Annotated in this window: 54 protein-coding genes (2 of these 54 running past the window's edge); 28 read left to right on the top strand and 26 right to left on the bottom strand. The window is 68.4% G+C overall.

The annotated features are described in order from the left end of the window. Together FB468_RS16725 and pdhA are read right to left on the bottom strand one after the other, a co-directional pair. On the bottom strand, positions 1-74 hold the beginning of the coding sequence (locus tag FB468_RS16725; protein WP_246056026.1) for an alpha-ketoacid dehydrogenase subunit beta. 928 nt of this gene lie to the left of the window's left edge; only the first 74 of its 1002 coding nucleotides appear in the window; the start codon lies at positions 72-74; its stop codon lies off the left edge, out of view. Beyond that, on the bottom strand, positions 71-1165 hold the full coding sequence (gene pdhA / locus FB468_RS16720; RefSeq protein ID WP_246056024.1) for a pyruvate dehydrogenase (acetyl-transferring) E1 component subunit alpha: 1095 nt from the start codon (positions 1163-1165) through the stop codon (positions 71-73). The genes FB468_RS16725 and pdhA overlap by 4 nt, the downstream gene beginning before the upstream one ends. Positions 1166-1363: 198 nt before the next feature. Between pdhA and FB468_RS16715 the strand changes: the two genes are divergently transcribed. Then, complete coding sequence (locus FB468_RS16715) at positions 1364-1954, top strand: TetR/AcrR family transcriptional regulator (protein ID WP_141888925.1); 591 nt, start codon at positions 1364-1366, stop codon at positions 1952-1954. A gap of 55 nt (positions 1955-2009) precedes the next feature. On the opposite strand, the gene FB468_RS16710 is transcribed toward FB468_RS16715, so the two are convergent. Continuing rightward, entirely contained in the window at positions 2010-2558 is a 549-nt protein-coding gene (locus FB468_RS16710) for a GNAT family N-acetyltransferase (protein WP_141888924.1), read from the bottom strand. Here FB468_RS16710 and FB468_RS16705 point away from each other — a divergent pair. The 7 genes from FB468_RS16705 to FB468_RS16675 all read left to right on the top strand — a co-directional run bounded on the left by FB468_RS16705 (position 2557) and on the right by FB468_RS16675 (position 9431). Next, positions 2557-3939: an aminotransferase-like domain-containing protein gene (locus FB468_RS16705; RefSeq protein WP_141888923.1), complete on the top strand. Its 1383-nt coding sequence runs from the start codon at positions 2557-2559 to the stop codon at positions 3937-3939. The two genes, FB468_RS16710 and FB468_RS16705, sit on opposite strands and share 2 nt — an antisense overlap. A gap of 230 nt (positions 3940-4169) precedes the next feature. Further along, positions 4170-5333, top strand: coding sequence for a thiamine pyrophosphate-dependent enzyme (locus FB468_RS16700; RefSeq protein WP_141888922.1), 1164 nt, complete (start codon positions 4170-4172; stop codon positions 5331-5333). Then, positions 5330-6322, top strand: a complete 993-nt coding sequence (locus tag FB468_RS16695; RefSeq protein WP_141888921.1) for an alpha-ketoacid dehydrogenase subunit beta — start codon at positions 5330-5332, stop codon at positions 6320-6322. The genes FB468_RS16700 and FB468_RS16695 overlap by 4 nt, the downstream gene beginning before the upstream one ends. A 28-nt stretch (positions 6323-6350) precedes the next feature. Next, complete coding sequence (locus FB468_RS16690) at positions 6351-7733, top strand: dihydrolipoamide acetyltransferase family protein (RefSeq protein ID WP_141888920.1); 1383 nt, start codon at positions 6351-6353, stop codon at positions 7731-7733. Between the two features lie 73 nt (positions 7734-7806). Continuing rightward, positions 7807-8562, top strand: a complete 756-nt coding sequence (locus FB468_RS16685) for an enoyl-CoA hydratase/isomerase family protein (protein WP_141888919.1) — start codon at positions 7807-7809, stop codon at positions 8560-8562. A gap of 11 nt (positions 8563-8573) precedes the next feature. Further along, positions 8574-8999 carry a helix-turn-helix transcriptional regulator gene (locus FB468_RS16680; RefSeq protein ID WP_141888918.1) on the top strand — a complete coding sequence of 142 codons (426 nt, stop codon included), beginning with the start codon at positions 8574-8576 and terminating at the stop codon, positions 8997-8999. A gap of 24 nt (positions 9000-9023) precedes the next feature. Further along, complete coding sequence (locus tag FB468_RS16675; RefSeq protein ID WP_141888917.1) at positions 9024-9431, top strand: VOC family protein; 408 nt, start codon at positions 9024-9026, stop codon at positions 9429-9431. Between the two features lie 53 nt (positions 9432-9484). Here the strand turns inward: FB468_RS16675 and FB468_RS16670 are convergent, their stop codons facing one another. From FB468_RS16670 to FB468_RS16660, 3 genes are all read right to left on the bottom strand, one after another. Then, on the bottom strand, positions 9485-10024 hold the full coding sequence (locus FB468_RS16670) for a YaeQ family protein (protein ID WP_121075485.1): 540 nt from the start codon (positions 10022-10024) through the stop codon (positions 9485-9487). Positions 10025-10211: 187 nt separating this feature from the next. After that, positions 10212-11099 carry a dihydrodipicolinate synthase family protein gene (locus tag FB468_RS16665; RefSeq protein ID WP_246056022.1) on the bottom strand — a complete coding sequence of 296 codons (888 nt, stop codon included), beginning with the start codon at positions 11097-11099 and terminating at the stop codon, positions 10212-10214. 71 nt (positions 11100-11170) lie between these two features. After that, the gene (locus FB468_RS16660; RefSeq protein WP_141888916.1) at positions 11171-12205 is read right to left on the bottom strand and encodes a DMT family transporter; all 1035 of its coding nucleotides are present in this window, start codon (positions 12203-12205) and stop codon (positions 11171-11173) included. Here FB468_RS16660 and FB468_RS16655 point away from each other — a divergent pair. Continuing rightward, on the top strand, positions 12204-13613 hold the full coding sequence (locus FB468_RS16655; protein WP_141888915.1) for an aminotransferase-like domain-containing protein: 1410 nt from the start codon (positions 12204-12206) through the stop codon (positions 13611-13613). The genes FB468_RS16660 and FB468_RS16655 overlap by 2 nt on opposite strands. Here the strand turns inward: FB468_RS16655 and FB468_RS16650 are convergent. The 3 genes from FB468_RS16650 to FB468_RS16640 all read right to left on the bottom strand — a co-directional run bounded on the left by FB468_RS16650 (position 13610) and on the right by FB468_RS16640 (position 19074). Then, positions 13610-16951, bottom strand: coding sequence for a serine hydrolase (locus FB468_RS16650; protein WP_141888914.1), 3342 nt, complete (start codon positions 16949-16951; stop codon positions 13610-13612). The genes FB468_RS16655 and FB468_RS16650 overlap by 4 nt on opposite strands. A gap of 64 nt (positions 16952-17015) precedes the next feature. After that, on the bottom strand, positions 17016-18407 hold the full coding sequence (locus FB468_RS16645) for a serine hydrolase domain-containing protein (protein WP_246056019.1): 1392 nt from the start codon (positions 18405-18407) through the stop codon (positions 17016-17018). Between the two features lie 115 nt (positions 18408-18522). Beyond that, entirely contained in the window at positions 18523-19074 is a 552-nt protein-coding gene (locus FB468_RS16640) for a GNAT family N-acetyltransferase (protein ID WP_141888913.1), read from the bottom strand. Between the two features lie 36 nt (positions 19075-19110). Between FB468_RS16640 and FB468_RS16635 the strand changes: the two genes are divergently transcribed. After that, the gene (locus FB468_RS16635; RefSeq protein WP_141888912.1) at positions 19111-19722 is read left to right on the top strand and encodes a TetR/AcrR family transcriptional regulator; all 612 of its coding nucleotides are present in this window, start codon (positions 19111-19113) and stop codon (positions 19720-19722) included. Between the two features lie 46 nt (positions 19723-19768). Here FB468_RS16635 and FB468_RS16630 read toward each other — a convergent pair whose 3' ends face one another. Further along, on the bottom strand, positions 19769-21979 hold the full coding sequence (locus FB468_RS16630) for an MMPL family transporter (protein ID WP_141888911.1): 2211 nt from the start codon (positions 21977-21979) through the stop codon (positions 19769-19771). Positions 21980-22081: 102 nt separating this feature from the next. On the opposite strand from FB468_RS16630, the gene FB468_RS16625 reads away from it, so the two are divergent. Beyond that, positions 22082-22669: a MarR family winged helix-turn-helix transcriptional regulator gene (locus FB468_RS16625; protein ID WP_141888910.1), complete on the top strand. Its 588-nt coding sequence runs from the start codon at positions 22082-22084 to the stop codon at positions 22667-22669. A gap of 1 nt (position 22670) precedes the next feature. Here FB468_RS16625 and FB468_RS16620 read toward each other — a convergent pair whose 3' ends face one another. Next, positions 22671-24161: a long-chain-fatty-acid--CoA ligase gene (locus FB468_RS16620; protein WP_141888909.1), complete on the bottom strand. Its 1491-nt coding sequence runs from the start codon at positions 24159-24161 to the stop codon at positions 22671-22673. Positions 24162-24289: 128 nt separating this feature from the next. On the opposite strand from FB468_RS16620, the gene FB468_RS16615 reads away from it, so the two are divergent. The 5 genes from FB468_RS16615 to FB468_RS16595 all read left to right on the top strand — a co-directional run bounded on the left by FB468_RS16615 (position 24290) and on the right by FB468_RS16595 (position 28035). Then, positions 24290-25177, top strand: coding sequence for a carbonic anhydrase (locus FB468_RS16615; RefSeq protein ID WP_211359204.1), 888 nt, complete (start codon positions 24290-24292; stop codon positions 25175-25177). 91 nt (positions 25178-25268) lie between these two features. Then, entirely contained in the window at positions 25269-25457 is a 189-nt protein-coding gene (locus FB468_RS16610) for a DUF4177 domain-containing protein (protein WP_141888908.1), read from the top strand. Next, positions 25454-25969, top strand: coding sequence for a DUF2165 family protein (locus FB468_RS16605; RefSeq protein WP_141888907.1), 516 nt, complete (start codon positions 25454-25456; stop codon positions 25967-25969). Before FB468_RS16610 ends, FB468_RS16605 begins: the two co-directional genes overlap by 4 nt. Before the next feature lie 7 nt (positions 25970-25976). Further along, positions 25977-27350, top strand: a complete 1374-nt coding sequence (locus FB468_RS16600; protein WP_141888906.1) for an LssY C-terminal domain-containing protein — start codon at positions 25977-25979, stop codon at positions 27348-27350. Next, entirely contained in the window at positions 27334-28035 is a 702-nt protein-coding gene (locus FB468_RS16595) for a GNAT family N-acetyltransferase (protein WP_141888905.1), read from the top strand. The genes FB468_RS16600 and FB468_RS16595 overlap by 17 nt, the downstream gene beginning before the upstream one ends. A gap of 237 nt (positions 28036-28272) precedes the next feature. Here the strand turns inward: FB468_RS16595 and FB468_RS16590 are convergent, their stop codons facing one another. The 4 genes from FB468_RS16590 to FB468_RS16575 form a co-directional block, all read right to left on the bottom strand. Further along, positions 28273-29346, bottom strand: a complete 1074-nt coding sequence (locus tag FB468_RS16590; protein WP_141888904.1) for an NAD(P)-binding domain-containing protein — start codon at positions 29344-29346, stop codon at positions 28273-28275. 4 nt (positions 29347-29350) lie between these two features. Then, a complete protein-coding gene (locus FB468_RS16585) occupies positions 29351-29806 on the bottom strand; it encodes a carboxymuconolactone decarboxylase family protein (RefSeq protein WP_141888903.1) in 456 nt (151 codons plus the stop codon). Between the two features lie 100 nt (positions 29807-29906). Continuing rightward, positions 29907-30734 (bottom strand): ABC transporter ATP-binding protein, encoded by an 828-nt coding sequence (locus FB468_RS16580; RefSeq protein ID WP_141888902.1) that lies wholly within the window; start codon positions 30732-30734, stop codon positions 29907-29909. After that, positions 30731-31483, bottom strand: a complete 753-nt coding sequence (locus tag FB468_RS16575; RefSeq protein WP_141888901.1) for a FadR/GntR family transcriptional regulator — start codon at positions 31481-31483, stop codon at positions 30731-30733. Before FB468_RS16575 ends, FB468_RS16580 begins: the two co-directional genes overlap by 4 nt. Positions 31484-31675: 192 nt before the next feature. Between FB468_RS16575 and FB468_RS16570 the strand changes: the two genes are divergently transcribed. The 3 genes from FB468_RS16570 (at position 31676) to FB468_RS16560 (ending at position 35125) form a co-directional block, all read left to right on the top strand. Further along, entirely contained in the window at positions 31676-33538 is a 1863-nt protein-coding gene (locus tag FB468_RS16570) for a 2-isopropylmalate synthase (protein ID WP_141888900.1), read from the top strand. Positions 33539-33575: 37 nt separating this feature from the next. Further along, positions 33576-34481 (top strand): aldo/keto reductase, encoded by a 906-nt coding sequence (locus FB468_RS16565; RefSeq protein WP_141888899.1) that lies wholly within the window; start codon positions 33576-33578, stop codon positions 34479-34481. A 140-nt stretch (positions 34482-34621) separates the two neighbouring features. Further along, positions 34622-35125, top strand: a complete 504-nt coding sequence (locus FB468_RS16560; RefSeq protein ID WP_141888898.1) for a phosphoribosyltransferase — start codon at positions 34622-34624, stop codon at positions 35123-35125. Positions 35126-35382: 257 nt separating this feature from the next. Here the strand turns inward: FB468_RS16560 and FB468_RS16555 are convergent, their stop codons facing one another. Next, positions 35383-36930, bottom strand: a complete 1548-nt coding sequence (locus FB468_RS16555; RefSeq protein WP_141888897.1) for a PucR family transcriptional regulator — start codon at positions 36928-36930, stop codon at positions 35383-35385. Positions 36931-37013: 83 nt separating this feature from the next. On the opposite strand from FB468_RS16555, the gene FB468_RS16550 reads away from it, so the two are divergent. Together FB468_RS16550 and FB468_RS16545 are read left to right on the top strand one after the other, a co-directional pair. Next, the gene (locus tag FB468_RS16550; RefSeq protein WP_141888896.1) at positions 37014-38186 is read left to right on the top strand and encodes a CaiB/BaiF CoA transferase family protein; all 1173 of its coding nucleotides are present in this window, start codon (positions 37014-37016) and stop codon (positions 38184-38186) included. Positions 38187-38219: 33 nt separating this feature from the next. Continuing rightward, entirely contained in the window at positions 38220-39383 is a 1164-nt protein-coding gene (locus FB468_RS16545) for an acyl-CoA dehydrogenase family protein (protein ID WP_141888895.1), read from the top strand. A gap of 204 nt (positions 39384-39587) precedes the next feature. Here FB468_RS16545 and FB468_RS16540 read toward each other — a convergent pair whose 3' ends face one another. Next, a complete protein-coding gene (locus tag FB468_RS16540) occupies positions 39588-40721 on the bottom strand; it encodes a PQQ-dependent sugar dehydrogenase (protein ID WP_141888894.1) in 1134 nt (377 codons plus the stop codon). A 93-nt stretch (positions 40722-40814) separates the two neighbouring features. Here FB468_RS16540 and FB468_RS16535 point away from each other — a divergent pair, with 93 nt between their 5' ends. The 4 genes from FB468_RS16535 to FB468_RS16520 are packed head-to-tail and all read left to right on the top strand — an operon-like array spanning position 40815 to position 44327. Beyond that, positions 40815-41225: a GntR family transcriptional regulator gene (locus FB468_RS16535; RefSeq protein WP_141888893.1), complete on the top strand. Its 411-nt coding sequence runs from the start codon at positions 40815-40817 to the stop codon at positions 41223-41225. Beyond that, on the top strand, positions 41222-42316 hold the full coding sequence (locus FB468_RS16530; RefSeq protein WP_141888892.1) for a DUF1648 domain-containing protein: 1095 nt from the start codon (positions 41222-41224) through the stop codon (positions 42314-42316). Before FB468_RS16535 ends, FB468_RS16530 begins: the two co-directional genes overlap by 4 nt. Next, on the top strand, positions 42313-43365 hold the full coding sequence (locus FB468_RS16525; protein ID WP_141888891.1) for a DUF1648 domain-containing protein: 1053 nt from the start codon (positions 42313-42315) through the stop codon (positions 43363-43365). The genes FB468_RS16530 and FB468_RS16525 overlap by 4 nt, the downstream gene beginning before the upstream one ends. Next, the gene (locus FB468_RS16520) at positions 43362-44327 is read left to right on the top strand and encodes a CPBP family intramembrane glutamic endopeptidase (protein WP_141888890.1); all 966 of its coding nucleotides are present in this window, start codon (positions 43362-43364) and stop codon (positions 44325-44327) included. Before FB468_RS16525 ends, FB468_RS16520 begins: the two co-directional genes overlap by 4 nt. A gap of 39 nt (positions 44328-44366) precedes the next feature. Here the strand turns inward: FB468_RS16520 and FB468_RS16515 are convergent, their stop codons facing one another. Continuing rightward, the gene (locus FB468_RS16515; RefSeq protein ID WP_141888889.1) at positions 44367-44936 is read right to left on the bottom strand and encodes a TetR/AcrR family transcriptional regulator; all 570 of its coding nucleotides are present in this window, start codon (positions 44934-44936) and stop codon (positions 44367-44369) included. A 322-nt stretch (positions 44937-45258) separates the two neighbouring features. On the opposite strand from FB468_RS16515, the gene phoH2 reads away from it, so the two are divergent. Further along, a complete protein-coding gene (gene phoH2, locus FB468_RS16510; protein ID WP_246056037.1) occupies positions 45259-46596 on the top strand; it encodes an RNA 5'-3' helicase PhoH2 in 1338 nt (445 codons plus the stop codon). A 26-nt stretch (positions 46597-46622) separates the two neighbouring features. Here phoH2 and FB468_RS16505 read toward each other — a convergent pair whose 3' ends face one another. Continuing rightward, positions 46623-47333 carry a FadR/GntR family transcriptional regulator gene (locus tag FB468_RS16505; RefSeq protein WP_141888887.1) on the bottom strand — a complete coding sequence of 237 codons (711 nt, stop codon included), beginning with the start codon at positions 47331-47333 and terminating at the stop codon, positions 46623-46625. Positions 47334-47379: 46 nt separating this feature from the next. Here FB468_RS16505 and FB468_RS16500 point away from each other — a divergent pair, with 46 nt between their 5' ends. Beyond that, positions 47380-48615, top strand: coding sequence for an MFS transporter (locus tag FB468_RS16500; protein WP_170219802.1), 1236 nt, complete (start codon positions 47380-47382; stop codon positions 48613-48615). A gap of 94 nt (positions 48616-48709) precedes the next feature. On the opposite strand, the gene FB468_RS16495 is transcribed toward FB468_RS16500, so the two are convergent. From FB468_RS16495 to FB468_RS16470, 7 genes are all read right to left on the bottom strand, one after another. Next, positions 48710-51400, bottom strand: coding sequence for a purple acid phosphatase family protein (locus FB468_RS16495; RefSeq protein WP_141888885.1), 2691 nt, complete (start codon positions 51398-51400; stop codon positions 48710-48712). Positions 51401-51562: 162 nt separating this feature from the next. Further along, positions 51563-52345 (bottom strand): trimeric intracellular cation channel family protein, encoded by a 783-nt coding sequence (locus FB468_RS16490; RefSeq protein WP_246056017.1) that lies wholly within the window; start codon positions 52343-52345, stop codon positions 51563-51565. Between the two features lie 4 nt (positions 52346-52349). Then, positions 52350-52862: a tetratricopeptide repeat protein gene (locus tag FB468_RS17490; RefSeq protein ID WP_246056016.1), complete on the bottom strand. Its 513-nt coding sequence runs from the start codon at positions 52860-52862 to the stop codon at positions 52350-52352. 258 nt (positions 52863-53120) lie between these two features. Then, a complete protein-coding gene (locus FB468_RS16485; RefSeq protein WP_121075378.1) occupies positions 53121-54527 on the bottom strand; it encodes a class II fumarate hydratase in 1407 nt (468 codons plus the stop codon). 34 nt (positions 54528-54561) lie between these two features. Then, positions 54562-55239, bottom strand: a complete 678-nt coding sequence (locus FB468_RS16480; protein WP_141888883.1) for a carbonic anhydrase — start codon at positions 55237-55239, stop codon at positions 54562-54564. Continuing rightward, on the bottom strand, positions 55236-55919 hold the full coding sequence (locus FB468_RS16475; protein WP_141888882.1) for a DUF4245 family protein: 684 nt from the start codon (positions 55917-55919) through the stop codon (positions 55236-55238). The genes FB468_RS16480 and FB468_RS16475 overlap by 4 nt, the downstream gene beginning before the upstream one ends. A 2-nt stretch (positions 55920-55921) precedes the next feature. Beyond that, on the bottom strand, positions 55922-56188 hold the full coding sequence (locus tag FB468_RS16470) for an exodeoxyribonuclease VII small subunit (RefSeq protein ID WP_141888881.1): 267 nt from the start codon (positions 56186-56188) through the stop codon (positions 55922-55924). A gap of 85 nt (positions 56189-56273) precedes the next feature. Between FB468_RS16470 and FB468_RS16465 the strand changes: the two genes are divergently transcribed. Further along, a protein-coding gene (locus tag FB468_RS16465; protein WP_141888880.1) for a hypothetical protein crosses the window boundary here: on the top strand, positions 56274-56296 show its start. It continues 1141 nt past the right edge of the window; the window shows 23 of its 1164 coding nt (coding positions 1-23); its start codon is at positions 56274-56276; its stop codon lies beyond the right edge, outside the window.

The following is a 56296-nucleotide window of genomic DNA, read 5'->3' as shown; positions in this document are numbered from 1 at the left end:
TCCGGGTCGCGGAGCATCTCAGAGCGCAGGGTGTCGTGTAGCGCCTGGCGGTAGGTCATTGTGCGCGTGCTCATGCTGCGGCTCCGTTCGTCGGGGCGTTAGGGAGGGGCGGTGCCGGGGAGAAAAGCGGCTCGCCGGGCAACCTGTGGGAGTTGTTCGCGACGGGCGTCGCGTACGTGTAGTCGAAGAGCGTGTCGACGCTCGGGTGCGGGCTCGCCTCGGCGAACGCGACCGCCGCCTGTACGGCCGAGGCCGCTGTCGCGTCGACCTCCGCGGCCGTGTCGTCGTCGAGCAGCCCAAGGTCGGTGAGGCGCGCGGCGAACAGCGCGATCGGGTCGCTCGCGGCGAGCGACTGGGTCTTCTCTGGGGCGCGGTACTTCGCGGGGTCGACGACCGAGTGCCCCTTCAGCCGTTCGCTCACGGCTTCGAGGAGGAACGGCGTGCCGGCCCGCGCGCTCGCGAGCGCGCGGAGCATGGCCTCGCGGACGGCGAGGGGGTCGGTGCCATCGACCCGCTCCGACGGCATGCGGTACGAGGCCGCGCGCTTGTAGAGCTCGGGCTCGCCCGACGACTCTTCGACAGTCGTGCCCATGCCCAGCCCGTTGTTCACGATGACGAACACGACAGGCAGCCGCCAGATCGCCGCGAGGTTTAGTGACTCGTGGAACGCACCGATGTTCGTGGTGCCGTCGCCCATGATGCAGACCACGGCTTCGGGCCCGCCGCGGTAGTCGATGGCGAGTGCGGCGCCCGTCGCGAGCGGAAGCTGGCCGCCCACGATGCCGTACCCGCCGAGCAGCCGAGCCTCGACGTCGAAGAGGTGCATGGAGCCGCCCCAGCCCTTCGAGACCCCGTCAGAGCGGCCGTAGAGCTCGGCCATTACCCTGCCCGGCTCGATGCCCCTGCTGAGCGCGTAGCCGTGCTCGCGGTAGTTCGTGAAGAGGTAGTCGGTCGGCGCCATCGCTCTGAGGATGCCGACGACGGTCGCCTCCTCCCCGAGGTTCAGGTGGCAGTAGCCCCCGATCTCGGCCTGCGTGTAGGCGCGCGCCGCGCGCTCCTCGAAGCGGCGGATGAGCACCATCTCGCGGTACAGGCCGAGCATGGCGACACCGTCGATGCCGTCGGGGCGGAGCGCTTCGGGTGACGTCGCTGCACGCGCCTTCACCGCCGCCTTTCGTCGTGGCTTCGTTTCTGCTTGTGGCTTCGCTTGTTGCTGTGTGCCCACGGGTGAACTCCTCACGCGCTGTCGTTCGCCGCGAAAGAGGGCGGCGACCCCAATCATTAATGAAACGAAATCGTATCATTGTAGAATGGTGGTGAAGGACGGGTCCGGCGTGCGGGGCCGGGGCGTGTGAGGAGTGGCATGGGCGAGACTGTCGGTGAGCGCAAGCGCGGGCGCCCCACGGAGGCTGAGCGGGAGGCGCGGCGGGGGCACATCCTCGACGAGGCGCTTCGGCTGTTCGTCTCGCGCGGGTACGGCGCGGTGACGATCGACGAGCTTGCGCAGGGAGCCCGGGTCACGAAGCGGACGATCTACACGTATTTCGGTGACAAAGCCGGCGTCTTCACGGCGGTTATCGAGCGGTTCAGGGCGCAGGCCGGAGAAGTCTCGGGCGCCGGGCTGCAGGAGACGGCCACCCGCATCGTCGAGGTGCTGTTCTCTGACAGCGCGGTCGGGATGCACCGCCTCATGATCGCGGAAGCACTGCAGTTTCCCGAGCTCGCGGCAGGGTTTTACGAGAGCGGGCCCCGAGGATACGTTGACCTCCTTGCTGCCGGGTTGCCCGGGGAGCTTGGCGAGCCAGAGCGCGCGGCCCTTGCGGAGGCCCTGTTCGGTCTCTTGCTTGGCGAGCCGCACCGGCGGCGGCTGCTCGGGCTCAGCGAGGCGCCGAATGAGGCAGCAGCGCGGGCGCACGTGACGTCGGCGCTCGCGCTGCTGCGGCTGGGGGAGTGAGGGGCGCCGGGGCTCCGCGCTTCGGGAGCCCCTGGCGCCCCGGGGCCTCTGCGGTCTACGCGCGGGGCGTTGGGGACGCGTCGTACGTGATCCAACTCGCTCGGGTCGCGAGCGAGTTATACAGCGCCTGTGCCTGGTGGTTGTCGTCCGCCGTTACCCACTGCACGCCAGCGCGCCCCTCGGCCGCAGTCATATCGGTGAGGCGGCCGATAAGCGCCCGCCCGACGCCCCGACCGCGGGCGGCGGGGGTGGTGAAGAGGTCATCGAGGAAGATGCTCGTGGTGCCCGTGTACGGCGACGAGAACCGGCGGTGGTGGGCAAACCCGAGAATCTCGCTGTGGGCCTCGGCGACGAGCGCCTTGCACTCGTGCTGGGGGTCCATGAACCAGCCCCACGCGCGTGACACGACCTCTTCGGATTCGGCGAGCTTGTAGAACTCCCGGTACGCCCGGAAGTGCGACCGCCACTGCTGCTCATCGGCGGGTGCGAGTGGGCGCACGACGGGCGCGATGTGGTCTGGCGCGGTCGCGCCAAAGGCTGCGGCCGCCGCGTTCGAGAGTAACGGTGTTGCGGAATAATCAGTAACGTTATTAACTAGATTCATGTCCAAGGATAACAGAAGCGCGACCGTCGCCGCTCAGATCCGGGCCGAGATCGCCGAGCTTTCCCCCGGCGACAAGCTTCCCGGCGTGCGCGAACTCTCCGGCCGTTTCCACGCGAGCGCGGCCACGATCTCGGCGGCACTCGCCGAGCTCAGCGCGCTGGGGCTCGTGCGCGCCGAGCCCGGCCGAGGCACCTTTGTCGCCCGGCGCGAGCACCTGCTCGAGGCCGACTACTCCTGGCAGACGCAGGCGCTCGGGCCGGCCCGGGTCGACGCAGATCGGGCTTCGCGCCTCGGCGGGTATGGGACGCCGCAGCACCTACCCCTGTCGTGGGGCTACCTCGCGCCCGAGCTCGTGCCGAACGAAGAGTTGGGGCGGGCGACCGCGCGCGTCGCGAAGCACGCCCGCGCCTGGCAGATGACCCCGGTCGCTGGCTCGCCAGACCTGCGCCGAGTGATTGCCGCCGACTACCGGGCAGACCCCGGCGACGTGCTCATCGTGCCGGGCGGCCAGCAGGGGCTCGCCTACGCGCTGCGCACGCTCGCAGAGCCCGGCGGCCACGTCATCACAGAGAGCCCGAGCTACCCGGGCGCCATCCTCGCCGCCCAGAGCGCCGGGCTCACGGTGAGCTCGGTGCCGTCGGACGCGCACGGGATCCGGATCGAGGCGCTCGCAGACGAGCTTGAACGCTCGCGGGCCCGCGTGGTCTATGTGCAGCCGACGTACGCGAACCCGACTGGCGCGGTGCTCGCAACCGAGCGCCGCGCCGAGCTCATCGAGCTCGCCGCCAAGCACGGCGCCTTCGTCGTGGAAGACGACTGGGCGCGGCACCTGAACCTCGACGAGCAGGCGCCGCGGCCGCTGTTCGCCTCCGACCCCAACGGCCACGTCGTCACGGTCATGACGCTCTCGAAGCCGGTGTCGCCGGGGCTGCGCCTCGGTGCCGTCATCGCGCGCGGGCCCGCGGGGGAGCGGCTGCGCGCCGCGCGAGCCGCGGAGGATCTGTGCGTCGCGCCGCTCACGCAGGAGATCAGTCACGCCCTGCTCACCTCGCCCGCCTGGAAACGGCACCGGAACCAGCTGCGCGTCGAGCTCACCGCTCGGCGGGACGCGCTCGTGCGCGCGATCCACACCTACCTCCCCGAGGTCGCGCTGCAGTCGATCCCGCGCGGCGGGCTGCACCTGTGGGGGCGGCTTCCGCAGCCTCTCGGCTCGCGCGAGGTCGCGGAGCGAGCCTACGCGGCGGGTGTGCTCGTCGGTGACGGCAGACACTTTTTCGTCAACGAGCCGCCCGCGCAGTTTCTGCGATTCTCGTTCGGTGCGCCGACCGAGGCGCAGGCCGCGGAGGGCGCGAGATTGTTGGCTCAGGTACTCGCCGAGTAGCCCCTTTGTGCCCGCCGCAAGCGGGTTGTTCTCGCCGCCAAATCCGGGCTCAAAAGTTGGCCGTTCATGCCATGGTCTTTCACCGCTACGCGCGATAGTGTGAGGCTCACAAGTGACCCTTGTGAGTGCTTCGACGGCGAAGACGACGCATCTTTGTTGCCGAGGCGCTGAGCACCACCGCGTGCTCCGAGTACCACCAGAGCAATCCCAAACAAGGAGCGTGAACGTCAATGGGGATCAATATCCATGATCCAGAACCCATTCGCTTTCTCGACGCAGACGGAACGTTTGCGCCGAATGAGAGCGCGGCGGAGTATCTGAGCGAGATCGAGGATCTCGCGGTAGAGGAAGTCCAAGAGTGGTACAGGTCGATGGCTCGCAGCCGCGCCTTCGACACTGAGTGCACCAACCTGCAGCGCCAGGGCCAGCTCGCCCTGTGGGCGCCGAACCTCGGGCAGGAGGGCTGCCAGGTCGGCCTCGCCTACGCGACCATCCCGGAAGACCATCTCTTCCCGACCTACCGCGAGCACGCTGTTGCCGACGTGCGCGGGGTGCCGCTGCTCGATCTCGCGGCGCAGTTCCGCGGCCTCACCCACGGCGGGTGGGACGTGAACGACCCGAAGAACGGCAACTTCCACCTGTACACCGTCGTGCTCGGCGCGCAGGCGCAGCACGCGCAGGGATTCGCGCTCGGCATGCTGCTCGACGCGAAGCGCAAGGCGGGCAACACGGCGCTCGACCCGAACGAACCCGGCACCCGCACCGACCGCGGCGTCATGTGCTTCTACGGTGATGGCACCACGAGCCAGGGTGAGGCGAACGAGGCCCTCGTCTTCGCGCAGAGCTACCAGTCACCAGTCGTCTTCGTCGTGCAGAACAACCAGTACGCGATCTCCGTGCCCGTCGCCCGTCAGAGCCGCACCCCGCTCTACCGGCGCGCGCTCGGCTTCGGTATCCAGTCGGTGCAGATCGACGGCAACGACGTGCTCGCTTCGTACGCCGTCGGCCGCCGCTTCATGCGTGACGCCCGCGAGGGCCGCGGCCCCGGGTACATCGAGGCGCTGACCTACCGAGTGGGGGCGCACACGACGAGCGACGACCCGACCCGCTACCGCGAGAACGAAGAGCTGGAGGAGTGGAAGACGAAGGATCCGCTGCGCCGCGCAGCAGGCTACCTCCGCTCCCTCGGTGTTTCGGATGAAGCGATCGCGGAGATCGACGCCGAGGCGGCAGCCCACGCACGCGTGGTCCGCGAGCGGATCCTCGCGCTCCCCGCGTCGCGGCCAGACGAGATCTTTGACTACGTCTACGCCGAACCGCACCCGCGTCTTCAAGAGCAGCAGAACTGGATGCACGCCTACGAAGCGTCGTTCGCAGAGGAGGTGGCCTCATGAGCCAGTCACAGGAGACCACGTCGCTCGCGATCGCGCGCGCCATCAACGCTGGCCTGCGCGAGGCGCTGTCGAAGGACGACAGCGTCGTGCTGCTCGGCCAAGACATCGGCGCCCTCGGCGGCGTGTTTCGCGTCACCGACGCGCTCGCGAAAGACTTCGGCACCGCCCGCGTACTCGACATGCCGCTCGCCGAAGCCGGTATCCTCGGCTCGGCGGTCGGCCTCGCGATGAGCGGCTTCCGCCCCGTCGCCGAGATCCAGTTCGACGGCTTCGTCTTCCCCGCGATGAACCAGATCGTCACCCAGCTCGCGAAGCTGCGCAACCGCTCAGCTGGCACGATGAACATGCCCGTCGTGCTGCGCCTGCCGTACGGCGGCCACATCGGTGCCGTCGAGCACCACCAGGAGAGCCCGGAGGCGTACTTCGCGCACACCGCAGGCCTTCGCGTGGTGAGCCCGGCGAACGCGAACGACGCCTACTGGATGATTCAGCAGGCAATCGAGTCTGAAGACCCCGTGATCTTCCTCGAACCGAAGGCGAAGTACTGGCAGAAGGGCGAGGTGCGCCTCGACCGGCCCGCGGCGAAGATGCACGAGACCCTCGTCGCCCGCGAGGGCACCGACGTGACACTCGTCGGGTTCGGGGCGATGGTCACGACCCTGCTGCAGGCGGCCGAGATCGCGAAGTCGGAGGGCGTGAGCGCCGAGGTCATCGACCTGCGCACTGTTTCGCCCATCGACTACGGGCCGATCATCGAGTCCGTGCGCAAGACCGGTCGCGTCGTCGTCGCCCAGGAGGCCCCCGAGAACGCGAGCGTCGGCTCCGAGATCGCGGCGACCCTGAGCGAGCGCTGCTTCCTCTCCCTCGAGGCCCCGGTGCTGCGGGTTTCGGGCTACGACACTCCGTTCCCGCCCGCGGGCAACGAGAGCCACTACCTGCCCGATGCTGATCGCGTGCTTGAAGCCGTCGACCGCGCACTGAACTACTAGACAGCGCGACGCGCTGAGAGGGTAAGACATGAGTAAGAACGAATTTGCGCTCCCCGACGTGGGGGAGGGCCTGACCGAAGCCGAGATCGTCACCTGGGCAGTGAAGCCCGGCGACACGGTGCACCTGAACCAGGTGATCTGCGAGATTGAGACCGCGAAGTCGCTCGTCGAAATCCCGTCGCCGTTCGAGGGCGAGATCGCCGAACTGCTCGTTGAGACCGGCACCACGGTACCCGTGGGCACCGCGATTCTGCGGATGGTTGGCGACGACACGGATCCTGCGCCTGCGCCTGCGCCTGTGACCGCAGCGGCCGATGCCGGCGCGCCCGCCACCGCGGCCGCTGAATCTGCCGAGGCTGCCCCGGCCGAGGCCTCCAACGACGATGAGAACTCCGGCGCGGTTCTCGTCGGCTACGGCACGGGCGGGGCAGTGAAGAGCCGCCGCAGGCCGGGCGGGCAGCCGCTGGTCGTCCTGGGCAAGGCCGAGACCGCCGAGCCGCCGGTCGCCGGGAAGGTCTACGTGAAGCCGCCCGTGCGGAAGCTCGCGAAGGATCTTGGCGTCGACCTCACCCGCGTTGCGGGATCAGGCGCGGGCGGCGAGATCCTCCGCGACGACGTGCACGCAGCCGCGAGCGGCGCGAGCACCGGCGGCGCGGTAGCTGGCGGCCGGGGAGCTGGCGAGCTCCGCGCGGCGGTCACGAGCAGTTTCGGATCGGGCGGCGCGCGCGAGGAGCGGGTGCCGGTGAAGGGCATTCGCAAGGTCGTCGCCGCTGCCATGGTCGAGAGCAAGTTCACGGCACCGCACACCTCAGTGTTCCTGGAGGTCGATGCGACCCGCACGATGAAGTTCGTGAAGCGACTGAAGCAAAACGAGGCGTTCGCTGACGTGCGCGTCTCGCCGCTACTCGTCATGGCGCGTGCCGTGATCTGGGCGCTCGCGCGAAACCCCGAGGTGAACTCGGCCTGGGCCGGCGACGAGATTATTCGGCGCAACTACGTGAACCTTGGCATTGCGGCCGCAACTCCTCGCGGGCTCGTCGTGCCGAACATCAAGGACGCGCACGAGCTCTCGCTCGTTGAACTCGCAGAAGCGATCGGCACGCTCACGAAGCGCGCACGCGACGGCGTGACGCAGCCGGCAGAAATGCAGCAGGGCACCGTCACCATCACGAACGTAGGGGTCTTCGGCGTTGATTTCGGGCTGCCCATTCTGAACCCCGGCGAGACCGCGATCGTTGCCATGGGCTCGATCAAGGAGAAGCCTTGGGTGGTGAAGGGCAAGGTGCGCCCGCGCATGGTGACAACCGTTGGCGGTTCGTTCGACCACCGCGTCATCGACGGCGACGTGATCAGCCGGTTCGTCGCGGATATCGCCGCGGTTCTTGAACGACCGGAACTACTGCTCAGCTAAAAGCGGCGCTCAGGGGAGAGGTAATGCACACGATGGTTGACGGGCGCCCGGTACGCACTCGTAGGATCGCAGTATGACTACTGCAGTGTTGCTGAGCATCGACAACGGGATCGCCCGAATCACCCTGAACCGCCCCGAACGCTTGAACGCGTTCAACGATGAGATGGCCGAGGGGTGGACGGCGGCCGCGGAGGCCGCCGTCCAGTCCGACGAGGTGCGGGCCATCATCGTCGACGCCGCTGGCCGCGCGTTCTGCGCGGGCGGCGACGTGCAGGCAATGGCGCAGATGAGCGAGCGCTCGGGCATGATCCGCGAGCTCGCGCACCGTATCAATGTTGGCATCCTCGCCCTCACCGAGTCGGCAAAGCCCGTCGTCGCGGCCGCGCACGGCACGACGGCGGGCGGCGGGCTCGGGATTCTGCTCGCGAGTGACTACGCGGTGATTGGCGAATCATCGCGGGTCGGCAGCATCTACGGCGGCGTCGGGCTCACCCCCGACCTCTCGGTGTCGGCGCAGCTTGCCGCTGCGGTCGGCGAGCGCCGCGCCCTGCAGCTGCTGCTTCAGGAGCGCATGCTGACCGCCGACGAGACCGTCGAGTGGGGCATCGCGGCAGAGAAAGTTGCCGACGATCAGGTCGGCGCGAGGGCCGAGGCGATCGCCGCGTTCTGGGCGCAGAACGCGCACGCCTACGGTGAAGCGAAGCGCCTCATCCGCTCGCGCTCCGAGCGCACCTTCCGCGAGCAGCTTGCCGAGGAGGCGAGCACGATCGCGGTCGCGTCTGAGAGCCCCGAGGGCGACAAGCGCATCAGGGCGTTCGCGGCACGGTAGCCTGTGGTGCTGTGAGTAGTGCACGCGAGGAGCAGGGGCGGCAGGCGATCGCCGCGATCCGGCGCGTGCGCGACCGCATCGACCGTGACTATGCGCAGCCGCTCGACGTCGAGGCGCTCGCCCGAGACGCGCACATGTCGGCCGGGCACCTGAGCCGCGAGTTTCGCCGGGTGTTCGGGGAGTCGCCGTACTCCTACCTCATGACGCGCCGCATCGAACGGGCCATGACCCTGCTGCGGCGCGGCGACCTGAGCGTCACCGAGGTGTGCTTCGAGGTCGGCTCGTCGTCGCTCGGCACCTTCACGACCCGATTCACGGAGCTCGTTGGGGTCTCGCCAGGTGCCTACAAACGAGGAAAATCGGGGGTCCCCGCCGGGATTCCGGCCTGTCACGCGAAACAGGCGACGAGACCGGTCAGGAATCGAGAAGTTTCGTAACCCTCGGAGACGTAGATTGAACGCATGAACATCAGCATTCACTACGCATTCCTGCCACACACCGACCCCGATGCCTCGCTGCGCTTCTACCGAGACGCCCTTGGGTTTGAGGTGCGAAACGACGTCGGCTACGAGAACATGAGGTGGATCACGGTGGGCCCCGAGGGCCAGCCCGACACCTCAATTGTGCTGCACCCGCCGGCCGTTGACCCGGGCGTCTCTGACGCCGAGAGGTCAGTCATTCTCGACCTCATGGCTAAGGGGTCATACGGCGCGCTCACGCTCGCGACCGTCGACCTCGATGGCTTCTTCGAGAAGCTGGAGGCTGCGGGGGCCGAGGTCGTGCAAGAACCGATCGATCAGGATTACGGGGTGCGCGACTGCGCGTTCCGCGACCCGTCGGGCAACCTCATCAGGGTGAACCAGCGCTGAGAATTGGCCGGCGCTGCGGTTGGTCAGCGCTGCGGGGGAGTGGTGCGCGCGAGTTAGGCGATGCGGTGCTCTCGGACCTCAGCGGTCGCCGAGGCCCCGTTGTTGTCGACGTAGAGCTGGCCCTCGGTGAGTGACACCGTCATGGTGTTGCGTCGCTCGAGCGTTTCGACGAGGGCGTCGATGAACCCGAGGTCGAACGACCTCACGACGATCTCGTCTGCGTTGTGGATCGTCTTGCCCGCCCACGCCGCCAGCAGTTTCTCGGGTTCGCGGTGCGTGTACACCGCCGTGCGGTCGGCGAGCTTGCTGCCGAAGTGTAGCCGGTCGGCGTCGGGGGCGCCGACTTCGATCCAGGCCGTCGTCGCGCCAGTGAGGTCCCTCACGAGCACGGCGGGCTCGTCGGTCGTTGAGACGCCCGCGCTGAACTGGATGCCTTCCTCGTACTCGAGGCAGTAGGCGAGCAGGCGCGTGATCATGAACCTGTCGGTCTCGGACGGGTGCCGTGCGACTCGGAGCGAGAGATCTTCGTACACCCCGCGATCCACATCAGCCAGTTGAATGTCGAAGGTGTGCATGGTTGCGCCGATAGCCATGGTTATCGAGTTTACCCGGCCTGCTTGCCCACTTTCGTCCCGCCTCCGGCCGCCCTTCTGGCCTCCAGCCGGCCTCCCACGCCGCAAGTCACCCCCTTCCCCGCAGGAAAGCCCCTTAGAAACCGTCTGGAAGGGGTGGCCGTGCGGGGAAGGGGGTGTTCGGCGAATGCTGAGCCCCGGCCCGGCCTCAGCCCTCGACGACACCCGCGGCCTCGAGGGCACGAAGCACCGCCCGTCGGCCAACCGCGTCGAGCCCGCGTACGGGGTGCGGAAGCGAGCCCGACCCGATGAGGCCGAGCACCTCAGCCACCGCAGTTACGACGCGCAGACTCCCGTGGGTGGCGAAGAGCTCCCAGAGCGGCGCGAACCGTGCCGAGATCGCGTGCGCGGTCACCGAGTCACCCGCGCGGGCAGCGAGGGTGAGGGCTTGGCACTCGCGCGGAAGCACACCGGCGAGCACGCTGTACCAGGCGTCACAGCCGGAGAGAAGCCCCGCGGCAGCCGAGCCGTCGCCACTCACCCCGAGCGTAACCACGTTTGAGACGTGCTCGCGGTAGTGGGCCAGGGTCGCCCGTGCGGCGTCGGGCGAGGTCGGGACCGGTGGGATCTTGATCGACGTGACACCAGGCAGCTCAGCAATGCGTCCGTGGAGCTCGAGTGTAAAGGTGAACCCCGTCGTCGTCGGGTTGTCGTAGACGACGAGGGGCACCGACAGTTCTGCTGCGACGGTCTCGTACAGTCCGAACGCCTCCTCCTGAGTAAGTCGCTGGTACGACATTGGTGCGAGCAGTACCCCAGAGGCGCCAGCCCGTTGTGCGTCAGCAACGTGGGCGAGCACGTCCCGTGTGCTCAGTGCGCTCACCCCGACGACGACGGGAACGCCCCCGGCGGCCTCGACAGTGAGCTCAGCAATGCGGGCGCGCTCGGAGCGCGACAGGTACGCGTAGTTGCCGGTCGAGCCGAGCGCGCCGATTGAATCGACCCGGGCATCGACCAGTCGCTCAACGAGCCCAACGTACGCCCCCTCGTCGACCGCGAAACTTGCAGGGCTCGGAGCCGCGAGCGGCGGCGTCAAGGGCGTCAGCGGTCTCAGAGGCGTCAGAGGTGTTAGGGGCGTCAGCGGAAACGCGCAGAGTCCCGTGAACCTCACCGCTGCTCCTCGCTAACCTCTGCGGAGCTACCCCGTGCGGAGCTACCCCGTGCTGCGCCACCCCGTGCCGCGCCACGCCTGCCCCGCGACCGCACCGCGAGCGCCGCACACGCGACGACGGCGAGGCCGCCCCCGACGGTGACGAGCGTGAGCGGCTCCCCAAGCAGTAGGGCTGCCCAGGCGATGCTCATCACCGGTTGCGTGAGCTGTACCTGGCTCACCTGTGCCATCGGGCCGATCTCGAGGCCGCGGTACCATGCGAAGAAACCGAGGAACATGCTAACGACGCCCAGGTACGCGAACGCCGCCCACTGGGTAACGGTTGCGTGCGGCGGCGAGGCGAGCACCGAGATGATCGTCAGCACGAGCATGACGGGGAAGGCGAGCACGAGCGCCCACGAGATTGTCTGCCAGGCCCCGAGCTCGCGCGCGAGGAGCCCGCCCTCCGCGTACCCGAACGCCGCGGCGATGACGGCCCCGAAGAGCAGCAGATCGTGCCACGACAGCTGCCAGGCCCCACCCGTCTGCAGTGCGGCGAAGGCGACAGCGGCAGCCGCGCCGAGGGTCGCGGCGAGCCAGAACATGCGCCCCGGTCGTTCCCCGGTACGCACCACAACGACGACCGCCGTCGCCGCGGGCAACAGCGCAACGATGACAGCACCGTGGCTTGCTGAGCTCGTCGTGAGCGCCAGCGAGGTAAGTAGTGGAAACCCGACGACAACGCCCAGCGCGACGATCGAGAGGCGCAGCCACTGGGCGAGGCGCGGAAGCCGTTGCCGAGTGACCCCGAGGGCGAGTGCCGCGAGCACACCCGCGACGACGGCGCGGGCCGCGGCGACGAAGAGCGGCGACAGCCCACCCAGCGCAATGCTTGTGAACGGGACCGTGAACGAGAACGCGAAGACGCCGAGAAAGCCCCAGAGCAACCCCGAGGGGAGGCCGGAGGCGCGGCCAGGCCGGGGTGGAGACGGCGCGAGGGCAGACGATATCGGTGGCGGCGAAACTTGAGTAGCGCTACTATTATTCTTCATGAATAACGATAGCAGCTCGCGCATCGTCACGGGACTCCTCGAGTGGATCGCAGGCGCCCCGGCAGGCGCACGGCTCCCGTCGACCCGCTCGCTCGTCGCCGAGTACGGGGCGAGCCCGGTCACCGTGCAGAAGGCGCTGCGCACACTGAGCGGTCGGGGTCTCGTCGAGAGCCGGCCTGGCGCCGGTACGTTCGTTCGCGCCGTCCGCACCGCGCGCCCGCTCGACTTCAGCTGGCAGACCGGGGCGCTGCGCTCGCCGCAGACTCGGCTACCGAGGGCGTCGGGCACCATGCGCGACACCGTACACGGAGTTATCCCGCTCCACGCAGGCTACCCAGACCGCGAACTGCTGCCAGAGCGGCTCATCCGCGCGGCTCTCACCCGGGCTGCGCGCAGCGACGCCGCGGTCTCGCGCTCGCCGGTCGCGGGCCTGCCCGAACTCCAGGCCTGGTTCGCGCAGGAGCTCGCTACAGCAACGCCCGTCGGGGTCACGCCGCCCGCCGCGAGCGACGTCATTGTGCTCCCGGGGAGCCAGAGTGGGTTGAGCGCAACGTTCCGCGCTCTCGTGGGCGCGGGGCAGCCGCTGCTTGTTGAGTCGCCGACGTACTGGGGCGCGATCCTTGCGGCCTCTCAGGCGGGGGTGCGCATCGTGCCCGTCGTCAGCGGCAAACACGGCCCCGACCCAGACGACCTCGCACGCGCGTTCGACGAGACCGGGGCGCGCGCGTTCTACGCGCAGCCGAACTACGCAAACCCGAGCGGGGCGCAGTGGCCCGCCGCCCGCGCCCGCGAGATCCTCGACGTTGTACGGAAGCACGGCGCGTTCCTCATCGAAGACGACTGGGCCCACGACTTCGGCATCGGCACGAACCCTGCGCCCGTCGCTGCGCACGACGACTCGGGGCACGTGGTCTACGTGCGTTCGCTTACCAAGAGCGTCTCCCCCGCGATCAGGATCGCCGGAATCGTTGCCAGGGGCCCGGTCAGAGAGCGGATACTGACCGAGCGAGCCGCGACGTCGATGTACGTGAGCGGCGTGCTCCAGGCCGCCGCCCTCGACGTCGTGACGCAACCCGGGTGGGCCACACACTTGCGGAGCCTGCGCGACCAGCTGCGCGCCCGCCGTGACCTGCTCATTGACAGCATGGCTGAGCACGCCCCGCGGGCGCACCTCGAGTGGGTTCCGCAGGGCGGCCTGAACCTGTGGTTCCGCCTCCCCGACGGCGTTTACTTACCCGAGTTCTTGCGGTCGTGCGAGGACGAGCGGGTGCTCGTCGCCGCGGGCGACGAGTGGTTCCCCGCAGAGCCGGCGGGGGTGTTCGTCAGGCTGAACTACTCAGGCCCGAACCCTGGCGCCTTCCCAGAAGCCGCCAGGGTGATCGGTGGGGTGCTCGACCGGATGGCCTAGCTCGAGACCTTCCGCACCGCGCGACCGCCCGAGTGGATGTACTTGTCGCCGTTCGGCAGCGTGTAGAACTTCACCGAGGTCCACGCGCCGGGGCCGCCGACCGCGAAGAGTCCGTCGCTCACCGGGGGGAGGTCGTACTCCGCCGCCGACTGAGCGACGAAGGTTGCGGCGATGCCGGTGATCCTGCTCGAGGCGCGAAGCGCGCCATCCTTCACGAACGCCTCCATCTCGACGCTCGCCCGCTTGTACTCACCGACGTATTCTGAGACGTCGGTCTCGAACGGAACCTCCGGTGGAGCGAAGGCGGCTGGCAGCGAGACGCCTCCCAGCTCCTCGAAGATTTCGTTGAAGAGCTCGCGGTACACCTCGCGGATCGCGCCGCCGTTCGTGAGCATCACGACCGCGAGACCGGCCTCGGGGAGCACGCGCAAGATCGCGGCCTGACCGACGGTGCCGCCGTCGTGGCCGAAGAGCCTCGTCCCGTTCCAGTCGTAGCGGATCCACCCGAGTCCCCAGGAGTCGCCGAGCACGGTCGTGTCGGGCAGCGCGACCTGGAACTCGGTCATCTGTTTGGCGCTCTCAGCCGAGAGCACACGCGTGCCGTTGGCAGCCACGCCGCCCTCCAGGTGCATCCGCACGAACTCGAGCACGTCAGCGGTTGACGAGTTGATGATGCCTGAGGGGCCGAGCGAGCGCGGCAGTGACCAGCGGGGCGCGAGCAGCGGCCCGCTCTCGTCACGCCCGAGGTGGCCGAAGGCGGCGCGCTGGCGCAGCGCATCCTCCGGGAGGGTGCTCGTGTGCTTCAGCCCGAGCGGCGTGTACAGCCGCTCGCGCATCGCCTCGTCCCAGTTTTTGCCGGTGACGACCTCGATGATGCGGCCGAGCAGCGCGTAGCCCGCGTTCGAGTACGAGAACGTCGCGCCCACGGGGTGGTTGAGCGGCGCCTCGGCGAGCGACGCAACGTACTTCTCGAGGCAGTCGTCGCCGCGGCCGAGATCGTTGTAGTTGTCGCCGTCGATGCCGTTCGTGTGCGTGAGCAGGTGGTGGATCGTGATGAGCTCGGCTTGGCCCTCGTCTGCGACCGCGAATTCAGGGATGATGTCGACGACCCGGGTGTCAAGCGAGAGCTTGCCCTCGTCGATGAGCTGCATCGTGACCGTCGCGGTCCACACCTTCGTGATGGAGCCGATCTGGAACACGGAGTCGTTCGTCGTCTCGACGCCAGTGTTCACGTTGAGGATGCCGTGGCTGGCGAACGCAGGGTCTTCGCCGAGACGCAGGATGCCGAGCGTCGCACCGGGAATCCCGTGCAGCGTCGCGAGCTCGCTCAGACGCTGCTGCCAGTGCGCGGCGTCGAGTGCAGCGGTGCGCACTGGCTTTCCCGCCTCCGGCACGTGGCGCACGACCCAGTCGACGATGCGCCGGTTCCAATCGGCGCGGTGCGAGGGGCGGCCGTTCGACAGGAAGCCGTGGGCCCCGCCTGGGTAGAGCACGAGCTCTGTCGGCACGCCCTGTTCCCGTAGGGCGGTGAACCACTGCTCGGCCTGGCCGACGGGGCAGCGGTGATCCTCCCCGCCGTGCACAATGAGCGTCGGGGTCCGCACGTCGCCGACCTTCGTGATCGGCGACTGGGGCGCCGTCACCTCGGGCGTCTGCCAGGGGAGCGAGAGGTTTTCGAACTGCGAGATGAAGTGACCGACGTCGGAGGTGCCGGCGAGGCTCGCGAGGTCAGAGACGACGCCGCCGGCGACCGCGGCCGCGAAGCGCTGGTCGCGCGAGGTGAGGTAGCACGTCGTGAACCCGCCGTAGCTATAGCCGGTGATCGCGAGGCGGTCGGCGTCTGCGACGCCCTCTGCGACGAGCGCGTCGAGAGGCTCGAGGAAGTCGTTCGCGTCACCGTGACCCCAGACGCCCAAGACGCCGCGCATGAACGCTTCGCCGTAGCCATCGCTGCCGCGCGGGTTGAGCGTGAGCACCGCCCAGCCACGGTTCACGAGCTCGTGGTGATAGGCGTGCACGGTCTCGGCGACGCCGTTCCATGCGTTGTGCGGGCCGCCGTGCACGTCGAGCAGCAGGGGCAGCGGGCCCGAGAGTGACGGGTCGCGGCGCAGCCAGCCGTGCACGGTGGTGCCGTCAGAAATGGTGAAGCTTCGCGGCTCGGCGACGATGACGCCAGAATCCTCTGGTGTGTAGTCAGTGAGCACCGTGACGGTGCCCGACACGAGGTCAACGACCGCGATCTCGCCGAAGCTCGTCTCGGTGCCGAGCACGATGGCAGCCTGCGACCCCGCGACCGAAACGCCGGAGATGTTCGCTGCCCCGCCAACGAGGGAGCGCGGGGAGAACCCGGAGGGGTCGGTCACGTAGAGGTTCGTGTAGCCGCTCTCGCGGGCACAGAACACGAGCGTTGAGCCGTCTGCACCGTACTGCGGCAGCGCGCCCGGGTAGCCCGGCGCGCCCTGCATGACATTGCGATCGAGCGGCAGCGTGAGGTTGCGTGCGGGCGAGCCATCGAGCGGGATCGCGAAGAGGCTCGCATTGCCGACCTCGGTGTTGTCGCGCCCGACGGCAATGACCTCGGCCCCGTCTGGCGACCAGGTCGTGACCGAGTACTGCCCGCCGAGGGGGCTGAGCGCGCGCGGTGATGCCAGCGGGCGGTTCACCGGTACGAGATAGACGACGCTGGTGAGGTCGAGGTCGCTGCCCGGTGTCTTGCTGCTCGTGAACGCGAGCTGCGAGCCGTCAGGCGACCACACGGGGCGGCCCGCGAGCCAGTCGCCGGTGGTCATGCGGGTGGTCGTGCCCCCCGCGAGGTCAACGACGTGCAGGTGCGTGCGCACCGCGCCAAGAAAGCCTGAGCCGTCGGCCTTGTAAAACAGGCGGTCAGTGACGATCGGCTGGGTGCGCAACGTCGGCGAGGGGGTGTCTCCGTCAGCCGGAGCCGCGCCGAGGTCGATGGGGCCGCTGAACGCGATCTTCGCGCTGTCGGCACTCCACACGGGCGGGCCCGCGCCGAGCGGCTGCTTCGTGACCTGCTCGGCCTCGCCCCCGGCGACCGGGAGCACCCACAGCTGAGCCGGGCCGCTCTGCGTGCGCAGGAACGCGATGCGGGTGCCGTCGGGGCTCCACGCGGGCGCCGTGTCGGCCGTGCCACGGGTGAGCCTACGGGCGGGGCCGCCCGCTGTGGGGGCCAACCACAGCGACCGCTCATCGCGATCCTCACCGCGGTTCGTTGTGCGCAGCACGTACACGACCTGCGAGCCATCCGGCGACAGCGTGGGCTGCTCGGGGAGCGGGTGGTCGAGGAACTCGTCGGTCTGAACACGGCGCTGTGTCATGGGTGTCTCCTGGTCGAAGCGTGCGGAATGCGGGGTGGGAAGCGGAGGAACGCGGCGCGGCGCGCTACACGGTGACGCGGCGGCTCGTGCGCCCGCTGTTCATGTACATGGCGCGGCCGTGACCGTCGTCACCCGTGAACGAGTACTGCGGCATCGTGACCTGGTCGGTCGTGAGCGCGAGCACGGTGTCGTCGCGCCAGTGCGCGAGCTCGACGGGCTTCGGCTTCACGCCGAGCTCGGCGAAGATGCCCTGGAGGTCGTGCGAGACCCAGACACGGCCATCCTCGTCTTGCGTGACGTGGGTGTCGGCCGCGGCCGAGCGATAGGTTCCAACGTAGCGTGACGCGTCGAAGCCGGTGGTGCCTTCGGAGACCGCGGGCGCATCCGGCGACTTGATGCCGGTGAGCCGCTCAACGGCGGGAAGCACCAGGTCGGAGTAGAGCGCCTGAGTGTTGCCGCCGTTCGTGAGGAGCGCGATCGCGACGCCGTGATCGGGGAAGACGCGGAAGAACGCGCTCTGGCCGAGGGTGCCGCCGTTGTGCCCGATCGTGCGGCCGCCCGCCCAATCGAAGAGGCGCCAGCCGAGGCCCCAGCTGTCGCGCGAGTCGCCGAGGTCGGGGAGCAGCACCTGCGGCTCCTGCATCGCGGCGATGCTCTCGGCGCTCACGATCTGGGTGCCGTCGGGGCCGACCCCGCCGTTCAAGTGCAGTTTGGCGAAGCCCATGAGATCCTCCGCGCTCGTGCAGAGCACAGACCCGGCGGGGGAGTGCGCGCGAATGAGCGACCACTCCTTCGCGGGCTCCGGTTCGCCGCCCGCGACCATCGTGAGGTGACCGACCGCGGCCCGGAAGCGGATGGCCTCGTTCGCGCCGGTGACCGCGCGGGCGAGCTGCATTGGCTCGATGAGATACTTGTGTAGGCATGCCTCGTAGTGCGCGCCGCGGATGACCTCGACGAGGCGGCCGAGCACGCAGAACGCCGCGTTGTTGTACGAGAACATCTCACCGGGCGGGAAGAGCTGCGCGATGTCGCCGAGCGCCTCGACGAAGAGCTTCACCGCGTCTTCGCCCTCCGAGGTCGCGATGAACACGTCGCCCTCGAACCCTGAGGTGTGAGTGAGCAGGTTGCGCACGGTGATCTGCGCCGCGGCCTCGGCGTTGCCGAGCGCGAAGTCGGGCAGGTAGCGCTGGATCGGGGCGTCGAGTTCGACGAGGCCCTCGTCGACGAGCTGCATGACGAGCGTCGTTGTCCAGACCTTCGTGATGGAGCCGACCTGGAAGACGGAGTCAGTCGTGACATCGACGCCGGTGAGCTTGTTGAGCACACCGCCCGCCGTGGTGAAGACCTCGCCACCGCTCAGTACCGCGATGTTCGCGCCGGGCACGCTGTGCTGCTCGAGCAGGGCCGGAAGCTCCTGCTCGATCCACGCGCTGACCTGTGCAAGTGACTCCACCATGTAAAACTCCTCCTCATCGAGAAATGCGACTATTTCGAGACTAAGGGGCCGCGAAACGCTGGATCTCGTACGACTCGACGGGAGATGGCCGGGACATTCGTGAGATGCGACAATCTTACGCCGCGCTCGGGCCTGGCCTCACGTCGAGTGCGTAGTGGACGAGCTCCACGGTCTCGCCCGACGGGGTGGTGTCGAACCCGGTCTCGCCACGAGCGAAGCCCGCGGCCTCAAGGGTGCGCTGGGAGGCGGCGTTGGTGACGGTGGTTGCTGCCAGGAGGCGTGTGAGCCCGCTCTTCCGTGCGAAGTCGGTCGCTGCCTCGAGCGCGGCGAGGGCGAGCCCCCGACCGCGGTGATCGGGGTGGAGCCAGAACCCCACCTCGGCCTGGTCGGGCCGTACGTCGAAGACGACGAGGCTGCCGGCGAACTCGTCGGTGACTGCGTCGGCGATGGTCAGGATCGCGAGGTCGCCCCGGGCGATGCCGGGCTCGACGGCATCGGAAACCATGGCGCGCACGGAATCGGGCGTGTACTCGGGTTCGGGCAGGTGCGCGAACTGGCGCACGGCGGCATCTTCGGAGCCCGCGGCATAGGCTGCGGCGTCGCGCGCGGCGAGGGGCCTGATTGTGACAGTTGACGAGGTGATCGGAAGGGCGTCTGTGCGAAGCATTTCCCTAAACTAACATAGGTAGGTTAAGCTCATGGTGTGAGCTACTGGGAGCATCAGCGGCCGGTGCGGCGCGAGCGCGCACTGGCCATCACCGACATCGCCGCGGCCGCCGCCGGGCTGCTCGACGACGGTGGGTTGCGCGCGCTGACGCTGAGATCTGTTGCCGGCGAGTTGGGGGTTGCCCCGGCAAGCCTGTATTCGCGGGTTGAAAGCGTTGACGATCTGTTCGACCTTGCGCTCGATCACGCTCTCGGTGCGGATGCGGAGCTGCGCGGTGCGCTCGCCGGGGCTCCCGTCGAGGAACTGATGATGGCGCTGTACCGGCACCTCGTTCGGCACCCCTGGGCCTGCCAGGTGATTGCGATGCGAGCCCCGCGCGGCCCGCGATACCTCGAGCTTTCCGAGCGCATGTGCGTGCTTCTCGAAGGTCGCGGCGTTCGCGACCCGCTATCGCTCTCTTACACGCTGTCGAACCTGGTGATCGGAAGCGCGGTGACCGCGCCGGTGGCGCCTCGCGAGCGCGCGGCCGCAATCGATCCGGTGCTCGCGCCGACCTACGCCAGGCTGCACGCGGCGCACCGCGAAACCCCCGAGCTGGCGGTGGCGGCAGGGATCACCGCGCTCCTCGCAGCGGGTAGCGCCGGGTAGCGCCGGGTAGCGCCGGCTAGCGCCGCCTAGCGGCGCCTAGCGGCGCCTAGCGCCTTGCCCCCGCCCGCGAGAGCTTCGACGGCCACCAGATCTTCTTGCCGATGTCGTAGCTCAGCGCGGGCACGAGCAGGGACCGCACGACGAACGTGTCGATGAGCACGCCGATCGCGACGATGAATGCGATCTGCACGAGGAACAGGATCGGGATCACGGCGAGCGCAGCGAAGGTCGCCGCGAGCACGAGGCCGGCCGAGGTGATGACGCCGCCAGTGACGGTCAGGCCGCGGAGAATGCCCTCGCGGGTCCCGTGCTTCACCGACTCCTCGCGCACCCGGGTCATGAGGAAGATGTTGTAGTCGATGCCAAGGGCGACGAGGAAGATGAAGCCGAAGAGCGGCACCGCGGGGTCGGCCCCCGGGAACTGGAACACCCCGTTGAACACGAGGGCTGCGATGCCGAGCGCGGTGCCGAACGAGAGCACGGTCGTGAGCACGAGGAGGATCGGCGCGACGACGGAGCGGAGCAGCAGCATCAGGATCACGAGGATCACGGCGAGCACGACCGGGATGATGAGATTGCGGTCGTGAATCGAGGCCGTGTTCGTGTCGATCGCCGTCGCCGTGACGCCACCGACGAGCGCACCCGGGATCGCGGTTGTCAGCTCGGAGCGGATCTCGCGGACAGTGTCAGCGGCCTCGTTCGAGTCTGCGGCCGACGTCAGGGTCGCCTGAATCATGACAGCGCCGTCAACGACCGTCGGCTCGGGCGTCGGAGTTCCGGGCGGGCCGAACGCGGTGATCCCGTCAGCAGTGACCGGCGCGGAGCCGCTCGGGGAATCCTTCGATGTGACGGTCACGCCATCGATGCCCGAGTGGGCGAGCAGCACGTCGGCGGCGGTTTGCAGTTTCCCCTCGGGGACCACAACGGTCGCGGGGCTACCTGAGCCGCCGGGGAAGTGCTCGCCGAGTGCCCGCTGGCCATCGCGCGCCTCGGACGCGCCGATGACGAGATCAGACTGCGGCACACCAACGGCGTTGAGCTGGGTTGCGCCGAGCGCCCCGACGGCGAGCACGAGCGCCGTCGTCACCCAGATCGCGCGCGGGTGTCGCTTCACGAGGCTCGCGAACTTACCCCAGATGCCGCCCGTGGGCATCCCGTGCTCGGCCTCGACGACCTCGGGTTCGTAGGCGGGTCGGCGCGGCCAGAAGGCGGCGCGGCCGAACGCGAACAGAATCGCCGGCAGTAGGGTGAGCGCTGCGAGCATGGCGAACACGATGCCGATCGCGGCGACGGGCCCGAGCGTGCTGTTTGATTTCAGGTCGCTGAGCAGCAGGCACAGGAGGCCCGCGATGACCGTGCCGCCCGACGCGAGAATCGGCTCGAATGAGGCGCGTACGGCGCGCAGCGTCGCCGCCCACTTGTCGGTGGTGACCCGGAGTTCTTCGCGGAAGCGGGCGACGTACAAGAGCGAGTAGTCGGTCGCAGCGCCGATGACGAGAATGAAGAGGATGCCCTGCGTTTGCCCACTGAGCAGAATGACGCCGGCCTTCGCGAGCCACCACACGGTAAGCAGCGCAACGCAGAGCGCGAACATGCTCGTGGAGAGCACCGCGATCGGGAGCAGGAGCGAGCGGTAGACGACGATGAGGATGAGGAACACGGCGAGGAGCGCGACGCCAAGGAGCAGCCCGTCGATGCCCGAAAACGCGGCAGAGAGGTCGGCGCTGAAGCCAGCGGGGCCCGTCACGTAGACGTCGACGCCGGGTGGCGCATCGCTACGAAGCGCCTTACCGAGCGCCTCGACGGCGTCGCTGAGATCAGCGTCCGCGTCAATCGGCACGAACGCCTGCACCGCGAGGCCATCGTCTGACGGGATCGCGGGAGAGACCCCCTCGGTCACTCCCGTCACGTCGCCAGCGCCCTCGAGCGAAGCCGAGATGCCGTCGAGTTGGGCGTCGGTGAGCTGTTCGACTCCGGTGAACACGACGATCGCCGGCACCGAGTCGCTGTCGCTGAACTCGGGGATGAGCTTTCGGACCTGTGTCGCGTCGGCTGACTCGGGCAGGTACGCGGTCGGGTCGTTCGAAGACACCTCGCTCACCTTGCCGAAGTAGGGCCCGCCGATGCCAGCGCCAGCGAGCCAGGCGACGATGAGCACGGCCGGGAGCAGGACTCGCAGCCACCTGCGTCGGCGTGGCTGGGGCGAGGGCGAGGGATCCTGCCCCGCCACGTGCTGGGTCGCTGATGTGTCGTGCATGTGAGGTCTCCCGTCGCTCAGAATATCGCTAGCCTAGCAAGAAACATCAATTCCGAGAAGTTGCCAAGGTGTGAAATATTCGCAATCGGGTAGAATCACGGTATGTCGAACAGGTTGGAGAGTGAGGGCCCCGCGGGCCCAAACATCTACGACGTTGACGCCAGTGACCCCGAGGGCAGGCTCGTTGATCGGGCAGGGCTTGATCCGGCGCAGGTTCAGCACATCGGGTTGCTCATGGGCGCGCTCGGTCGGCTTCGGGAGGCTGAACAGGAGCTGTCGGACGCCTCCCTGAAGTACATGCGCCTCAACGAAACCGACATGCGCGCGCTGCACTTCCTCATCGTCGCGGGCAATCGCGGCGAACTCGCGACGCCCGGCTCGATCGCTGCCCACCTGAAGATCTCGAGTGCCTCGACGACGAAGCTGCTCGACAGGCTCGAGCGCGGAGGCCACATCGAGCGGGGCGCGCACCCCACCGACCGCCGCGCGCTCACCATCTCGATCACCCCGGAGACTCGGGAGGCCGCGATGAACACCGTCGGCAAGCAGCATGCCAAGCGCTTCCATGCGGCGGCGCGGCTCACCCCGGCCGAGCGCGAGGTCGTCATTCGGTTCCTCGACGACATGGCGTCCGAAATTAAGCTCGGGCCAGGCGAGTGGCCCGACCGGGATGAGCCGCGCGGCCCGTGAGCTAGACGCTCGTGAGCGTGATCGCTCGCTTGAGAATCTTGCCGGTCGCCCCCTTCGGCAACGCCGCGACGAGCTCGACGACCCGGGGGTACTTGTACGCGGCGACACGCGACTTCACGAACTCACGCAGCTCCTCGGGGTTCGCCTCGGCCCCCGGCTTGAGCGCAACGACCGCGGCGATCTCGTCGCCGAACTCGGGGTGAGGGAAGGCGATGACCGCGGCTTCCGCGACGGCGGGGTGCTCGTACAGCACCTCCTCGACCTCACGCGGATAGACGTTGTAGCCCGAGCGGATGATGAGGTCTTTCTTCCTGTCGACGATGTACAGGAAGTCGTCATCGTCGCGCCTCGCGAGGTCGCCGGTGCGGAACCAGCCGTCAGGGATCGCGGCCGACGTCTCCGCTGGCTTCCCCCAATACGACTTCATGACGTTGTGGCCGCGCACGACGAGCTCGCCAATCTCGCCGACGGCGACGTCCGCCGCAGCCTCGTCGATGATTCGCACCTCCACGCCCGACACCGGAACGCCGATTGACCCGGCGCGGCGCCGATCGAGCCGGTTGATCGAGACGACGGGGGAGGTCTCGGAAAGCCCGTACCCCTCAAGTACGACGCACTCGTACGCCGACTCGAACGCGCCGAGCACCTCGACCGGGAGCGCCGCGCCGCCCGAGACACACACCCGCAGCGACGAGGTGTCGTAGGCTGCTCGGTCAGGGAAGTGGGCGAGAACCGTGTACATGGTCGGCACACCCTGGAAAATGGTGACGCGGTCGCGGGCGATCGTCTCGAGCGCGGCCTGCGGGTCAAACTTCGGAAGCAGCGTGAGGCACGCGCCGGCGTAGATCGCGGCGTTGAGGCTCGCGGTCTGCCCAAAGACGTGGAACAGAGGCAGGCCGCCGAACACAACGTCTTGTTCTGTCACGAAAATGAGCTCGTCGGCGCAGATCTCGACGTTGCGGGCAATGTTCGCGTGCGTGAGCTCGGCGCCCTTCGGCTTTCCCGTCGTGCCCGAGGTGTACAGGATCACGGCTGTCGCGTTCTCGTTGGTCGCGTGCACGCCGGGCACCGGGTCGAGGCCAGCGAGCAGGCCCGGCCACGAGGTGGGCTCCACCACAATGGTCTTCGCGTCGGCGATGACGGCGCCCGCCTCCCCTTCCTGCTCGAAACCCGTCCAAACGAAGAGCAGCCGTGCCCCGGAATCGCTGAGGTGATAGGCGACCTCACGCTCCTTCAACAGCGGGTTCATCGGCACGACGATCGCCCCGAGGCGGAGCGCGCCGTAGTACAGCAGTGCAAAATGCGGCACGTTCGGCAGCATGAGGGCGACGCGGTCGCCGGGCCTGACGCCCTGCTGTTCGAGCAGCGCCGCGACGAGCTGCGTGGTGTGCTCGAACTGCGCGTATGTGAGCACCGAGTCACCAAGACGGATGGCGGGCCGGTCCGAGTGCTTCGACGCGGTGTTGACCAGGTTCATTGCAAGATTTGTCATACATCTCTCCCTTGAGACTCGTGAGGGGCCTCGTTGCCCCGCGTGACGTTTGCCCCCCATTATGAGCACAGGCGGGTGCAAGAAAGAAAGGTGTTGGTGCGAAGGCGCCCCGGCTACGATCCATGAGTATGGGAAATGCGAGTAACAGCGCCAACACAGATTCTGCGGGCCAGCAGCAGGCGCCCGACCGCACTTTGCAGATTCGCTGGGTTGCGCAGTCTGACAGGCCCGCCCCGATCGCCGCGGCGACGCCCGCCGAGGCCCTGGAACTGATGAGCGCCGGCAGCAGGGCATTCGGGTCGCTCGGGGCAACCGGCGGGGACGTCGAGATGCGGCTCGACCCCGAGGCGTTTGGCTTCGTGAACACCGGCGACGAAGACGGCATCCTGAATCAGGAGCCGTTTGCTGCCGTGCTCAGCTGCTCAGACGCGCGGGTGCCGATCGAGCTCGCGCTCGGCCGGGGCGCGAACGACCTGTTCGTCGTGCGGATCGCGGGGAACGTCCCCGGGGCGGAGTGCCTCGGGAGCCTGCACTACGCGTCGGAGCACCTGCCCCGCGTGCAGCTGTTCTCGGTCATCGGGCACTCCCAGTGCGGCGCCGTCACCGCGGCCGTTGACGCGCTGCTGAGCCCGGCAACCTACCTCCCGGTTGCGCAGCTCGCGCCGCTGCGTGAGATCGTCGACTCACTGTTCGGGAGCGTGCGACTCGCAGCCTATGCGATGCAGCAGGTCACGGGCGACGCGACGTTCGTCGCTGCCGCCGACTCCCCGCGGCTGCGTGACGTACTCATCGCGGTGAGCGCGGTCGCCAACGCCGCCCTCGGGGCGAATGTCGTTGCCCGAAACCTCGGCAGGGAGGCCGCGTTCGGCGTCTACGACCTCACCGAACGCACCATCGGCTCGATGCGGTCGGGCGGGTGGGAGTCTGGCTTGCGGATGGCGCCGTCGACCGACGTTGAGCTCGGGGCGGTCATCCGTGAGGCCGCCGAGGGGTACCTCGCGGAGGCCGGGGTGTGAACACAACCCAGCCACCAGCCAGTGCTGCCCGCACGAGCACGCCTGAGGGTGTGACAATAGAACCATCCGCTGGTCTAAGGAGGGGAACTGTATGCGCGAGTATTCGTTCGTTCGTGTCGCGGTGAAGCGTCGCCGCGAAGGCGCAGTGCTGCAAAAGGACTACCGCGAGGTCATTACCGAGCAGGCAGCCAAGGGCTGGCGCTTCGTTCAGGCAATCCCGCTCGAGTCGCACACTGAGCCGCGACTCGACCTGGTGTTCAGTCGAAAGGTAAAGAAATGAAACACCCACTCCGCCTCCTGCAGGCGTTCACGCTGTTCCTCGCAGGCCTGTTCGGCTTCTTCGTGTTCCTCGGCAACCTCATGGACTACGACTCGAACTTCCAGTTCGTGAAGCACGTGCTCTCCATGGACACCACGTTCGAGGGCAACGCGCTCATGTGGCGCGCGATCACCACCCCCTGGGTGTGGACCGTGGGCTACATCGGCATCATCATCGCTGAGGGCGCCTTCGCGGCCATCGCGATCGTCGGGGCGGTCAAGCTGTTCCTCCGCCGTGATGCAGACGTCGCGACCTACGATCGCGCTCGCGGCTGGGGATACACCGCATACGCGCTCGGCTTCGCCATCTGGTTCATCGGCTTCATCATCATCGGGGCTGAATGGTTCGCGATGTGGCAGTCGAGCACCTGGAACGGTAAGGAAACCGCGATGGGTATCGTCACGCTTTGGGCCGGTTTCGCCGTGCTGCTCGCAATGAACGAGCCCGCACGCGAGGTCGAGTCCAAGGCGTAGTCTCGCAGTGAGTTCCAGGGGAAGCGCGGCTGGCACGCCCACCCCCGAGCGCGCCTCAAAACGGCGGTTCGCGCTGCAGATGCAGCAGCCGCTGCCGCGCGCGACGCTGTTCGACCGTATCGCCTTCCTCGTCGGTACGGTCGCTGCGGCGTGGCTCGCGGTGATCATTTCGATCCAGAGCGTGCGGTCGCCCTGGGCGCTTTTGCTCTTCATTCCCGTGTGGGCGATCACGGCGTACCTCGTGCTGCCGCGCCTCCACAAGATGCTCTCAGACCTGTACGTGCCCGACTACTTCTTCGGGCGCACCCGCACGGCCGACGGGCTGCTCGGCGACCCAGTGAACCTCGGGGTAGACGGTGGCGGCGAGCAGCTCGACACCGCCATGCGACGGGCTGGCTGGCACCGCGCCGACGAGATCACGCTGCGCTCGACGTGGGGGATCATCGCGTCGACGCTCACCCGCAAGAGCTACCCGACCGCGCCCGTGTCACCGCTGATGCTGTTCGGGCGCCGGCACGACGTCGCATACCAGCAAGAGGTCGCCGGCAACCCGAAGCAGCGTCACCACGTCAGGTTCTGGCACTGCCCGCCCGGCTGGCTGCTGCCCGGCGGTGCGAAGACGGACTGGCTTGGCGCCGGCACGTACGACACCGATGTTGGGTTCTCGCTGTTCACCCTGCAGATCACGCACCGAATCGACGAGAACACCGACGAAGAGCGTGACTTCGTGGTTGCGAGCGTGCGTGAGGCATCGCCCGAAATTACGACGCGCACACTTCGAGACTTCACGACGGGCTACCATGCCCGCAACGGCGGCGGCGACCGCTTCATCACCGACGGCCATCTGCCCGTGCTCGACGTCTCCGAGGTCGTGCCTGACGAGGAGACGCCCGATCGCGCGCCGGTCGTACCCCAGACCGCCCAAGACGTTGTCGATCGGGCGCCGCTGAGCATCGCCATCGCCGTACTGCTCATCGTCGTGAGCGCGATAGTCGACTTCATCGCCGTCGCCGTCGACCCCGAGGTGCGTGTCGCCTGGGGTGAGGCAGTCGACGCGGGCGGGCGCGTGTTCGCCGCGATCCTGATCGTCCTCGGTGTCTCGATGACGCTCGGGCAGCTGTTCCTCGCCTGGCGGCTCTTGAAGCGCGGGCACCGATCGCGAATGCTCTTGATTCTGCTGCTCGTGATGACCATCTTTGGCGTCGCGGTTGGCTATGTGCAGGGGCTTGAGGCCATCGGCCTGAACGGTACGCTGTTCTCGGCATCGCTCATGTGCCTCTCACTGCTTGCGTTGACAACAGAGTCGGCGGCCGCGTGGACGAGGCGCCGTGGGAAGGCGAAGCGGCGCCGTGGAAGGAACAGCAGTGACACGACACAATGAGTTCGGCCAGCCAATCGGCCCCGACGTCGACCGAGCGTTGTCGGCGCCAACCCCCGGCAGGGTCACGCTGCTCGGAGAACACTGCCGGCTCGAGCCCCTCGACGCCGCCGCGCATGTCTCCGGGCTCTTCGCAGCGTTCGACGCGGCACCCGATGCGAGCGATTGGACGTACATGCCGGTCGGGCCATTCGCGTCGGAAGCTGACTACCGCGAGTGGGCCGAGGTCGCAGCGCTCGCGCAGGATCCGCTGCAGTTCACCGTCGTGAGGAACGATTCGGACGAGCCCCTCGGCACGCTCTCACTACTCAGGCAGGACCCGAAGAACGCCGTCGTCGAGGTCGGGTTCGTTGCGTTCTCGCGCGCGATGCAGCGCACGGTGTTCTCCACTGAGGCGCACTTCCTCCTCATGCGGTACGTCTTTGACGCCCTCGGCTACCGGCGGTACGAATGGAAGTGCGACGCGCTCAACGCGCCCTCAAAGCGTGCGGCCGAGCGCCTCGGCTTCAGCTACGAGGGCACGTTCCGGCAGGCGACGGTCTACAAGGGGCGGTCGCGCGACACGAGCTGGTTCTCGATCATTGACACTGAGTGGCCGGCGCTCCGCGCCGAGTTCACGCGCTGGCTCACGCCGGAGAACTTCGATGCGGCGGGTGCACAGCTCACGCCGCTGCGCACTCAGAAGTAGGTTGGCTGGCTGGACCCCGCCTTGCCTCACACCCCACCCACAAGACCTCACTCCGCAAAACCCCACCCACAACCCCTGGGATCTGCAAAAGCAATGCCGTCACAGCCCGAACCCTTGCAGATTGATTGCAGATCCCATTCGGAGCGCCCGGCCAAGGTTTCGGCCTTGGGCCTTGAGGCTGTGGGCCAGGGGCTGGGCCTTGGGGCTGTGGGCCTTAAGGCCTGAGCCCCCGAACGGCTACGCCGCCTGCCGCACCCCAAGCGCCCTGCGCACCCCTGCGGCAGCGGCCCGGCCCGCCCGGTTCGCGCCGATCGTGCTCGCCGACGGCCCGTAGCCCACGAGCTGCACGCGCTCGTCCACGACGGCGCCGGTTCCGCGCCCCTCGCGGTCGAGCTGGATACCTCCGGCAGGGCTCCGCAGCTGCAGTGGAGCGAGGTGCGCGATCGCCGGACGAAACCCCGTCGCCCAAATGATCGCGTCGACGGCCTCAAACGTCCCGTCTGCCCAGCGCACCCCCTCGGGTTCGATCCGCTCGAACATCGGGCGCCGCGCGGCGTAGGCCCCGAGTCGCTCCGCCTCGCGCTCCTGCTCTCGGAGGGCGAGCCCCGTGACGCTGACTACGCTCTCGGGCGGCAGGCCCTGTGCGACCCGCTGCTCGACGAGGGCGACCGCGGCGATGCCGGCTTCGGGGGTGAAATCGTCGGTGCGCCACACGGGCTCACGCCGGGTCACCCAGAGGGTGTCGGTGAGCGGGGCAATCGCGCCGAGGAACTGCACGGCAGACGCGCCGCCGCCGACCACGAGGGTGCGTTTGCCGCGGAAGTGCTCGGGCCCGGGGTAAGCGACGGTGTGGAACTGTTCGCCGCGAAACGTCTCAGCCCCGGGGTAGTGCGGAATGAACGGCTGCGTCCACGTGCCCGTCGCGTTCACGATCGTGCGGGTGCGCCACGAGCGGTCGCCTGCGCGCACGGTCAAGATGCCGTCGTCATCGGGTTCCACTCGCTCGACCCTGACCGGGCGAACGACGGGCAGCTCGTGCTCGGTCTCGTAGCCCGCGAAGTACTCGGGGATCGCGTCGTTCGCGCGCTCGCGTGTGAGCGGTGGCGGCGTGGAACCGGGGAGCTCGGCGACGCCGTGGACGTCGCGCATGGTGAGCGCGTCCCACCGGTGCTGCCAGGCTCCGCCCGGGTGCTCGTTCGCGTCGAGTACGACGTGTTCGATCCCGAGCCTTGAGAGGTGGTATGACGCCGAGAGCCCGGCCTGGCCAGCCCCGATCACGACGCTGTCGAGGACTCCGTCTGACTGTGCCACCGTGCTAGGCCTTGCGCGGGCGCACAGGGTGCTCGCTCAAAATGGAGATGCGGTTGAAGAGGTTGATCGTCGCGGCGACCCACTCGGCGGCGACAAAGGTTTCGTCGCCGAGCACGGTTCGCGCGCCGAACAGGTCGGCCTGAGCCTCTTCGCTGAGCGGGAGCTGGGTCGCGGCTTCGGCGACCGCGAGCACGGCGCGCTCCCGCTCCGAGAACAACGTGGACTCGCGCCACGCGGGCAACAGGTCGAGCTGCTGCTGGGGCACGCCGGCATCGCGGGCCTCCTGCGCGTGCAGGTTCAGGCAGAAGGCGCACCCGTTGAGCTGCGACGCGCGCACCTTAATGAGCTCGCCCTCGGTGGGGGAGAGGCCGCCGTCGCTGGCTGCCTGCGCAATGGCCTGCGAGTACGCGCTCGCGGCCTTCCACGCCTCGGGCGCAATCTTGTCGAGATACGGGCGCATGATCCTCCTCGTTGTGCTCGTGTCGGGCGCTGAACGTCGCCAGCGCTGCCTCCACTCAACCAGAGCGTAAAGCCTGCGTCACGTATTCCCGGGCAATCAGTCAGGCCGGGGTGCGTTGCTGCAGCCCCTTCCCTGACGCTCGACGGTTCACTCGGGCGGCCCAGCGGCCGTCACGGTGCTCAATCTCGATCGGGTAGTCAAAGCTCTGTGACACGAGCTCGGAGGTGAGTGTCTCGCCGACGTCGCCAGACGCGAGCAGCGTGCCGTCCCGCAGCAGCATTGCGTGGGTCGTCGACCCGGGGAGCTCCTCGAAGTGGTGCGTCACGAGCACGGTCGCAAGTTCGGGGTGCGTCGCGTGCAGGTCGTCGACGGTCTCGAGCAGCTGCTCGCGCGCGGCGACGTCGAGCCCCGTCGAGGGCTCGTCGAGCAGCAGCAGTGGTGGCTCGGTGAGCAGAGCCCGCGCGATGAGGGCCCGGCCCCGCTCGCCCTGCGACATCGTCGGCCAGCGCACCTCCGTTCGGCTTCCGAGCCCGAGGAGGTCGGCGAGGTAATCCGCCCGCTCGACGAGTTCGGGGGTCGGCTCCCAGCCCATCATTAGCTCGGTTGTGCCCGTCGCGCCGGTCAGCACGACCTCGCGCACGGTGAGCGGGGAGCGCAGCTTATGCCGCGGGTTGACGTGCCCGATCTGCTCGCGCAGCTTGCGGATCTCGACGCGCCCGAGCTGCTGCCCGAGCACGTGCACGGTGCCGCGGGTGGGGTGGTGTTCGGCGCCGCAGAAGCTCAGGATCGTGCTCTTACCGGCCCCGTTTGGCCCGATGAGGGCCCAGTGCTCGCCGGCCCGAATGCCGAACGACACGTCGTGCAAGATCTCGCGCCCCTCGCGCACGAAGCTCACGTCAGAGAGGCGCAGTACCTCGGCCGCGCTCACAGGCTGGCCCCGGTGTTCGGCACTGCACTGGCGGGGCCGGGGCGTGACCCTGATCCTGATCCCGGCGAGGTGAGCGCCTCACCGAGCGAGCGGAGATGCGCGCGCGCCACGGCGGCCGCTTGCGCAGCGTCGCGAGCGGCGATCGCGTCGGCGAGGTCGACGTGGTGGTCGTGGTCTTGCGAGCCGCTGAAGTCATTGCTTCCGAACGCGCCGCGGAGGCGCAGCATTTCGATCATCGCGGGGCGGATGCGCGGCGTGAACCCGTCGAACAGTTCGAGCAGGATCGGGTTGCCCGCGGCCTGCACCACGGCCCGGTGGAACGCGGTGTCGGCGTCGACGTGCGCCGCGATGTCGTCGCGGTGCACGGCGCGCGCGGCGAGGGTGCGGCGGATCGCGCGCAGGTCGGCTGGCGTGCGGCGCTGGGCGGCGAGCTCGGCGCTCTCCGCCTCGATGGCGGTGCGGGCCTCGATGACGGCGAGGATGTCGGAGCGCCTGAGCACAAGATCCCAGTCATCGCGGGCGTCGAGTGCGGTCACGAAGACGCCGGATCCCTGCCGGGAGGTGAGTACCCCGAGGCCCGCGAGCTGGCGGATCGCCTCGCGCGCGGTCGAACGGCCGACGCCGAGTTGTGCGGCGAGTGTGGTTTCGTTGGGGAGTTTCGACCCGAGCTCCCACTCGCCCGCGCGGATGCGTTCGAGCAGCACGTCGGCCGCCTGGTCGGCGAGCGAGGATCGTTGTACCTGCGCCATGACTCTCGATTCTGTCGGGTGCGTGTGGAGACAAGTGAGCTACTTGTCTGAGGAGTTGTGTTACAGTCTACGCATGTTTCTTCGCGGATTCCTCCTTCTTCGTCGCCACGGCGGGGCGTAGCCAGACCGGCTCCCCGTCGTGGGGAGTCGCGTGTGCCGGTCGCCTAGCTGTACGAACGACAGGAACCCGAAATGACATCGACACCCGCACACCCTTCGGCGCCGACGGATTCGGCCATCCCGGCCTCTGCCGCCCTGGTTACCCCGCACACCCCGGCCGCCGCATGGAACCGCCAGCAGCCCTCAGGGATGCCCTCCCACCGCTACCGCGACGTGTTCTCGCGCGTCGACGTGCCGCTCCACGAGCGCGAGTGGCCGACCCGGCGCCTTACCGCCGCCCCGCTCTGGGTGCCGGTTGATCTGCGCGACGGCAACCAGGCGCTCGCCGAGCCGATGGACCCCGAACGCAAGCGCCGCTTCTTCGAGCGCATGGTCGAGATGGGATACAAAGAGATCGAGGTCGGCTACCCCTCGGCCTCGCAGACCGACTTCGACTTCGTGCGGCTCATCGCCGATACCGACATCGCGCCAGACGACGTGACGATCGTGGTGTTCACCGCGGCGCGTCGCGACCTGATCGAGCGCACCGTCGAGTCGATCGCGGGCATTTCGAACCCCGTCGTGATCCACATGTACACGGCGACCGCCCCCATGTGGCGCGAGGCCGTCCTCGGGCACAGCCGCGAGGCGCTGAAAGAATTGATCCTCGCGGGCGGCCGCGACGTGCTCGAGCTCGCGGGCGACCTGCCCAACGTGCGCTTCCAGTTCAGCCCCGAAGTCTTCAACCTCACCGAACCCGACTACGTGCTCGAGGTGTGCGACGCGATGACCGAGCTGTGGGACGCACGGCCGGAGCGTCCCGTCATCTTGAACCTCCCGGCGACCGTGGAAATCGCGACCCCGAACGTCTACGCCGACCAGATCGAGTACATGCACAGGAACCTCGCGCGGCGCGATGGTGTGATCCTGTCAGTGCACCCACACAACGACCGCGGCACCGGCATCGCGTGCGCTGAACTCGCGGTGCTCGCCGGCGCGCAGCGGGTCGAGGGCTGTATCTTTGGCAACGGTGAGCGCACCGGAAACGTCGACATCGCGACGCTCGCGCTGAACCTGCACGCGCAGGGCGTCGACCCGATGATCGACTTCTCTGACATCGATGCGGTGAGGCGTACCGTCGAGCACTGCAACCGCATCGAGGTGCACCCGCGGCACCCGTACGTCGGCGATCTCGTGCACACAGCCTTCAGCGGCACTCACCAAGATGCGATCAAAAAGGGGTTCGCCGAACACCGCGCGCGGGCGACCGAACTCGGGGTCCCAGAGTCCGAGCTCGAGTGGCGGGTGCCGTACCTGCCGATCGACCCCGCTGACATTGGGCGGAGCTACGACGCGGTGATCCGGGTGAATTCGCAGTCGGGCAAGGGCGGTATCGCCTACCTGCTGGAGAGCGAGTACGGCATCTCCCTGCCCCGGCGCCTGCAGATCGATCTCGCCAGGCGGGTGCAGCAGCACACAGACGAGAGTGGGGCCGAGTTGACGGCCGCCGCGATCTGGGAGATCTTCCAGGAGGCGTACTGCGGGCCTGTGGGGGAGCCTTCCGGTTCCGGTGGTGGCGTCCCGTCGCTCGAATCATTCGAGACCTCCGGTAGCCAGGGGCGGGAGCGCACAGTGGTGACGCTGCGTTCGGGGGTTGGTTCTGGAGCTGGTGTGGGGGCTGGCGCCGGCTCTGTGACGGTGACCGAGCACCTTGGCGTCGGGCCCGTCGAGGCGCTCACCGTGGCCCTCTCGGGTGCGGGCATTGATATCGGGGTGCTCGAACTCCACCAGAGCAACACCGGGGCTGGCAACGCGAGCGAGGCGATCACGCTCATCGAGTTCAAACACGGTGACCGAACGGCCTGGGCCGCGGGGCGCGACCGCTCGACCCTCAAAGCCACGCTCGCAGCGGTCATGGCGGCCGCCGCGCTCGCCGGTCGGTCGGCCCCCAAGTAGCATGGACGAAACTACCCAGCGACGAAGTGGAGACGCCATGAGTGAGGCCGCCCGGATTGCGCTCGGAATGATGCGCATCGAGAACCTCAGCGACGGCGAGATTCGCGACCTGTACGCAGGCGCGCGCGAGGCTGGCGTCACCCACTTCGATCACGCCGACATCTACGGCGGGGGTGAGCACGGCTGCGAGCGCCGGTTCAATGAGGCGCTGCAGTTGAGCCCGGCCGAGCGCGAGCAGGTCGTATTGCAGACGAAGTGCGGCATCAGGTCAGGCGGGCGGGGGTTCGACTTCTCCGCACAGTACATCGTTCGCCGGGCCGAGGAATCGCTCGAGGCGCTCGGCACCGAGTACCTCGACGTGCTCATGCTGCACCGGCCCGACACCCTCGTTGAGCCGGAGGAGGTGGCGTCAGCGTTCTCGCAGCTCGAAGCCGCGGGCAAGGTGCGCTCGTTCGGGGTTTCGAACCACACCACGCCGCAGATCGAACTGCTCAAAACGGCGGTGACTCAGCCGATCGCTGTGAACCAGGTACAGTTCGGGCTCGGGCATGCGGCGCTTGTCGCGCAAGGGATCGCCGCGAACATGGAAGGCCTGAAACAGTCGGCTGTGCGCGACGGCGGGCTGCTCGAGTACGCGCGGATCAACGGCATCACCCTCGAAGCGTGGTCGCCATTCCAGCGCGGGTTCTTCTCGGGATCGATCTTCGAGCAGGGCGGACTCCGTGAACTGCAGGCCGTACTCGCGCGCATCGCGACCGAGCGGGGAACCACGCCGACCGCGATCGCGACAGCCTGGATCACGCGCCACCCAGCACGAATGCGAGTCGTGCTCGGGACCACGCGGGTCAGCCGAGTCGGGGAGGCCGTCGCCGGCGCGCAGCTCGTGTTGAGCCGTGAGGAATGGTACGAGCTGTTCGTCGCAGCGGGATACGAGGTCCCGTAGATCGGGCTCGGGCTCGCAAGCTCGGGGCTGGGTCCGAGCACCCGTTGCCCGGCCCCGGCGTGCTCCCTGCTCGTGCGGGTAAACTGCTTGCCTTATGGCAGCGAAGGCTGCTGTGGTCGCAATAACTGAGGGAGCCCAACATGACCGCCGAACGCGAAGTACTCACCTGGGACGGATTCGGAGCCGCGACCCGCGAACTCTCACGGAAGATCGTCGCCGACGGCTTCGCGCCTGAGGTCGTGGTCGCGATCGCGCGCGGGGGCCTGCTGCCCGGCGGCGCGATCGCCTACGGGCTGGGGGCGAAGAACTGTGGCGCGCTGAACGTTGAGTTCTACACGGGCATCGGCACGGTGCTCGACAACCCCGAGGTGCTGCCCCCGGAGCTCGACATGGGCTACCTCAAGGGGCGGCGCGTGTTGCTCGTCGACGACGTCGCGGATTCGGGCCGCACGCTCAAACTCGCGGTCGAGCTACTCGCTTCCGAGGGCGCTGATGTGCGCTCGGTCACCATCTACACAAAGCCCTCGACGGTGATCCAGCCCGATTACGCCTGGAAGGCTACTGACCAGTGGATTGACTTCCCTTGGTCGGCTGACGGCTCCGTCATTGAAGAGGACGCGAACGCGGCCGAGCGCAGCGCGTAACTCGCACTCTCGCCGCTCTCCGCCACACCCCACCCCACCCCAAATAATCCATTCGGCCTCAATTTCCATCGAAGTTTGAGATGTAGACGAATAAATGAGGGCCAGAGGGTGGGAAGTACCTGCCAGGGGAGGTTCGAGTCGGCCGGGCGGGCCAGTCTCGCCCGGGGAGCAAGCTGGCGTGGCCGGGCGGGCCAGGGACAGGGGCGAGTCGGCCGGGCTGGGGGGAGCCAGCCAGGCGGGCCTGCGCCGCGCGCTCCCTACAGAAGTTCCTCAGCCCGCAGCGCGAACCACAGCTCCGCGCGGTCAGCGGCACTCGCGAGCGAACGACCGGTGAGCCGTTCAATGCGGGTGACGCGGTCGCGAAGCGTGTTGCGGTGAATCCCGAGTGCGGCCGCGGCAGGGCCTCGCTGGCCGTCGGACTCGAACAGCGCGTCGAGCGTCTCACACAGCAACTCCCGGTCCGACGCCGGCGCGGGCTCGGACGGCGGAGCCGCCAAAGAGTCGCCCCCGGCACCCCCGGCACCCCCGGTACCACCGGTTCCCCCAGCACCACCGGCGCCCCCGGGTCGCGGCGCCGCAAGTGGCCCGAGCACCTCTCGACTCAGGGCGGTCGCGCCGGGCTGCCCCGCGAACCCGAGGCTCAGCACAGCCTCGAGGAACGGTGCGTCTCGGTCGACCCAGATGACCTGCGCCTGCCGCGGCTCGGCGTACAAGGCCGAGCGCCCCGGCAAATCCCCGACCCGCGAAGCGGCCGACCGCGCGCTCACGGGCACGCTGTTGCGCTCGACCTCCCGCCCGACGACGAGGTCGAGGCCGTGCTGCACCGTGCGCGTGATTGCGGCCTCGGGCCTCGCTCCGTCGATGATCTGCCACGCCTGTGCGAGTCCGCCCGGCAGTTCTTCAGTTGGGCCGATGAGGCGGTCGAGGCCGAGCCGTGGCTCCGTGCGCCAGGCCGAGATGTCTTCCGGGGATCCCTGCACCGCGACGGCGCGCAGCGTCGCGGGAAGCTGCAGGCCAGGGGAGAGCACCTCCGCTGTTTCGGAGGGGAGCTCGCCGCTCAGGATCCTGCCCGTCAAGAGCTCCCACCGCTCGCGTTCCGCGCGGTCTGACGCCCGATCGCTGCGCACACTGAAGCCGAGCGCCATCGCGCCCGCCGCGATCACGGAGCTGCCCTCGGGCGTGAGCGGGCCGGAGCCCGCGATCGCGAGCCGCAGCGTGCCCTCGGTGTCGAGCGCGACGAGCTCGGCGCCGTCGGCTTGGAATCCCTGGGTGCTCGCGAGCACTCGATCCTCGCCCGCGATGAGCGCGAGCTGGCGGCCCGTCGCCTGCGAGATGCTCGCGAGCACCTCGGCGGGGTCTTGCGCGCCGCGCGCGCTATCGAGCAGGCGCAGCTGAACCTGCAGCGCTGAGCGGGCCGCGCGCAGCTCGTCGGAGCGCATGAGCCCGGCGACGGCTTTGGTGACGGCGATGAACGGCACGGGGAGCGGGATCTCGAACAGCGCGACGCGGTACGTGCTCGCGGCGCGGAGCAGTGGGGTCGGTACGCGCTCGTGGTTGACGCCGACGCCGAAGCCGATCGCGGCGATGCGCGCGCGGCTGAGGCCAGCGACGAAGTCGAGCCAGCCCGGGTCGTCGGCGCTCAACGTGAGGCCCGTTGTCATGATGATCTCGCCACCTTCGAGGTAGTCGCTGAGCGAGAGCAGCTCGGTGATGGAGGCCCAGCTGAGCTCAGGATCGCCCTGTCCCGCCTGCAGCAGAGTGAGGCCAAGATCGGGTAGTTCGAGCAGTTGGGAGAGCGTCGCCATGGTGTCATTCTCGCACAGCTCCGAGCGTTAAGAGTGTGCAAAGTTTGGACGATCGGTCGTGGTGGTTCGCCTACAGTTGAAGTATGACAACTCCAGGTCCGCTCGCCGGCATACGGGTCGCAGATTTCTCCCGGGTGCTCGCGGGCCCACACGCAACGATGCTGCTCGCGGATTTCGGCGCAGACGTCATCAAGATCGAAAGCCCCGAGGGTGACGGCACCAGGCAGTGGTCGCCGCCGACGAACGCGATTGGCCAGAGCACGTACTTCGCGGGTGTCAACCGTGGCAAGCGCTCGATCGTGTGCGACCTCCGCAGCGAGGAGGGCATCGCACTCGCGACCGAGCTCGCAGCGACCGCAGATGTCGTCATTGAGAACTTCAAGCCCGGCACCATGGACAAGTTCGGGCTGAGCTACGAGGCACTCGCCGCCGCAAACCCCGGCGTCGTGTACTGCTCGATCTCGGGCTTCGGCGACGCCGAGGGCCGCGATCTTCCCGGCTACGACCTGCTCGTGCAGGCCGTCGGTGGGCTCATGAGCATCACCGGCCAGGCCGACGACGCGGGCGGCGAACCCACCAAGGTTGGTGTCGCGCTCGTCGATATCCTCACTGGGCTCAACGCGGTGATCGGCATTCAGGCCGCGCTCCGCGCCCGCGACATGGAGGGCGGCACCGGTCGCGGCCAGCACGTCAAGGTGACGCTGCTCGGTTCGCTACTCTCGGCGCTCGCGAACCAGGCCTCGTCGACGCTCGAGACCGGCACGTCGCCCGGGCGAATGGGGAACGCGCACCCGTCGATCGCGCCGTACGAGACCTTCCACGCCGCCGACCAGTCGGTCGCGCTCGCGGTCGGAACGGATGGGCAGTTCACGAGGCTCTGCGAGGTGCTCGGGGTACCCGAGCTCGCGACCGACGAGCGATTTGCGAACAACCCCGCGCGGGTTGCGAACCGGGTCGCGCTGCGCGCCGCGCTTGAGGATCGGCTTCGAACGCGCAACGCCGACGAGTGGATCACGGCCTTCACTGCCGCGAACATTCCGGCGGGTCGCGTGAACACGATCGCGCAGGCGATTGAGCTCGCCGAGTCGCTCGGCCTGAACGCCGTCGCCGAGACCACCGGTGTCGCGCCAGACGGTTCCGAGCACACGCTGCGGTCAGTTGCCGCACCGATCCATTTTTCCGAGACGCCAGCGCGCTACACGACGCCGCCCCCCGGGGTTGGCGAGCACCAGGGCGCAACCTGGCTTCCACGCTAATCTCCGCTGCACCCCCACGAACAAAGGAAACTCATGACCACCACGATTGACCAGCTGTTCAACGTCGCCGACTTCGTCACCGAAGAAGAGCGCGAGTGGCAGCTCAAGGCGCGAGAGTTCGCGCAGACCAAGATCAACCCGATCATCGACCAGGCGTTCGAGGATCGCCGGCTCCCCGTCGAGCTGCTCCCCGAGGTCGGCGAGTTCGGCGCGTTCGGCATGTACATGAATGGCTACGGTCTTCGCGGCGCCTCGTCTGTCGCGTACGGCCTCGTCGCGATGGAGTTCGAAGCTGCGGACTCGGGCTTCCGCACCGCGCTCTCGGTGCAGGGCTCGCTCGCGATGGGTGCAATCTACAAGTTCGGTTCGGAAGAGCAGAAGCAGCAGTGGCTCCCGGCCATGGGGCGCGGCGAAGCGATCGGCTTCTTCGGCCTGACCGAGCCCCAGGGCGGCTCCGACCCGAACACCATGCTCACCTCGGCTCGCCGCGACGGCGACCAGTGGGTGCTCAACGGCAAGAAGCGCTGGATCGGGCTCGCAACGATCGCCCAGGTCGGCGTCATCTGGGCGAAGGACGAGGAGGGCGTCGTGCGCGGCTTCGTCGTGCCGACCGAGACCGAAGGCTTCAAGGCGACTGCGATCGAGAACAAGCTCTCGATGCGCGCTTCGCTGCAGACCGAGATCGAGCTCACCGATGTGCGGCTCCCGGCAGACGCCATTCTCCCGGGCGCGAAGGGCCTGTCGGCTCCGTTCAAGTGCCTGAACGAGGCGCGGTACGGCATCGCCTGGGGGGTTATGGGCGCCGCGCGCTCATGCCTCGAAGCAGCAGTCGAGCGCTCGCAGACGCGCGAGGTGTTCGGCGCTCCGATCGGCTCGAAGCAGATCATCCAGGCGCAGCTCGCCGACATGTTCGTTGAGTACGAGAAGGGCATGCTGCTCGCGCTGCACCTCGGGCGGCTGAAGGACGCGGGCAACCTGACCTACGGCCAGATCTCCGTTGGCAAGCTGAACAACGTGCGCGAGGCCATCAAGATCGCCGGCCAGTGCCGTTCGATTCTCGGTGGTGACGGCATCACCTCGGACTTCCCGGTGATGCGTCACATGGCGAACCTCGAGTCCGTGCGCACCTACGAGGGCACCGACGAGGTGCACCAGCTCGTGATCGGGCGCGAGCTCACCGGCATCGCTGCGTTTTAGTCTCAGGTGTGGGAGCGCCCATCACCCCGTCGGGTGGTGGGCGCTTTCGTTCGTATGCGGGTCACTCTGCCTAGCAGTAGGCCCGCCCCCGCCCTCCGGCGCTGCGTATGTAAACGGCAATGGGTATGACGAATTACGGCGGTTGGGGGATAAGTAGGGTAGATCACATACGGTGTGAAGGCTGGGGCGGGTGGAGCGCGGGCTCTACTGCACGAGGCCCGAGTCGATAAACCGATCGTCACCCTCGCGTGGCTCCACCCGGCCGTCGGTGTTGTTGCTGAGCAGCCAGAGCTTCCCGTCGGGGGAGACAGCGACGTCGCGAATCCTGCCGTACTCCTCGACGAAGTGGTCGGAACTCGCCGCGAGGTCCGACAGCGGCACCGTCCGCACGCGCTGGCCGCGCAGGTTCGCGATGTAGATCGTGCCGTCCGTGATCGCGATGCCGCTCGGGCTAGCCTCGTCCGGGGTCCACTGCTGCACCGGGTCGACGTACCTGCCGTCGCCCGCGATCCCCTCGACCTCGGGCCAGCCGTAGTTCGATCCCGCGGTGATGACATTGAGCTCATCCCAGGTGTCCTGACCGAACTCGCTCGAGTACATGGTGCCGTCTTGCGCCCACGCGATCCCTTGCGGGTTGCGGTGCCCGTACGTGTAGACGGGGGAGCCATCGAACGGGTTGTCGCCGGGCACTTTGCCGTCGGGGGTGAGCCGGAGGATCTTGCCGCCCAGGCTGTCGAGGTCTTGCGACAGCCACGGTTGCGAGGCGTCGCCGGCGGTGACGTAGAGCATTCCGTCGGGGCCGAACGCGATCCGGCCGCCATTGTGCGAGGTGGCGCGCGGGATGCCTTCGATGATCGTCCTGGGTTCGCCGACCGCGAGTGAGCCGGGCTCGCCCGTGAGGGGGAAGCGCTGTACGCGGTTGCCGGACTCGGCCGTCGAGTAGGCATACAGAAACTCGGGCTGGGCGCCTGCTTCGGCGGGCGACACCGCAAGCCCTAACAGGCCACCCTCGCCGCCGTGCACGACACCGGCGATTGTCGTGATCTCGCGGCTGGCCCCGTCTTCCGTGAGCTCGAGGAGTCGCCCTGAGTCGCGTTCGCTCACGAGGGCCGAGTTCGCGACGAACGCGATCGACCAGGGGGCAGAGAGGCCGGTCGTCGGCTGCCGCGGGCCGAACGTCTCGGCTGGCGTTTCCGTTGGGGCCGCTGTTGTGGGTGCCGGTGACGGGGCTGGCGGATCCGATGGCGGCTCAGCTGCGCATCCCGTGAGCGCGAGGAGCGCCGCGAGGGCGCCCGCGGTGAGGGCTAACGTGCATTTCGGGCATGGTGAACGGTGCATGGTGACCTCCCACAACTCACGCTAGTTGATCTTGGAACGTAGGGCCACGCCAGTTGTTCTAGTTCAAGTAGAATTAGGCCATAGGGAGGGCACATGCTGATCCGAATCAACGAGGCGAGTGAGCGCGCGATCTACGAGCAGATCGCCGACTCCGTGCGTGCCGATATCGCATCGGGGAAGGTGCGCGCCGGCACCGTGCTCCCCGCGGCGAAGCGGCTTGCCGTCGCGCTCGACATCAACGTGCACACCGTGCTGCGGGCCTACCAGCAGCTGCGCGACGAGCGTCTTGTAGACCTCAGGCGGGGCCGCGGCGCCGTCGTGACCGCGCTGGCGAGCACGCTCGTCGAGCTGTCTGGGGAGGTGCGTGAGCTCGTCGCCCGCGCCCGATCGCTCGGCGTGAGCCAAACCACACTTGCCGCTCTCGTCGCGAACGAGGGCCCGGGGCGCACGCCACCCGCCGACCCGATCCCGCTGCAGTTTTCAGAGGAGCAAGCCGCCGCATGACGAACACAGTGCCAGCGCAGCCCACCCCAAAACCGCACCCCGACCTGCTCCGCGCACGCACGGCCGCGCGCATCGTCGGCCTCGTCATCCCGCTCGGCCTCGTCGTCGTCGGCGTGATCGTCACGCTCGTCTGGCTCCCACGCCTACCCAACCCGGTTGCGGTGCACTGGAACGGTGCCGGTGTCGCTGACGGCTTTGGCAGCCCGATGCTCGGTTTGTTCTTGTTTCCTGTGGCGGGCCTCACGATGGCCGCCCTGTATTTCCTGCAGCGGGCACCAAACTGGGTCACTGGGCAGCGGCCCGGCGGCGACATCTGGGGGCCGATCAATCGCCTCACCCCGGCGATCGCGCTCGGCGGCGCCACGACGATCTTTTCGCTCGATATCATCACGACCGCGATCCAGCTCGACCTTGCCGACGCCAGGCAGCTCGAACCGAACCTCGCCGTCTCCATCATGCCTGCGGTGATTGGAATTACCGCTGCCGCGCTCGGCTACTTCGCGCAGCCGCGGCTGCGGCTCTTGGCACCCGTCGAGGCTGAGTCGGGTGAAGTGCTCGACCTCGCCCCAGCCGAACGCGTCGCGTGGGTCGGGTCGATCGGCGTCAGTCGGGCGTACTTCTGGATCATGGGGGCTTCGCTGGTGGTGCTGGTCGCCTGCCTGATCCTCGTGGCAAGTATCAGACCGGCTGAGCCGGTGGGGGTCGCGATCGTGGCGGTGTCGCTGCTGGCGGTGCTCGTACTCACGGTGACCTGCATGCGGTTCAACGTGCGCATCGACGAGCGCGGCTTTGAGGCGAGGTCGTTCGTTGGCTGGCCAGTGGTGCGCGTGCCCGCGGGGCAGGTCACCGATGTCGAGGTGAGTGACATCCATCCATTCGGCGAGTTTGGGGGCTGGGGCTGGCGTATCTCGGTCGATGGCAAGGTCGGCATCGTCATGCGCGCGGGCGAAGGGATCCGCGTCACCCGGAGCAGGGGGCGACCGCTCGTCGTGACGCTCGACGACGCCGATTCTGCGGCAGCCGCGCTCGCGACCGCGGCCCGGCGGGCCCGCACTGGAGACTCACCGGACAGCAGTGGAGGAAACGAATGACACACACGGCTCAGCTTGGCCGAGCGAAGCGCGCGGCGCGCACCGTCGGCTTGATCGTGCCGGGCATCGTGCTCGTCGCCTCGGTCGCGGTGCAGCTCATCTGGCTGCCGCGCATGCCCGATCCCGCCGCGACCCACTGGGGCCCATCCGGCCTGCCCGATGGCTTCGGCGCCCCGTGGTCGAACCTGGTGCTGTTCGCGGTGCTCGGCCTGGTGACCCTGTTCCTCCCCCAGTTGCAGCTGCTGCAGCAGCGGGGCATGGCCCCGGCGACCGGGGCGGGCACGTGGGCTTCCGCGAACCGGTGGCTGCCCGCATTCGCGCTCGGCCTCGTAGTGTCGCTGCAGACCAACGCGCTCGGGGTTGCGCTAACGCAGCTCGACGCGGCCGACGCGCGGGAGACCGGTTCGACGCTCGGCTGGCTCATCGGCGGATGGGTCGCCGGGGCCGTCGCCGGTATCGTCGGCTACCTCCTCCAGCCCCGGGTGCGCATCGACCCCGAGACGGGCGCGCCGACCGCTCAGGCGCTTCCCCTCGGGGAGGCCGAGCGCGCGGCTTGGGTGGGCGAGATTCGCCCATCGCGCGGGGTGGCCTGGGGCCTTGCGGTCGTGAACGTGCTGATCGCGGCGATGACCGCTTGGATGTTCACTGTCGAACCTCTTGCCGGCTGGATCAGCCTCGGTGTGTTCGCGCTCGTCGCCGTCTCGACCGGAATGTGCATGTGGTTCAGCGTGCGGATCGGCCCCGCAGGGTTCGAGGCGCGCTCGCGCTTCGGATGGCCGGTGTTTCGAGTTCCGGCGGCGGACGTCGCCGATGTGGTGACCGCGCGGATCGAGCCGCTAGGCGAGTTCGGCGGCTGGGGTCTCCGCTTTGCGGGCGGCCGCACCGGGATCGTGCCGCGAGGTGGCGAGGGCATCGTCATCACCAGGCGCAGCGGGAGAGTGCTCGTCGTCACGGTCGATGGCGCGGAGGATGCTGCGGCGGTGCTCGCCGAGGCAACGGCAAAAGCAGCAGAGCAAGCAGCAGAACCAATCGAAGGAGATTCGCAATGACGCAGCAACCGATCTCGGGCGCACAGCCCGAACCGCTCACGCGCGTGCCGTGGAGCGCCGTCGCGCTCTTCGTCGCGGTCGCCTACGGGCTCGCTTGGCTCGTCATGCTGCCGATGTGGCAGCTCGACCCGGCGACGGCGGCGAGCATTCCGCTCGGCACGCAGATGCTCATGCAGCTGCTGCCGTCGGTCATGATGTTCACGCCGGCGGTCGCAATGCTCGTCGCAGTGTTCGTGATGAAGACGCCGCGGCGCGGGCGGGCCCGGTTCCTCGGCCTGTGGCCGCTCCGGCCCGCGAAGCGCGTCGTCTGGTTCATCGTGCTCGGCAACTTCGCGCCGATCGTGATCGTCGCGCTCGCGCTCGGCGTCGCGACGCTCTTCGGCTGGTACACCCCCGACTTCGCCGAGCTTTCGGGGTTTGCGGCCACGCTCGCGGCGGCAGGGACTCCGCCCGAACTCGCGCACACCGTCATGCTCACGCAGCTCGCGATGGTGCCGTTTGCGAGCCTCATCAACCTGCTCCCGGCGTTCGGCGAAGAGATCGGCTGGCGAGGCTGGCTGCTGCCCGCGCTTCGCCCGCTGGGCACCTGGCCGGCCCTGCTCGTGAGCGGCGCGATCTGGGGCGTCTGGCACGCGCCGGTGACGCTGCTCGGCCACAACTTCGGGCTGCTTGATTGGCGCGGGGTTGCCCTCATGACCGTGGGCAGCGTGCTCTGGGGGATCCTGTTCGGCTGGCTGCGCCTGCGCAGCGCGTCCGTGTGGCCCGCCGTCATCGCGCACGGTGCGCTCAACGGGGCGGGGGCCCTCTTCATGGTGTTTACGACCGCCGGGGCGCCGCTGCCCCTGCCTCTCGTGAACCCGCTCGGCGTCTCCGGGTGGATCGTCGCCGCGATCTTGATCGCCGCGCTCGCCGCGACGGGCCAGTTCGGCAAGCAGCCGAGCCTGGCACCGCCTCGGCGTTAGCGGCGGTAGCGCCGCTAACGCCGAGGCGTGGCTAACCCGCTAGTTCGCAGCTGCCTCCGCCTGGAACCAGGCGGGGAGCAGCAGCGGCAGGTTCTCGAAGAAGCGCTCGCGCGACATGTCGCCCTCAAGGATCCAGACGCGGATCGCGCCCGTGGCGCCGTTCGCGAGGAACGCTGCCGCGACGTCGAGGTCGACGTCGGGAACCGCGGGCTTCCGCTTGCGGCGCTTCGTGAGGTAGGTCTCAGCGACCTCGGTGAGGAAGCGGGAGAGCATGATCGGGATCGTGCCGTCGACCTGGTCGCTGAACGCGATCGTGTAGAGCTCGCGTCGCTCCTCGAGGTGGTCGAGCGCCGTGTAGATACAGTGCGTGAACGCGTCGATCTCGGGCGCGGGGGCAGCTGCGGCAACGATGTCCTTGAGCTCGGTGTGCAGCGCGTCCGCGAGCGCCTCGGCGGGCGTCGTGTAGTGCTTGTAGAAGGTCACACGGTTGATGCCGGCGCTCTCCGCGAGCTCCGAGACCGTGATCTCGCCAACAGGCTTCTGGGTGGCGAGCTCAGTGATCGCCTTGTGGAGTGCGGCCCGAGTCCGCAGGATACGCGCGTCAGTCATGGCATCAGCCTAGCGCTGTTTGATGGAGGAAAGGCAGCATAGGAAACTGTTTCTGTTGTCGGTTCTGTAGAGAAGGTACCAATCAGACGGGCCACGACTGTCGATATCTCACGTTTCCAGTGTTGTGGCGCTGATTTCGGGGGCGCGCGTACCCCGTTCCAACACTTCAGCGTGTCGAAAGCCCCCGTTCACCTTCAAAGCGTACCTTGACGAGTACCGGGCACCGTGCCCGGTTGAGGAGGCCGCAGCCACCCTCGAAAGCTACGGCCGACTCGTTTCGCCGGGGCCGCCCCGGCAGAACGAAGGAGCCGCCGTGGCAACAATCCGAGAAACCATTCAGCAGCCGGCGATCGCCGAGGCCGAGCGCCTCGCGCAGGCGGAGCGAACCTACGTGCTCGACACGTCGGTCTTGCTCAGCGATCCAGCGGCAATCTTCCGGTTCGCTGAACACAGCATCGTTTTGCCAGTCGTCGTCGTGACCGAGCTCGAGAAGAAGCGGCACGACCCCGAGCTCGGGTACTTCGCGCGGCGCGCGCTGCGGTTGCTCGACGGGCTGCGCGAACGGCACGAGCGGCTCGACTTCCCGGTGCCCGTTGGCGAAGACGGCGGCACGCTGCGCGTCGAACTCAACCACTCGAGTGCCGAAGTTCTGCCCAGCGGGATGCGACTCGGTGACAACGACACCCGCATCCTCGCCGTCGCGCAGAGCCTCGCAACCGAGGGCCTCGACGTGACCGTGATCTCGAAGGATCTCCCGATGCGCGTGAAGGCCGCCGCGCTCGGCCTCGGCGCTGAGGAGTACCGCAACGATCAGACGGGCGACGATAGCTACCTCGGCACGACCTCGATCGAGCTCACAGATGCCGACGTTGACACGCTGTGGGAAGTCGAACGGCTCGACGATGTGGAGGCCGCCCGCGGCCTCGTCATTGGCACCGGACTCATCATCAGCTCGCCGACGGGGTCGGCCCTCGCGCGGGTCGACGGCGACGCCTCGCTGCGCCTCGTGCGCGGGGACCGCGAGGTGTTCGGGGTGCACGGCAGGAGCGCGGAGCAGCGCCTCGCGATCGACCTGCTGCTCGACCCCGAGGTCGGGATCGTGTCGCTCGGCGGGAAGGCAGGCACCGGCAAGTCGGCGCTCGCGCTCGCAGCGGGACTCGAAGCGGTGCTCGAACGGCAGCAGCACCGCAAGGTCATGGTGTTCCGGCCCATGTACGCGGTGGGCGGGCAAGAGCTCGGGTACCTCCCGGGCGACCAGCAAGACAAAATGAACCCGTGGGGCCAGGCAGTCTTCGACACGCTCGGCTCGATCGTCTCGCAGAACGTGCTCGACGAGGTGATCGCCCGCGACCTCGTCGAGGTGCTCCCGCTCACCCACATTCGTGGCCGCTCACTGCACGACGCGTTCGTGATCGTCGACGAGGCGCAGTCGCTTGAGCGCAACGTGCTGCTCACGATGCTCAGTCGCATCGGTCAGCGCTCGCGGGTCGTGCTCACCCACGACGTCGGGCAGCGCGACAACCTGCGCGTTGGTCGGCACGACGGGATCGCGGCGGTCATCGAGAAGCTCAAGGGGCACTCGCTGTTCGGCCACGTGACACTCACGCGCAGCGAGCGCAGCGATATCGCCGCGCTCGTGACGGAGCTGCTCGACTCGTAGCGGGTCAGGATCGGGGCGGGTCGGCGTTAGCGTGAAGCTGCGCCGGCCCGCTCTGCTTCGTCCCACCGCTCCGTTGCGGCGAGGTTCGCCGAGGCGCTCGCGCCGGCGGCCTCTGCGTCGCGGCGCCTGATCGCGTCGAGCACCTCCTCGTGGCCGCGCGGGTCCTCGCGGCTGAAGCCATCGCGCGCGATCGCCTGCTCGACGGAGTCGCGCAGGCGGGGGAGCAGAGCCGCGTAGATCTCGAAGAGGATCGGGTTGTGCGCGGCGCGCGCGACCTCCTCGTGGAACGCTGAGTCTGCGCGCGCCCACGCCTCCGCGTTCTCGCGGGTCACGGGTTCGCCCGAGACGAACGCGCGATGTTCGAGGGCTTCCGCGATCCGCTCGATGTCGTCGTCGTCGGCGCGCTCGGCGGCGAGTTTCGCGAGCTGCGGCTCGATCGCCGCGCGGGCCTCGAGCACGTCGCCGATGGTGCCGCCCGAGCGGGCAAGAGCGCCGGGGACCTCGCTGCGGGCGGTGACGAACGTCCCGTCGCCGCGGCGCACGTCAAGCATGCCGCTGTACTGGAGCGCGCGGATCGCTTCGCGGAGGGTTCCGCGCGCGACGCCGAGCTCGGCGATGAGCTCGGGCTCTGGCGGGATGCGTTCGCCAACGACCCAGCGGCCCTCGACGATTTCGGTGCGGAGTCGCTCGACGACCTGGTCGCTCAGCGAGGTCTGCCGTATCGGATCAAGGCTCATATGTGCAATGATAGTACGTCTCAAAGGTAGAACGTCTAATGTTTGGATGATTATGGTTCACAATGCCCCTCCCGTAGCGCGCCGGCGGCCCGCGCTCATGCTGCTCGCGCTCGTGCTCGTCGCGCTCAACCTGCGCCTCGCGATCACGAGCGCGGCGTCGCTGCTCACCCTGCTCACCGACGCCGGCGCGTTGAACTCGGTGACCGTTGTGCTCATCCCCGCGATCCCGACGGCGGTGTTCGCGGTCGCGGGCGTAAGCACGGCGAAGGTCGCCGCAAGGCTGGGCGTCGAGCGCACGGTCGCGATCGGGCTCGCGGTGCTCGCGGCGGGCCTCCTCATTCGCGCGATCCCGCAGCCGTGGGTCGTCGTCGCTGGCACCGTCATCGCGACGGGCGGCCTCGCGGTCGTAAACATCCTGCTCCCCGCGGTCGTGCGCTCGCACTTCGGCAGGAGCATCGGTACTGTCACGACCGTGTACTCGACGGCGATGTCGCTCGGGGCCGCGACGGCAGCGGCGACCGCCGTTCCCGTCGCGATCGCCGTCGGCAGCCCGACGGTCGGGCTCGCGGCGTGGGCGATCCCCGCGCTCCTCGCGCTCGTTGTCTGGGCGCTCGTGATGCCGCTTCCCCGACCGGCAGCGATCGACGCGGCGCCACGGGCTGAGCGTTCGGCGCGCGTCGGGGGCGCGGCGGGCGGGCGGGGCTACCCAACAGGCACCTGGCTCCTTGCGAGCTTTTTCGCGATCCAGTCGCTGCTCAGCTACGTCGTCATGGGGTGGCTGCCGACGATCGCGACCGACGCCGGGCTGTCACCCGAGCGCGCCGGGTTGCTGCTCGGCATCGCGATGGCGGTCGGCGTGCCTGCGACGGTGATCATCATGCCGCTCGCCCGCGGGGCGAAGCGGATGCGGCTCGGGTTCGTGATCGTCGGGTCGGCCACGACCGCTGGTGTGCTCGGGTTCGTATTCGCGCCGCTCGCGCTACCCGAACTGTGGGCGGGGCTGCTCGGGCTCGGCATGTGCGCGTTCCCGCTCGCGCTGGCGCTCATCGCGACGATCGGGCGCGACGCGGCCGAGGCGGCGCGTGTCTCGACCGCCGTGCAGTCGATCGGCTACACGGTCGCGACGCTCGGCCCGCTCGGCGCCGGGGCGCTCCACCAGGCAGTCGGGTCGTGGACGCCCGTGCTTGCCCTGCTCATTGTCGGGGCACTCGCGCAGATTACCGTGGGCGTTGTGCTGACGAGTGTCGTGTGGCGCGGGGTGGGGTCGGTGCGAGAGGTCTAGCGCCAGTTGTGCATCAGTGCGCGGAGCTGGCGCTGCGGAGATGCGAAAGTGGGGCGCCGGGAAACCCGGCGCCCCACTTCACGCGGCCACGACGTTATTCGGTCGTGTGGGCAGCCGCAGTAGCGGCCGCAGTCGCGCGGCGCCGCCACAGGAGCAGGCCACCGCCTACCGCGAGCAGTGCGAGCGCTGCAATGCCAAGCGGGGCAAACGAGTCGCCGCCGGTCGTTGCAATCGCCCCTGACCCCTTGCCGCCGGTCTGCCCGCCCGCGTCGGGCTTGTTCCCGCCGGGCGTGGTGCCGGTCTCGCCTGGGTTTTCTCCGCCGGGGTTCTCGCCGCCGGTGTCGGCTACCGTGACGGTGAGCGCGGTCGACACTGTCTTGCCATTCGGCAGTACTGCGACGATCTCGTGCTCGGTGTCGGTCGGAGTGTTGGCCGGAATCGTAACCGCGGTCGAGAACGCGCGATCCTCACCGACCTCGACCGAAGTGAGCGCGACCGGCTCTGAGTGCAGCTCGAGCGCGATCTTCGAACCGGGAGCGAAGCCCGATCCTGACACCTGCAGCTCGCCGCCCTGTGCGACCGATGCCGCGCCGAGCTGCAGCGCCGGGCCGGCGGGAGTCTCGATGCCCGGCTCCGTCACCCACTTCTCGCCCGTGTCGTACTTCGTGACCGTGAACTCGTCGAAGACTTCGCCGACGGCGGGGACCTCTGCTGCGGCATAGACCGGGCGATCGGCGGCAGTATCGGTGAGCTTGAAGCTCTTCGACCCGTTCACCTTCTCGGCGACGTACGAGCGGTAGGTGAGCTGGTTCGCAGTGACGTCGATGACCTGGTAGGTGGTAACGCGCTCGCCGCGGATAACCTGGGTCGCGCCGTTGTTCGTCCAGACGTTCTTCTCTTCAGTTTCGAGGTCGTAGTGCTTTGCGCCCGAGTTCGAGACCGCGTACACCGGCCCGACGGTCATACCGCGGGTCTCGGTGGTGTCGTCGTTCTTGTAGCCGCGGCCGTAGGTGTGGTCGTGGCCCATGAGCACGAGATCGATGTTGTTCTCTTCGAACACGGGGACCCAGTACTCGCGCAGCACGGCCTCGTCGCGGCCCGACGACGTCGAGTACACGGGCTGGTGGAAGGTGACCACGTTCCACTTCGACGGGCTCTCCTTGAGTACGAAATCGAGCCACGCGGCCTGGTACTCGGTCCACAGGGCCTGCACCTTCGTGCTCGGGCACTCTGCGCCCGTGCAGCCGGGGAGGTTTGCGGGCTTGAGGAACGTGGTGTCGCGTGTGGCGTTCAGCGTGATGAACCTGACGCCCTGGTAATCGGTGTAGTACACGGTCTCGGCCGCGAAGTCTGCCCAGTGCTCGAAGTATGCGGCGTACTGGCGTGCGACGTCAGAGTCGCCCTGCGCGCGGCCGGCGAGCTCGCCGATCGTCTCGGTCGACGGCTGGTTGAGCGGGTACTCAAAGTGAGCCTTCCACGAGGCGAGCGTCTTGTCGCCCGAGTACTCGTGGTTGCCCGGCGCAGCCATGACGTTGGTGCTCGTCGCCGAGCGCTCCATCCCCTTGAACCAGTTCAGCCACTCGGTGTCATTGCTGCCGGTGTTGATAAGGTCGCCGGCGTGCACCGAACCGATCGAGCGCGGGGCCTTGGCCTCTGCCTGCTCGACGACGGCGGGCCAGGTGGTGTCGAGGCCGATCTGTGCGTCGCCGTAGTAGACGAACTGGAAGTCGGTCGCGCCCGGGGTCTCGGTGGTGAAGGTGTACCACCCGCTCATGCTGCCCTCGGTCCCAACGCGGTAGCGGTACGCGGTTGCGGGGGCGAGGTCGGTGACCGTCGCCGAGAAGTGTTCCTTCGCGTTGCCGTTCACGGCGCCAACCGCGCGGGCATCGACGACGCGGGTGTCGCCGCCCGCGGCGAGCCCGATCTCGACCGTGCCCGTCTTGTGGGACTCATCGCCAGCGAGCCACGAGAACGACTGCGACGTCGCAGGCGTCTCGGTTGGCGTCAGGATCACGCGCGTCGGGGCGGCGACCACCGGATCGGTGCCGCCACCCTCATCGGTCTTGGGTGAGAGCTGCAGCTTCGTCATGTCGAAATAGGCGTCGGACGAGGTCTCGCGATCCTGGTAGACGGCCACTGCGATCGTGTTCGTACCGTCCTGCAGCAGCGCGGGGTCGATCGTGAAGTCGGACACGACAGGGTCACCCTTGCTCTCGCCAGCGTACTGCAGGTTCGAGGGCGCCTCGTCATCGACTCGGGCATCGAGGAAGCCGGCGACCTTCTGGCCGTTGACGAACACTCGGGCCGCGTCGTCGTGGATGATCGACGCGGAGACCGAGTCAACCTCGCTCGCGACGCCGGCCTCGAGCTCGATCGTCGTACGGAAGAAGTAGGTCGGAACCGTGTTCTTCGAGTTGCCGTCGATGTAGTGGGCGAGCTTGGTCGCGGGCATGTACGGGCCGACCGCGGCGAGCTCGTTCTTCTTCACGCCGAAACCGCTGGCGGCCGTTGGCCACGACGAGTCATCGTACCCGGGGGCGGTCCAGGCGTTGCGGTCGGCGTTGCCCGCGGCCGGGTCGACGTTGGTGTCGAGGTACTTCCAGACGGTGCCGGTGGAGACGAGGGAAGCGGCCGGCACGACCGGGACGGCGGCTGTCTCGGCAGCCGCGGGTGTCGCCGAGGCGGGGCTCGCGAGGGGGATAGCAAGGCCCGAGCCGACGAGCGCGGCGAGCGCGAACGCCGTTGCTCCTCGGCGTAGTCGGGGCGGGCGAGCGGGGTTCGTCATGTCGTTCCTTCAGACTCGATTGCGGCACGTGTATGGGCGCCCTCAGGGCGCCCTCCACTACACAACCGAACCCGAATGGCCCCGGGGTCGCCCGGCGGTAGCCGGTTCGCTACGCCGAGGTGCACGGCAGATGAACGTGCGGGGCAGGCAGGGGTGCGCGAGCTAGGGGCGGGCCGGCTGGCGTGCGCCGCCCGGCTCGTCATCCTCGTCGTCCTCGTCGTCTGGGTCTGGGACGATGTCGGGGAGCACGATCACGCCGGTCTGCAGCGCCTCGTCGATCACGGCCTCGACCTGGCGCTGGCGGCGCAGCTGGATGCGGCTGAGCGCGCGCTGCTCGGGAAGGCTCCACCCGAAGCGAATGGCGAGGAGGCGCAGCAGCGTCGTCACGACGACGCAGACGACGCCGGCGATGAGCACGGGAGCGCCGAACTGCAGCATGACGAGCAGCACGACGATTCCGCCCATCGACGCGACCGCATAGAACGAGCCGACGTGCATGAGCGCGATCGGGATGTTCAGGATCATGTCTCGCAGCACACCGCCGCCGACCGCGGAGATCGTGCCAATGAACAGCGCGGGCAGGACGGGAAGTCCGAGCGCGAGCGCCTTTGTCGCGCCGATCGCGCCGAACATTCCAATGCTCACCGCGTCGAGCAGGGTGACGACCGGGTCCACCTTATGGAACAGGCGCGGTACGAGCATGCCAACGAAGGCAGCCAGCGTCGCGGTCAGCAGGTACCAGTTGATCGAGAACGCGGCGGTGGTTGTGTTCAGCAGGATGTCGCGCAGGAAGCCCCCGCCAATCCCGGAAGCGATGCCGACGAGTGCGACCCCGAGCAGGTCGAGCCGCTTGAAGCCGGCCGCGAACAGGGCGCCCTGCAGACTGCCGACGCCGACGGCCGTGAGTTCGGCCCAGAGGGGGAGCGTGAAGGTTTCGTCGAGCACCCGACTATTCTCCCGTATCGCCGGCGCGGAGCTGCGCAGCGTAACCGATGAGCGAGCGCTGATACTTCGGCAGCGTTGGGATGAGCGCCTCGAGCAACACTGCGACGGCCTCCGTGGAACGGCCGGCTGCGTGCAGCGCGAGCGCGTGGAAGGCGTCCGGCGACGCGCCGAGCTCGTCGTGACGCGTGGTCGTCTCGAGGACCCGCACGGCATCGTCGGCGCGGCCGAGGACTCGCAGCGTCGACGCGTACTGCACGTCGAGCTCCGCCCGCGGCAGACCGGCGAGCCCGAGGGCGATTGCGCGCTCATAGAGTTCGGCGGCGCGCTCCTCATGGCCGGCGGAGTCGTGGGCGCCGCCAAGCTCAAAGGGGCCTCGCGGGTCTGATTCGGGTAGCTCGGCAGCGAGTGCCGCAATGCGCTCGAGCACCTCCTCCTCGGTGGCGCTGGCGTCAGCCCAGACGCTGTCGACCCGGGCCTGCCAGGTCGCGGCGGAGTGGCGTGAGGCGTCGGCGGTCATGAAGCCAGCGTAACGCGGGCGCTGGCGGCGCGCCCCGCCTTGCACCCTGCCGAGCCGAAACCGCATCGAGCTTCCGAGCTCGGTCCGCACATTTCGGAACTGCGGTCAGTCTCGGAAGACAGATGCGTGCTCGGTAACCCGCAGCACGGTCGCACGAAGGCGTTCCTCTCGAAGGTGCTGTAGCCGGGTAGCGGGGCACACGAAAGCGGCTCGGGATCCGAAGAGGATCCCGAGCCGCTTTCTAGCGCGCTGAGCGAGTTACTTCGCGACGCCTGGGTGGGTCATCGAGAGCAGGTCGAGTGCCTTGTCGAGGTCGGCCTCGGTGACCTCGCCGCGCTCGACGTAGCCCAGGTCGATGACGGCCTCGCGCACGGTGATGCCGGCGGCGACCGAGTGCTTCGCGATCTTCGCGGCGGCCTCGTAGCCGATGAGGCGGTTCAGCGGGGTGACGGTCGAGGGGCTCATGCCCGCGAGGGTCTCCATGCGCTCGACGTTCGCCTCGAGGCCCGCGACGGTCTTGTCGGCGAAGACGCGCGAGACGTTTGCGAGAAGGCGGATCGACTCGAGCAGTGCGGTGCCCATGACGGGAATCATCACGTTGAGCTCGAAGTTGCCGCGTGCGCCGCCCCAGGCGATCGTCGCGTCGTTGCCGATCACGCGAGCGCAGACCATGAGGGTCGCCTCGGGGATGACCGGGTTGACCTTGCCGGGCATGATCGACGAGCCGGGCTGCAGGTCGGGGATGTGGAGCTCACCGAAGCCGGTGTTCGGGCCCGAGCCCATCCAGCGCACGTCTTCCGCGATCTTCGTGAGCGACACGGCAATCGTGCGGAGCGCGCCCGATGCCTCGACGAGACCGTCGCGGTTCGCCTGCGCCTCGAAGTGGTTGCGTGCCTCGGTGATCGGCAGGCCGCTCGACGCGGCGATCTCGGCGATGACCTTCTCGGGGAAGCCGAGCGGGGTGTTGATGCCGGTGCCGACCGCGGTACCGCCCTGCGGGACCTCGGCAACGCGGGGGAGGGCCGCGTCGATGCGCTCGATGCCGTAGCGGATCTGCGCCGCGTAGCCGCCGAACTCCTGGCCGAGGGTGACCGGGGTCGCGTCCATGAGGTGGGTGCGGCCCGGCTTCACAGCCGACTTCCACAGCTCAGCCTTCTCCTCGAGCGCCTCAGCGAGGTGCGCGAGCGACGGCTTGAGCTGCTCGATGAGCGCGCCGGTGACCGCAACGTGCACCGAGGTCGGGAAGACGTCGTTCGACGACTGCGACGCGTTCACGTGGTCGTTCGGGTGAACGGGGGCGCCAAGGTGCTTGGTCGCGAGGCTCGCGAGCACCTCGTTCATGTTCATGTTCGACGAAGTGCCAGAGCCGGTCTGGTAGGTGTCGACGGGGAACTGGTCGTGGTGCGCGCCGCCAATGACCTCGTCTGCCGCAGCAACGATCGCCTTCGCAATGTCTGCGTCGAGGATGCCGAGGTCGGCGTTCGCCATAGCCGCCGCGCGCTTGATGCGTGCGAGCGCGACGATCTGAGCGGGCTCGAGGCCCTTGCCCGAGATCGGGAAGTTCTCGACAGCGCGCTGCGTCTGCGCTGCGTAGATCGCGGACTTCGGTACTCGTACCTCGCCCATGGTGTCGTGCTCGATGCGGTACTCGATCTCTTCAGTCACAGTTGTCCTTTGCTTGGGTGTTGGTGAGAAGGAATTAGTTCAGTGGTGCGAGCTCAAGCTCGACGGGGCCGACGACCGTGTAGGGCACGGCGCGGCCCTCGGTGAGTCGGTACTGCAGCCCGACGATTGCGAGGGTGCCCGCGTCGACGGCGTCGCTAATCGCGCGCGAGGTGCGCAGCAGTTCGTGGACGGTCGCGCCGAGGTGTAGCCGACCGACGGCGTTCGCGTCGATCTCGGCGGCGTTCACGTAGGGGGTCTCGGTGTGACCCTGCAGCCACAGCTGCTGCACCGAAGGCTGAATCGGCGCGAGCGTGTGCTTCACCGAACGCGTCGTCTCTGACGGCTCGCGCCCGGTCTGGTCGATCGCGGCCGCAACCGCGCCACACGAGTCGTGCGCGAGCACGACGATGAGCGAAGCCCCGAGCTCGGTGACCGCGTACTCCATCGAGGCCGTGATCGACTCGGCGACGACGTGGCCCATGTTGCGGGCGATGAACAGGTCACCGAGACCGCAGTCGAAGATGATCTCGGCGGCGAGGCGCGAGTCCGAGCAACCGAAGAGGGCGACGTCGGGGGTCTGCGAGTTGACGAGTTCACTGCGCCGCTCGACGTTCTGATTCGGGTGCGCTGATTCGCCCGACACGAACCGCTCGTTGCCGGCGATCAGTGCGTCCCAGGCCTCCTGGGGGCTCACTCGTGTGGTCGTGCTCATTCGGTCACCTCATTCGTTGCGGTTGCTGAGTTTTCGAGGCCGGCGAGCGACTCGCTGACCTGGGTTGCGAGCACGCGAAGCGTTGCCTCATCGTCGGTTCCGAAGACGAGCACCGTGTTCGTGCCGATGGCGCCCTCAAGGCCGAAGCGCATGTTGACCTCGTCTGCCTTGCGATCCTGATGGTCATAGACCTGCCAGTCGATCCCGCCGAGATGCTCGCGGCCCGTCGGATCCTGCTCTTCAAGCTTCTTCGCGATCCAGGTCGCCGGCACCGGCGAGCCGTCGGCGGTGTACGCCTGCACCACGGTCGCGTACGCCTCGTTCTCGGTCGTATAGTGCACCTGCCAGACGGTGACGTCGCCGTCGATGGTGAGCGCGGCGCGCTTGGCCTTCCAGGACTCGGGCACCGCGGGAACGGCGAGCTCATAGCTCGCCCCCGAAGTCGCGGCCGCGGCGGCGACGTCAACGGAGCGGTCGGGGAAATCTCCGGGCTCGCGCGGCACCATGAGGTAGATGATGAAGACCACACCGACGGTCACGAGCAGCGAGAAGACAAGGTTGTTCACCGTCTTCCGCTGCTTGTAGAGGCGGCTTCCCTCTGCCTTGCGAGCGGCGGTCTCGGCGGCCGTTTCCGGCCGGCCGAGCTCTGCAACAATGTTCGGGCGCTTGTTTTTCGCCATCGTTAGAATTCTTCGCCGTTCCCGGGCTGAGTCTCGACGCTCGCGGCGCCGGAGGGAGCGCCGCCCTGGCGCGCATCCTCGAGTCGTTTGCGAGCCCCGATGAGCCACTCCTCGCAGCGGGTGGCGAGGGCCTCGCCGCGCTCCCACAGCTGAATGGACTCTTCGAGCGTGGCGCCGCCCTGCTCGAGGCGACTCACCACCTGAATGAGCTCGTCGCGCGCCGCTTCATAGCTCAGCGCAGCGACGTCTGCTTCGATCGGGGCAGTCATAGCTTTCAGTCTAGCCGCTGCACCCTCAACACTCACGATACGTCGATTGCGGGCGGGCTCGCGGTCAAGGCGTTAGGCTTTTTTGGTGCTTCGTTTCGTCTTCTTTAT

The organism is Leucobacter komagatae, assembly GCF_006716085.1.
GTDB lineage: Bacteria > Actinomycetota > Actinomycetes > Actinomycetales > Microbacteriaceae > Leucobacter > Leucobacter komagatae.
The sequence above is the reverse complement of the archived record's forward strand: the minus strand, read 5'-3'. Positions and strand labels throughout refer to the sequence as shown.

Excerpts from the sequence above, each read along its gene's own strand:
- FB468_RS16545 (WP_141888895.1), top strand. The coding sequence starts at position 38,220 with ATGACCACCACGATTGACCAGCTGTTCAACGTCGCCGACTTCGTCACC.
- FB468_RS16685 (WP_141888919.1), top strand. The coding sequence starts at position 7,807 with ATGACTACTGCAGTGTTGCTGAGCATCGACAACGGGATCGCCCGAATC.
- FB468_RS16650 (WP_141888914.1), bottom strand. The coding sequence starts at position 16,951 with ATGACACAGCGCCGTGTTCAGACCGACGAGTTCCTCGACCACCCGCTC.
- FB468_RS16535 (WP_141888893.1), top strand. The coding sequence starts at position 40,815 with ATGCTGATCCGAATCAACGAGGCGAGTGAGCGCGCGATCTACGAGCAG.
- FB468_RS16540 (WP_141888894.1), bottom strand. The coding sequence starts at position 40,721 with ATGCACCGTTCACCATGCCCGAAATGCACGTTAGCCCTCACCGCGGGC.
- FB468_RS16560 (WP_141888898.1), top strand. The coding sequence starts at position 34,622 with ATGACCGCCGAACGCGAAGTACTCACCTGGGACGGATTCGGAGCCGCG.
- FB468_RS16550 (WP_141888896.1), top strand. The coding sequence starts at position 37,014 with ATGACAACTCCAGGTCCGCTCGCCGGCATACGGGTCGCAGATTTCTCC.
- FB468_RS16525 (WP_141888891.1), top strand. The coding sequence starts at position 42,313 with ATGACACACACGGCTCAGCTTGGCCGAGCGAAGCGCGCGGCGCGCACC.
- FB468_RS16710 (WP_141888924.1), bottom strand. The coding sequence starts at position 2,558 with ATGAATCTAGTTAATAACGTTACTGATTATTCCGCAACACCGTTACTC.
- FB468_RS16565 (WP_141888899.1), top strand. The coding sequence starts at position 33,576 with ATGAGTGAGGCCGCCCGGATTGCGCTCGGAATGATGCGCATCGAGAAC.
- FB468_RS16655 (WP_141888915.1), top strand. The coding sequence starts at position 12,204 with ATGAATAACGATAGCAGCTCGCGCATCGTCACGGGACTCCTCGAGTGG.
- FB468_RS16470 (WP_141888881.1), bottom strand. The coding sequence starts at position 56,188 with ATGACTGCCCCGATCGAAGCAGACGTCGCTGCGCTGAGCTATGAAGCG.
- FB468_RS16700 (WP_141888922.1), top strand. The coding sequence starts at position 4,170 with ATGGGGATCAATATCCATGATCCAGAACCCATTCGCTTTCTCGACGCA.
- FB468_RS16660 (WP_141888916.1), bottom strand. The coding sequence starts at position 12,205 with ATGAAGAATAATAGTAGCGCTACTCAAGTTTCGCCGCCACCGATATCG.
- FB468_RS16705 (WP_141888923.1), top strand. The coding sequence starts at position 2,557 with ATGTCCAAGGATAACAGAAGCGCGACCGTCGCCGCTCAGATCCGGGCC.
- FB468_RS16630 (WP_141888911.1), bottom strand. The coding sequence starts at position 21,979 with ATGCACGACACATCAGCGACCCAGCACGTGGCGGGGCAGGATCCCTCG.
- FB468_RS16670 (WP_121075485.1), bottom strand. The coding sequence starts at position 10,024 with ATGGCTATCGGCGCAACCATGCACACCTTCGACATTCAACTGGCTGAT.
- FB468_RS16585 (WP_141888903.1), bottom strand. The coding sequence starts at position 29,806 with ATGCGCCCGTATCTCGACAAGATTGCGCCCGAGGCGTGGAAGGCCGCG.
- FB468_RS16555 (WP_141888897.1), bottom strand. The coding sequence starts at position 36,930 with ATGGCGACGCTCTCCCAACTGCTCGAACTACCCGATCTTGGCCTCACT.
- FB468_RS16645 (WP_246056019.1), bottom strand. The coding sequence starts at position 18,407 with ATGGTGGAGTCACTTGCACAGGTCAGCGCGTGGATCGAGCAGGAGCTT.
- FB468_RS16695 (WP_141888921.1), top strand. The coding sequence starts at position 5,330 with ATGAGCCAGTCACAGGAGACCACGTCGCTCGCGATCGCGCGCGCCATC.
- FB468_RS16690 (WP_141888920.1), top strand. The coding sequence starts at position 6,351 with ATGAGTAAGAACGAATTTGCGCTCCCCGACGTGGGGGAGGGCCTGACC.
- FB468_RS16475 (WP_141888882.1), bottom strand. The coding sequence starts at position 55,919 with ATGGCGAAAAACAAGCGCCCGAACATTGTTGCAGAGCTCGGCCGGCCG.
- FB468_RS16625 (WP_141888910.1), top strand. The coding sequence starts at position 22,082 with ATGTCGAACAGGTTGGAGAGTGAGGGCCCCGCGGGCCCAAACATCTAC.
- FB468_RS16530 (WP_141888892.1), top strand. The coding sequence starts at position 41,222 with ATGACGAACACAGTGCCAGCGCAGCCCACCCCAAAACCGCACCCCGAC.
- FB468_RS16520 (WP_141888890.1), top strand. The coding sequence starts at position 43,362 with ATGACGCAGCAACCGATCTCGGGCGCACAGCCCGAACCGCTCACGCGC.
- FB468_RS16505 (WP_141888887.1), bottom strand. The coding sequence starts at position 47,333 with ATGAGCCTTGATCCGATACGGCAGACCTCGCTGAGCGACCAGGTCGTC.
- FB468_RS16610 (WP_141888908.1), top strand. The coding sequence starts at position 25,269 with ATGCGCGAGTATTCGTTCGTTCGTGTCGCGGTGAAGCGTCGCCGCGAA.
- FB468_RS16675 (WP_141888917.1), top strand. The coding sequence starts at position 9,024 with ATGAACATCAGCATTCACTACGCATTCCTGCCACACACCGACCCCGAT.
- FB468_RS16715 (WP_141888925.1), top strand. The coding sequence starts at position 1,364 with ATGGGCGAGACTGTCGGTGAGCGCAAGCGCGGGCGCCCCACGGAGGCT.
- FB468_RS16605 (WP_141888907.1), top strand. The coding sequence starts at position 25,454 with ATGAAACACCCACTCCGCCTCCTGCAGGCGTTCACGCTGTTCCTCGCA.
- FB468_RS16515 (WP_141888889.1), bottom strand. The coding sequence starts at position 44,936 with ATGACTGACGCGCGTATCCTGCGGACTCGGGCCGCACTCCACAAGGCG.
- FB468_RS17490 (WP_246056016.1), bottom strand. The coding sequence starts at position 52,862 with ATGACCGCCGACGCCTCACGCCACTCCGCCGCGACCTGGCAGGCCCGG.
- FB468_RS16480 (WP_141888883.1), bottom strand. The coding sequence starts at position 55,239 with ATGAGCACGACCACACGAGTGAGCCCCCAGGAGGCCTGGGACGCACTG.
- FB468_RS16620 (WP_141888909.1), bottom strand. The coding sequence starts at position 24,161 with ATGACAAATCTTGCAATGAACCTGGTCAACACCGCGTCGAAGCACTCG.
- FB468_RS16615 (WP_211359204.1), top strand. The coding sequence starts at position 24,290 with ATGGGAAATGCGAGTAACAGCGCCAACACAGATTCTGCGGGCCAGCAG.
- FB468_RS16495 (WP_141888885.1), bottom strand. The coding sequence starts at position 51,400 with ATGACGAACCCCGCTCGCCCGCCCCGACTACGCCGAGGAGCAACGGCG.
- FB468_RS16640 (WP_141888913.1), bottom strand. The coding sequence starts at position 19,074 with ATGCTTCGCACAGACGCCCTTCCGATCACCTCGTCAACTGTCACAATC.
- FB468_RS16570 (WP_141888900.1), top strand. The coding sequence starts at position 31,676 with ATGACATCGACACCCGCACACCCTTCGGCGCCGACGGATTCGGCCATC.
- FB468_RS16575 (WP_141888901.1), bottom strand. The coding sequence starts at position 31,483 with ATGGCGCAGGTACAACGATCCTCGCTCGCCGACCAGGCGGCCGACGTG.
- FB468_RS16500 (WP_170219802.1), top strand. The coding sequence starts at position 47,380 with ATGATTATGGTTCACAATGCCCCTCCCGTAGCGCGCCGGCGGCCCGCG.